At 41.0% G+C, this 57,671-nt stretch carries 61 protein-coding genes and 3 other annotated features (2 of these 64 running past the window's edge); of the genes, 23 read left to right on the top strand and 38 right to left on the bottom strand.

Features of this window, described 5'->3' with window-relative positions; translation table 11 throughout:
• Window positions 1-425: the 5' portion of a hypothetical protein gene (locus GHD25_RS01565; protein ID WP_164214581.1), read on the bottom strand. Its footprint begins 691 nt before the window's first position; only the first 425 of its 1,116 coding nucleotides appear in the window; it begins with the start codon at window positions 423-425; its stop codon lies off the left edge, out of view.
• 31 nt (window positions 426-456) lie between these two features.
• Window positions 457-1,629: a hypothetical protein gene (locus tag GHD25_RS01560; protein WP_164214580.1), complete on the bottom strand. Its 1,173-nt coding sequence runs from the start codon at window positions 1,627-1,629 to the stop codon at window positions 457-459.
• A gap of 220 nt (window positions 1,630-1,849) precedes the next feature.
• Between GHD25_RS01560 and trhO the strand changes: the two genes are divergently transcribed.
• Together trhO and GHD25_RS01550 are read left to right on the top strand one after the other, a co-directional pair.
• Complete coding sequence (gene trhO / locus GHD25_RS01555) at window positions 1,850-2,821, top strand: oxygen-dependent tRNA uridine(34) hydroxylase TrhO (RefSeq protein WP_164214579.1); 972 nt, start codon at window positions 1,850-1,852, stop codon at window positions 2,819-2,821.
• 184 nt (window positions 2,822-3,005) lie between these two features.
• The gene (locus GHD25_RS01550) at window positions 3,006-3,482 is read left to right on the top strand and encodes a glutathione peroxidase (RefSeq protein ID WP_164214578.1); all 477 of its coding nucleotides are present in this window, start codon (window positions 3,006-3,008) and stop codon (window positions 3,480-3,482) included.
• Between the two features lie 47 nt (window positions 3,483-3,529).
• Here GHD25_RS01550 and proS read toward each other — a convergent pair whose 3' ends face one another.
• From proS to GHD25_RS01520, 6 genes are all read right to left on the bottom strand, one after another.
• Window positions 3,530-4,969, bottom strand: coding sequence for a proline--tRNA ligase (proS, locus tag GHD25_RS01545; protein ID WP_164214577.1), 1,440 nt, complete (start codon window positions 4,967-4,969; stop codon window positions 3,530-3,532).
• A gap of 105 nt (window positions 4,970-5,074) precedes the next feature.
• Window positions 5,075-5,305, bottom strand: a binding site (T-box leader).
• Window positions 5,306-5,365: 60 nt separating this feature from the next.
• Window positions 5,366-5,917: a cysteine hydrolase family protein gene (locus GHD25_RS01540; protein ID WP_164214576.1), complete on the bottom strand. Its 552-nt coding sequence runs from the start codon at window positions 5,915-5,917 to the stop codon at window positions 5,366-5,368.
• Window positions 5,918-5,949: 32 nt separating this feature from the next.
• A complete protein-coding gene (locus tag GHD25_RS01535) occupies window positions 5,950-6,225 on the bottom strand; it encodes a hypothetical protein (protein WP_164214575.1) in 276 nt (91 codons plus the stop codon).
• 80 nt (window positions 6,226-6,305) lie between these two features.
• Entirely contained in the window at window positions 6,306-7,136 is an 831-nt protein-coding gene (gene thiD, locus GHD25_RS01530) for a bifunctional hydroxymethylpyrimidine kinase/phosphomethylpyrimidine kinase (protein ID WP_164214574.1), read from the bottom strand.
• Between the two features lie 26 nt (window positions 7,137-7,162).
• On the bottom strand, window positions 7,163-7,648 hold the full coding sequence (locus GHD25_RS01525; RefSeq protein WP_164214573.1) for a DUF456 domain-containing protein: 486 nt from the start codon (window positions 7,646-7,648) through the stop codon (window positions 7,163-7,165).
• A 15-nt stretch (window positions 7,649-7,663) separates the two neighbouring features.
• The gene (locus tag GHD25_RS01520; protein WP_164214572.1) at window positions 7,664-8,281 is read right to left on the bottom strand and encodes a glycerol-3-phosphate acyltransferase; all 618 of its coding nucleotides are present in this window, start codon (window positions 8,279-8,281) and stop codon (window positions 7,664-7,666) included.
• Window positions 8,282-8,484: 203 nt separating this feature from the next.
• Between GHD25_RS01520 and GHD25_RS01515 the strand changes: the two genes are divergently transcribed.
• Window positions 8,485-9,045 carry a M15 family metallopeptidase gene (locus GHD25_RS01515; protein WP_164214571.1) on the top strand — a complete coding sequence of 187 codons (561 nt, stop codon included), beginning with the start codon at window positions 8,485-8,487 and terminating at the stop codon, window positions 9,043-9,045.
• A gap of 411 nt (window positions 9,046-9,456) precedes the next feature.
• On the top strand, window positions 9,457-10,662 hold the full coding sequence (locus GHD25_RS01510) for an alanyl-tRNA editing protein (RefSeq protein ID WP_164214570.1): 1,206 nt from the start codon (window positions 9,457-9,459) through the stop codon (window positions 10,660-10,662).
• 51 nt (window positions 10,663-10,713) lie between these two features.
• Here the strand turns inward: GHD25_RS01510 and ytzI are convergent, their stop codons facing one another.
• Together ytzI and GHD25_RS01500 are read right to left on the bottom strand one after the other, a co-directional pair.
• Entirely contained in the window at window positions 10,714-10,881 is a 168-nt protein-coding gene (gene ytzI, locus GHD25_RS01505) for a YtzI protein (RefSeq protein WP_164214569.1), read from the bottom strand.
• Between the two features lie 20 nt (window positions 10,882-10,901).
• A complete protein-coding gene (locus GHD25_RS01500) occupies window positions 10,902-11,816 on the bottom strand; it encodes a ketopantoate reductase family protein (protein WP_164214568.1) in 915 nt (304 codons plus the stop codon).
• A 467-nt stretch (window positions 11,817-12,283) separates the two neighbouring features.
• On the opposite strand from GHD25_RS01500, the gene ehuB reads away from it, so the two are divergent.
• From ehuB to ehuA, 4 genes are all read left to right on the top strand, one after another.
• On the top strand, window positions 12,284-13,189 hold the full coding sequence (ehuB, locus tag GHD25_RS01495; protein ID WP_164214567.1) for an ectoine/hydroxyectoine ABC transporter substrate-binding protein EhuB: 906 nt from the start codon (window positions 12,284-12,286) through the stop codon (window positions 13,187-13,189).
• A gap of 243 nt (window positions 13,190-13,432) precedes the next feature.
• Window positions 13,433-14,059, top strand: coding sequence for an amino acid ABC transporter permease (locus GHD25_RS01490; RefSeq protein ID WP_164214660.1), 627 nt, complete (start codon window positions 13,433-13,435; stop codon window positions 14,057-14,059).
• Window positions 14,059-14,769, top strand: a complete 711-nt coding sequence (gene ehuD / locus GHD25_RS01485) for an ectoine/hydroxyectoine ABC transporter permease subunit EhuD (protein ID WP_164214566.1) — start codon at window positions 14,059-14,061, stop codon at window positions 14,767-14,769. The genes GHD25_RS01490 and ehuD overlap by 1 nt, the downstream gene beginning before the upstream one ends.
• The gene (gene ehuA, locus GHD25_RS01480; RefSeq protein ID WP_164214565.1) at window positions 14,770-15,540 is read left to right on the top strand and encodes an ectoine/hydroxyectoine ABC transporter ATP-binding protein EhuA; all 771 of its coding nucleotides are present in this window, start codon (window positions 14,770-14,772) and stop codon (window positions 15,538-15,540) included.
• A 58-nt stretch (window positions 15,541-15,598) separates the two neighbouring features.
• Here the strand turns inward: ehuA and murB are convergent, their stop codons facing one another.
• The 3 genes from murB to GHD25_RS01465 form a co-directional block, all read right to left on the bottom strand.
• The gene (gene murB, locus GHD25_RS01475) at window positions 15,599-16,528 is read right to left on the bottom strand and encodes a UDP-N-acetylmuramate dehydrogenase (RefSeq protein WP_205601309.1); all 930 of its coding nucleotides are present in this window, start codon (window positions 16,526-16,528) and stop codon (window positions 15,599-15,601) included.
• Window positions 16,529-16,779: 251 nt separating this feature from the next.
• On the bottom strand, window positions 16,780-17,586 hold the full coding sequence (locus GHD25_RS01470) for an alpha/beta fold hydrolase (RefSeq protein WP_240452171.1): 807 nt from the start codon (window positions 17,584-17,586) through the stop codon (window positions 16,780-16,782).
• A 352-nt stretch (window positions 17,587-17,938) separates the two neighbouring features.
• On the bottom strand, window positions 17,939-18,736 hold the full coding sequence (locus GHD25_RS01465; RefSeq protein ID WP_164214563.1) for a histidinol-phosphatase HisJ family protein: 798 nt from the start codon (window positions 18,734-18,736) through the stop codon (window positions 17,939-17,941).
• 114 nt (window positions 18,737-18,850) lie between these two features.
• Here GHD25_RS01465 and hisZ point away from each other — a divergent pair, with 114 nt between their 5' ends.
• From hisZ to hisC, 9 genes are read left to right on the top strand one after another with little or no spacing between them, the layout of a single operon-like run.
• Window positions 18,851-20,095, top strand: a complete 1,245-nt coding sequence (hisZ, locus tag GHD25_RS01460; protein ID WP_164214562.1) for an ATP phosphoribosyltransferase regulatory subunit — start codon at window positions 18,851-18,853, stop codon at window positions 20,093-20,095.
• Entirely contained in the window at window positions 20,096-20,722 is a 627-nt protein-coding gene (gene hisG / locus GHD25_RS01455; RefSeq protein ID WP_164214561.1) for an ATP phosphoribosyltransferase, read from the top strand.
• A gap of 6 nt (window positions 20,723-20,728) precedes the next feature.
• Window positions 20,729-22,006, top strand: a complete 1,278-nt coding sequence (gene hisD, locus GHD25_RS01450) for a histidinol dehydrogenase (protein WP_164214560.1) — start codon at window positions 20,729-20,731, stop codon at window positions 22,004-22,006.
• Entirely contained in the window at window positions 21,999-22,583 is a 585-nt protein-coding gene (gene hisB, locus GHD25_RS01445) for an imidazoleglycerol-phosphate dehydratase HisB (protein ID WP_164214559.1), read from the top strand. Before hisD ends, hisB begins: the two co-directional genes overlap by 8 nt.
• Window positions 22,584-22,628: 45 nt before the next feature.
• Entirely contained in the window at window positions 22,629-23,234 is a 606-nt protein-coding gene (gene hisH, locus GHD25_RS01440) for an imidazole glycerol phosphate synthase subunit HisH (protein ID WP_164214558.1), read from the top strand.
• Window positions 23,231-23,953 carry a 1-(5-phosphoribosyl)-5-[(5-phosphoribosylamino)methylideneamino]imidazole-4-carboxamide isomerase gene (gene hisA / locus GHD25_RS01435; RefSeq protein ID WP_164214557.1) on the top strand — a complete coding sequence of 241 codons (723 nt, stop codon included), beginning with the start codon at window positions 23,231-23,233 and terminating at the stop codon, window positions 23,951-23,953. The genes hisH and hisA overlap by 4 nt, the downstream gene beginning before the upstream one ends.
• Complete coding sequence (gene hisF, locus GHD25_RS01430) at window positions 23,943-24,707, top strand: imidazole glycerol phosphate synthase subunit HisF (RefSeq protein WP_164214658.1); 765 nt, start codon at window positions 23,943-23,945, stop codon at window positions 24,705-24,707. The genes hisA and hisF overlap by 11 nt, the downstream gene beginning before the upstream one ends.
• Window positions 24,707-25,342 (top strand): bifunctional phosphoribosyl-AMP cyclohydrolase/phosphoribosyl-ATP diphosphatase HisIE, encoded by a 636-nt coding sequence (gene hisIE, locus GHD25_RS01425; RefSeq protein WP_164214556.1) that lies wholly within the window; start codon window positions 24,707-24,709, stop codon window positions 25,340-25,342. Before hisF ends, hisIE begins: the two co-directional genes overlap by 1 nt.
• On the top strand, window positions 25,335-26,405 hold the full coding sequence (gene hisC, locus GHD25_RS01420; protein ID WP_164214555.1) for a histidinol-phosphate transaminase: 1,071 nt from the start codon (window positions 25,335-25,337) through the stop codon (window positions 26,403-26,405). The genes hisIE and hisC overlap by 8 nt, the downstream gene beginning before the upstream one ends.
• A 568-nt stretch (window positions 26,406-26,973) precedes the next feature.
• Here the strand turns inward: hisC and GHD25_RS01415 are convergent.
• The 10 genes from GHD25_RS01415 to GHD25_RS01370 form a co-directional block, all read right to left on the bottom strand.
• The gene (locus GHD25_RS01415; protein WP_164214554.1) at window positions 26,974-27,663 is read right to left on the bottom strand and encodes a SurA N-terminal domain-containing protein; all 690 of its coding nucleotides are present in this window, start codon (window positions 27,661-27,663) and stop codon (window positions 26,974-26,976) included.
• Between the two features lie 244 nt (window positions 27,664-27,907).
• The gene (locus GHD25_RS01410; protein ID WP_164214553.1) at window positions 27,908-28,942 is read right to left on the bottom strand and encodes a siderophore ABC transporter substrate-binding protein; all 1,035 of its coding nucleotides are present in this window, start codon (window positions 28,940-28,942) and stop codon (window positions 27,908-27,910) included.
• A gap of 338 nt (window positions 28,943-29,280) precedes the next feature.
• Window positions 29,281-30,057 (bottom strand): iron ABC transporter ATP-binding protein, encoded by a 777-nt coding sequence (locus GHD25_RS01405; protein ID WP_164214552.1) that lies wholly within the window; start codon window positions 30,055-30,057, stop codon window positions 29,281-29,283.
• The gene (locus GHD25_RS01400; RefSeq protein WP_164214551.1) at window positions 30,057-31,010 is read right to left on the bottom strand and encodes an iron chelate uptake ABC transporter family permease subunit; all 954 of its coding nucleotides are present in this window, start codon (window positions 31,008-31,010) and stop codon (window positions 30,057-30,059) included. Before GHD25_RS01400 ends, GHD25_RS01405 begins: the two co-directional genes overlap by 1 nt.
• A complete protein-coding gene (locus GHD25_RS01395) occupies window positions 31,000-31,953 on the bottom strand; it encodes an ABC transporter permease (RefSeq protein ID WP_164214550.1) in 954 nt (317 codons plus the stop codon). The genes GHD25_RS01400 and GHD25_RS01395 overlap by 11 nt, the downstream gene beginning before the upstream one ends.
• Window positions 31,954-32,572: 619 nt before the next feature.
• The gene (locus GHD25_RS01390; protein ID WP_164214549.1) at window positions 32,573-33,289 is read right to left on the bottom strand and encodes a DsbA family oxidoreductase; all 717 of its coding nucleotides are present in this window, start codon (window positions 33,287-33,289) and stop codon (window positions 32,573-32,575) included.
• A gap of 89 nt (window positions 33,290-33,378) precedes the next feature.
• Window positions 33,379-34,236, bottom strand: coding sequence for an MBL fold metallo-hydrolase (locus GHD25_RS01385; RefSeq protein WP_164214548.1), 858 nt, complete (start codon window positions 34,234-34,236; stop codon window positions 33,379-33,381).
• A gap of 88 nt (window positions 34,237-34,324) precedes the next feature.
• The gene (locus GHD25_RS01380; protein WP_164214547.1) at window positions 34,325-34,768 is read right to left on the bottom strand and encodes a DUF2188 domain-containing protein; all 444 of its coding nucleotides are present in this window, start codon (window positions 34,766-34,768) and stop codon (window positions 34,325-34,327) included.
• Between the two features lie 67 nt (window positions 34,769-34,835).
• Complete coding sequence (gene fni / locus GHD25_RS01375; RefSeq protein WP_164214546.1) at window positions 34,836-35,891, bottom strand: type 2 isopentenyl-diphosphate Delta-isomerase; 1,056 nt, start codon at window positions 35,889-35,891, stop codon at window positions 34,836-34,838.
• Window positions 35,892-35,903: 12 nt separating this feature from the next.
• Entirely contained in the window at window positions 35,904-36,839 is a 936-nt protein-coding gene (locus GHD25_RS01370) for a DMT family transporter (RefSeq protein WP_164214545.1), read from the bottom strand.
• 183 nt (window positions 36,840-37,022) lie between these two features.
• On the opposite strand from GHD25_RS01370, the gene GHD25_RS01365 reads away from it, so the two are divergent.
• Together GHD25_RS01365 and GHD25_RS01360 are read left to right on the top strand one after the other, a co-directional pair.
• Entirely contained in the window at window positions 37,023-37,562 is a 540-nt protein-coding gene (locus tag GHD25_RS01365; RefSeq protein WP_164214544.1) for an HD domain-containing protein, read from the top strand.
• Between the two features lie 290 nt (window positions 37,563-37,852).
• Entirely contained in the window at window positions 37,853-39,613 is a 1,761-nt protein-coding gene (locus tag GHD25_RS01360; RefSeq protein WP_240452170.1) for a methyl-accepting chemotaxis protein, read from the top strand.
• 72 nt (window positions 39,614-39,685) lie between these two features.
• Here the strand turns inward: GHD25_RS01360 and GHD25_RS01355 are convergent, their stop codons facing one another.
• The 5 genes from GHD25_RS01355 to GHD25_RS01335 form a co-directional block, all read right to left on the bottom strand.
• Entirely contained in the window at window positions 39,686-40,024 is a 339-nt protein-coding gene (locus tag GHD25_RS01355; RefSeq protein ID WP_164214543.1) for a DnaJ family domain-containing protein, read from the bottom strand.
• Window positions 40,025-40,218: 194 nt separating this feature from the next.
• Window positions 40,219-40,755, bottom strand: a complete 537-nt coding sequence (locus GHD25_RS01350; RefSeq protein WP_164214542.1) for a DUF3267 domain-containing protein — start codon at window positions 40,753-40,755, stop codon at window positions 40,219-40,221.
• A gap of 590 nt (window positions 40,756-41,345) precedes the next feature.
• Window positions 41,346-41,906 (bottom strand): DNA-3-methyladenine glycosylase I, encoded by a 561-nt coding sequence (locus tag GHD25_RS01345; RefSeq protein WP_164214541.1) that lies wholly within the window; start codon window positions 41,904-41,906, stop codon window positions 41,346-41,348.
• 1 nt (window position 41,907) lies between these two features.
• Window positions 41,908-42,750: a sulfurtransferase gene (locus tag GHD25_RS01340; RefSeq protein WP_164214540.1), complete on the bottom strand. Its 843-nt coding sequence runs from the start codon at window positions 42,748-42,750 to the stop codon at window positions 41,908-41,910.
• A 1-nt stretch (window position 42,751) separates the two neighbouring features.
• Entirely contained in the window at window positions 42,752-43,252 is a 501-nt protein-coding gene (locus GHD25_RS01335; RefSeq protein ID WP_164214539.1) for a GNAT family N-acetyltransferase, read from the bottom strand.
• Window positions 43,253-43,334: 82 nt separating this feature from the next.
• On the opposite strand from GHD25_RS01335, the gene pepT reads away from it, so the two are divergent.
• Window positions 43,335-44,567, top strand: coding sequence for a peptidase T (gene pepT / locus GHD25_RS01330; RefSeq protein ID WP_164214538.1), 1,233 nt, complete (start codon window positions 43,335-43,337; stop codon window positions 44,565-44,567).
• Between the two features lie 203 nt (window positions 44,568-44,770).
• Window positions 44,771-45,835 (top strand): D-alanyl-D-alanine carboxypeptidase family protein, encoded by a 1,065-nt coding sequence (locus tag GHD25_RS01325; protein ID WP_164214537.1) that lies wholly within the window; start codon window positions 44,771-44,773, stop codon window positions 45,833-45,835.
• A 154-nt stretch (window positions 45,836-45,989) separates the two neighbouring features.
• Here GHD25_RS01325 and GHD25_RS01320 read toward each other — a convergent pair whose 3' ends face one another.
• From GHD25_RS01320 to GHD25_RS01310, 3 genes are all read right to left on the bottom strand, one after another.
• Window positions 45,990-47,579: an esterase/lipase family protein gene (locus tag GHD25_RS01320; RefSeq protein WP_164214536.1), complete on the bottom strand. Its 1,590-nt coding sequence runs from the start codon at window positions 47,577-47,579 to the stop codon at window positions 45,990-45,992.
• Between the two features lie 218 nt (window positions 47,580-47,797).
• The gene (locus GHD25_RS01315; protein WP_164214535.1) at window positions 47,798-48,250 is read right to left on the bottom strand and encodes a DUF2269 domain-containing protein; all 453 of its coding nucleotides are present in this window, start codon (window positions 48,248-48,250) and stop codon (window positions 47,798-47,800) included.
• Window positions 48,251-48,506: 256 nt separating this feature from the next.
• Window positions 48,507-49,544, bottom strand: coding sequence for a PTS transporter subunit IIC (locus GHD25_RS01310; RefSeq protein WP_164214534.1), 1,038 nt, complete (start codon window positions 49,542-49,544; stop codon window positions 48,507-48,509).
• A gap of 261 nt (window positions 49,545-49,805) precedes the next feature.
• Here GHD25_RS01310 and GHD25_RS01305 point away from each other — a divergent pair, with 261 nt between their 5' ends.
• Window positions 49,806-50,366, top strand: coding sequence for a nitroreductase family protein (locus GHD25_RS01305; protein ID WP_164214533.1), 561 nt, complete (start codon window positions 49,806-49,808; stop codon window positions 50,364-50,366).
• A gap of 77 nt (window positions 50,367-50,443) precedes the next feature.
• On the opposite strand, the gene GHD25_RS01300 is transcribed toward GHD25_RS01305, so the two are convergent.
• The 7 genes from GHD25_RS01300 to GHD25_RS01275 all read right to left on the bottom strand — a co-directional run bounded on the left by GHD25_RS01300 (window position 50,444) and on the right by GHD25_RS01275 (window position 55,906).
• Complete coding sequence (locus GHD25_RS01300; RefSeq protein ID WP_164214532.1) at window positions 50,444-50,707, bottom strand: alpha/beta fold hydrolase; 264 nt, start codon at window positions 50,705-50,707, stop codon at window positions 50,444-50,446.
• Window positions 50,708-51,119: 412 nt separating this feature from the next.
• Window positions 51,120-51,542: an MFS transporter gene (locus GHD25_RS01295; protein ID WP_164214531.1), complete on the bottom strand. Its 423-nt coding sequence runs from the start codon at window positions 51,540-51,542 to the stop codon at window positions 51,120-51,122.
• Between the two features lie 18 nt (window positions 51,543-51,560).
• Window positions 51,561-52,349 carry an MFS transporter gene (locus tag GHD25_RS01290; RefSeq protein ID WP_164214530.1) on the bottom strand — a complete coding sequence of 263 codons (789 nt, stop codon included), beginning with the start codon at window positions 52,347-52,349 and terminating at the stop codon, window positions 51,561-51,563.
• On the bottom strand, window positions 52,350-52,478 hold the full coding sequence (locus tag GHD25_RS20110; protein WP_276207780.1) for a hypothetical protein: 129 nt from the start codon (window positions 52,476-52,478) through the stop codon (window positions 52,350-52,352).
• 270 nt (window positions 52,479-52,748) lie between these two features.
• Complete coding sequence (locus tag GHD25_RS01285) at window positions 52,749-53,783, bottom strand: ArsR/SmtB family transcription factor (RefSeq protein WP_164214529.1); 1,035 nt, start codon at window positions 53,781-53,783, stop codon at window positions 52,749-52,751.
• A 255-nt stretch (window positions 53,784-54,038) separates the two neighbouring features.
• Window positions 54,039-55,133, bottom strand: a complete 1,095-nt coding sequence (gene ddlA / locus GHD25_RS01280; RefSeq protein ID WP_164214528.1) for a D-alanine--D-alanine ligase — start codon at window positions 55,131-55,133, stop codon at window positions 54,039-54,041.
• Window positions 55,134-55,348: 215 nt separating this feature from the next.
• Window positions 55,349-55,906, bottom strand: coding sequence for a CDP-alcohol phosphatidyltransferase family protein (locus GHD25_RS01275; protein ID WP_164214527.1), 558 nt, complete (start codon window positions 55,904-55,906; stop codon window positions 55,349-55,351).
• Between the two features lie 332 nt (window positions 55,907-56,238).
• Window positions 56,239-56,484: a binding site (T-box leader), on the top strand.
• A gap of 41 nt (window positions 56,485-56,525) precedes the next feature.
• Window positions 56,526-56,845, top strand: a binding site (T-box leader).
• A gap of 88 nt (window positions 56,846-56,933) precedes the next feature.
• Here GHD25_RS01275 and trpE point away from each other — a divergent pair.
• Window positions 56,934-57,671: the 5' portion of an anthranilate synthase component I gene (trpE, locus tag GHD25_RS01270; protein WP_164214526.1), read on the top strand. Its footprint extends 672 nt past the window's final position; the window shows 738 of its 1,410 coding nt (coding positions 1-738); it begins with the start codon at window positions 56,934-56,936; its stop codon lies beyond the right edge, outside the window.

Raw genomic sequence — 57,671 nt, 5'->3', positions numbered from 1 at the left:
GCTATTTCTTCCCTATTTTTATCTTCGGAATGATATACCAGCTCCTTTAGAATATGGACAATGGCTTTCATTACAGCAGACTTCAATTTTATCCAGCCAAATGCAGGAATGGAAATGGAGGCAATATTATTTTGGAAGTGTTGATCGGCAGCCACTGTATACTTTCCGTAAAAAATCGGCAGGTCTGTTAAGGATATAGCGTAATCCCAGTTATTTTTCTTTTTTATTTTTAATGTTTCATCAAATATTTCATTTGCGCCTTCTGCTGCACCTGTAAGTGGGTCCTCCACCATTTCTACTTCCCAGGAAGCACTCCTGTCTATTTTCTGCTCAAAAACCTGCGGCAGTTTATCGATAAATTTTTTTACCATTTCCGTTGGCAGTTCCGGTGCAGTAATAAGACCGATGTAATTGTGTTTCTCCATCTCCGCTGCCTCCCCTCAAAATACTAGTGAGTCAGGAGCTTTCTGCCTTCTGGTCTTTTCCTTCCTCTTCTTCTTTTTCAATTTCGTAATAGCGCTGTTTTTGCCTGTAGGAGTAGGTGATGTCCCGAATCTTTCCTTCATCTTCAATACCTGTCCCAATCGCCCCGGCAAGCGTTCCCAGTGAAGTAATGAGCCAGACAAGGGCAAAATAGTATTCAGGTGTCGGCTCCTCGTCCAAGCCGGTCCATGCTTCAAAGAGGGATGGGGGGACAAAGACAGCAATTGCTGCAAGAAATATAATAAACAGCATAATATAATTGCTGATGATGATCACACCCAATGTAGTAAAAGTTGTCCAATTGTATAGATCACGCCACCGTTTCTTCCCCTTTTCGGTTGGTTTTTCCCATAACTCATGGGAAAAAATCACCCATATAACGGTCCCCAATATCGCCAAAATCATAACAGCAATAAACCTTCCGGGACTATAGGCAATACTCAGCTGCCACGGGGTCGGGAAAATGGAAATATAAGTCCCGGTTGCAAAGGAAAGGGTAATCAGTTTATTAAATGAAAACAATGCCGTCCATGGACGGTTTGCAAAAGTCATTCCCGCCAAAACACGCATCCGCCCGATTATACGGGATTTAATCATATAACGGACGTCTACCTGCTCATTATCCGCCACTTCCACTCTTTCCGTTAATGACAGGGATAAGGTCTTTGGTTTAGGAAACTTTTTGTTTTTATATTCCTTTAAAAAAGGTTTCATGTGAACAACATCGGTCGTAAAGGGATCCTTTGGAGAATACCGATAATATAGTTCACCCATTAATTGAATAAATGCTTTTTTTATCCTGCTGCGCATAGGCATAAAACCAAATACAGGAATGGAAATTTGGGCTACACTATTTTCAATGCTGGCATCTGCAACGACCAGGTGTTTTCCGGAATACAAAGGAAGGTCTGTTAAGCAAATGGCATAATTCCAGCCATATTCTTTTTTTATGTTTACTACTTTATCGAGAATTTCGTTTGTATTTTCTGCAACTCCTATTAACGGGTCTATCAAGGATTCAACCTTCCATTCCACCCGATCATCAATAGTATATGAAAGGAGATCAGCTACTTCATTTTTAAGATCTTCTGCAATATTAGCCGGTAAATTTGGTGCGGCAATAATGCCTAATGGTACAGTTTCCACAGTCACTCCCTCCAGTACAAACCCAATCAAAAAATATTTATTACACCCCAACTATTCCCCATCTGCCGAATTAAAAACGAACTCCATCCATCTCCAATGAATTTTCACCTTTTGATATTCATGTTAAAAATTGTTATAATACCCTTTGTGCAAGATGATAATTGAATATCACACCACACATTATGTATCTTGCAAATACAAAATGACAGGTGGCAGAAATATGGAAAGCAATAAAAATTATCGGGTTTTATTGTATTATAACTATGTGCAAATTGAGGACCCTGAAGGCTATGCAGCAGCGCATTTGACTTTCTGCAGGGAGTTGGGCCTTAAAGGGAGAATACTTGTTGCACAGGAAGGAATCAATGGCACGGTTTCCGGTACGGTGGAACAAACCGATGCGTATATGGAAGCTATGCATAACGATCCCCGCTTTAAGGACATGGTCTTCAAAATTGATGAACATGACGGACATGCATTCAAAAAAATGCATGTAAGACCACGTGAAGAGCTCGTTACTTTAAGACTTAAAGAGGACATCAACCCTTTGGAAACAACGGGAAATTATTTATCGCCAAAAGAATTTTATGAAGCAATGCAGGAAGAAGATACGGTCGTCATCGACGCACGGAATGATTATGAATATGATCTGGGCCACTTCCGCGGTGCAGTCCGTCCTGAAATTGAAACCTTCCGTGAACTTCCCGACTGGATCCGGGAAAATAAGGATCAATTTGAAGGCAAAAAGATATTAACCTATTGTACCGGCGGAATCCGCTGCGAAAAGTTTTCCGGCTGGATGCTGGAGGAAGGTTTCGAAGATGTTTCCCAGCTTCACGGCGGAATTGTAAGCTACGGAAAAGATCCTGAAGTACAGGGTGAATTATGGGATGGCAGATGTTACGTGTTTGATGAACGTATTTCCGTTCCGATTAATCAAAAAGAGCATGTCATTGTCGGCACAGATTATTTTGATGGTAAGCCATGTGAACGATATGTCAATTGCGCGAACCCGGAATGCAACAAACAAATTTTGTGCTCGGAAGAAAACGAGCATAAATATATGCGCGGCTGTACACATGAATGCCGTGTAAGCCCGAGAAATATGTATGTAAAAGAACATAATTTGTCCCAGGAAGAAATTAATCGCCGTCTTGAGCTGCTTGGAGAAAGCTACCAAAAAGAGGCGTGAATATATTTTGTATTATTGGAAGACGGCCTGTGTAATGGCCGTCTTTTTTTTTGCAAATTTAATCAATTTGTCATTAACCATGTAACAGCTTGGTCATAAGATCCGCACCAATAAAACACTAAAATCTGTATCTTTTGACATTTTGCTGAAATTATTGCTACGCTTTATCAAAGGAGGAATTTACATGAGTGTTCACCAATTTTCTGCCAAAACCCAAAAAGGTGGGGAAAAACCACTTAGTGACTATAAAGACAATGTGCTTCTTATTGTAAATACAGCGAGTGAGTGTGGGTTCACCCCGCAATTTGAAGGTCTTCAAAAACTGTATGAAAAATACGGCTCTAAAGGTTTTGAAGTACTCGGATTTCCGTGTAATCAATTTGGCAATCAGGACCCCGGCACCGATGACGAAATAACCCACTTTTGTCAAATCAACTATGGCGTAACCTTTCCCATATTCAGTAAAATAGATGTCAAAGGGGATAATGCCCATCCTTTGTTTGCATATCTGACTGATGAAGCAGGCGGCATGCTGAACAAGCAAATAAAGTGGAATTTTACCAAATTTCTTATTGACAGGAATGGAGAAGTAATAAAACGTTATGCACCGCAGACCAAACCGGAAAACATAGGAGCAGATATTGAAAAGGCTTTGGCTTAGGCTAACAAGAAAACGAGCACCTTTAAGCGCTCGTTTTCTTGTTTAACCTAATAGGCCTTTGCCCAATAGACCAGTTCTTTTGCTTCTTTTCCGCAGCATACACATGTATCGGATATCTTTTCCTGCTCAAATGGAATACAGCGGGAAGTAGCTGTCGTTTCCTCTTTAATTTTTTCTTCACATTCTTCTCTGCCGCACCACATGGCTTTAATAAATCCGGTATTTTCCTCCAGCGTTTTCTTGAACTCATCCATATTAGCTGCCACACTCGTTTTTTCTTCCAAGTGTGATTTTGCTTTATTAAACAGATTTTGCTGCACTTCTTCCAATAATGCTGGCAGTCTTTCTTCCACACCATTCAGTGCGACAAATTCTTTTTCGCCTGTATCCCTGCGTACAAGTACGACTTGGTCTTTTTCAATATCTTTTGGTCCTAGTTCTATGCGAACAGGAATTCCTTTAATCTCCGTTTCATTAAATTTCCATCCGGGTGTTTTGTCGCTGGGATCAATATCCACACGAACAATGTTTTTCAGCCGATCACGAAGTTCATATGCTTTATCCAGCACACCCTCTTTATGCTGTGCTATCGGTACAATCTTCGCTTGAGTTGGTGCAATATTCGGCGGGATAACAAGACCGCGGTTATCTCCATGGACCATGATTAGTGCACCCATAATTCGAGTGGACAGACCCCATGATGTCTGATGCACATACTGGCTTTTTCCTTCCTTATCCAAATACGTAATATCAAAAGCTTCTGCAAAACCTGAACCAAAATGATGAGACGTACCGGACTGCAATGCCCGTCCATCATGCATTAACGCTTCAATGGTCAATGTATAGTTGGCTCCTGCAAACTTTTCACTCTCGGTTTTACGCCCCTGAACCACAGGGATAGCCAAGTAGCTCTCCACCAAATCAGCATAAATGCCCAGCATACGCTCCGTTTCTTCTGCTGCATCCTCCGAGGTAGCATGAGCCGTATGACCTTCCTGCCAATGAAATTCAGAAGTCCTGAGGAAAGGTCTCGTCGTTTTCTCCCAGCGCACTACATTTCCCCATTGGTTATACAGTTTTGGCAAGTCCCGGTAAGAATGAATATTTTTGGAATAATATTCACAGAACAATACCTCGGACGTTGGCCGGACAGCGATTCTTTCGGCAAGCTCTTCATCACCGCCGTGGGTTACCCAGGCAACTTCAGGGGCGAATCCCTCCACATGGTCCTTCTCTTTTTGAAGCAGACTTTCCGGTATGAACAATGGAAAAGACACGTTGGAATGTCCGGTTTCTTTAAATTTTTTATCAAGTTCATCTTTAATATTTTCCCAAATGGCATAGCCGTACGGCTTGATGATCATCGTTCCGCGGACTTGTCCATATTCCACCAGTTCTGCCTGCTTTACGACGTCTGTATACCACTGGGCGAAATCCTCCTCCATCGCTGTTATTTTTTCCACAAAGTCTTTATTCTTTTTACCCAATTCCATACACCTCTTTAATTTATTTTGGTACTCCAATTCAAAGGATTAAAAATCAACATTTTTTAATAAAAAAGTTATTTTAAAATAACAAAAAACCTCCATCCGAAAAGGGACCGAGGTTATGGTGGTACCACCCTTGTTTGCATTGACACCAGGTCATTTGCACACTTTGCTTGATAACGGTTATGAACCGCGCCCATTTTAGGAGCACATTCCCATGCCCGATCAATGGCGAACTCAGAAGGCAGGTTCCAATTGATTTCTTCAGGAATTTCCAGCACCATTCCCTCTCTGTGAAAGAAAACCAATTATACTAATCCTCTTCAACGTTTCCTGTATTTATTGTTAATATATCTTTATAATAGCGTAAAGTCAAGATTTAGTGAAAATGGACATTCAAACTACTTTACCGCCCAATGTGTCAACGAAATGGCCGAGCGCCCAGTCATGACCTTTCTGGTTAAAGCTTGCCACAGCATCCTTGTGCACCACAATGTTAAATCCTTTGTTATATGCATCCACCGCTGTATGCAGCACACAAATATCCGTACACACACCGATAATGTGGACTTCGTCGATGCCCCGTTCCCTCAGCTTCAATTCCAGGTCCGTCCCTGCAAAGGCACTGTACCGGGTTTTATCAAAATAATAAACATGATCCTTATCCTTATTTTCCTCAAAAAGAGCTTCAAGTTTGCCGTATAAATCTCTGCCTTTTGTACCGACAATATTATGCGGAGGAAACAATTCAGACTCCGGATGGAGAGCATCACCCTCTTCATGTGCATCGATCGCGAACACTACATAATCTCCTGCATCAATAAATTCCTTTGTTAATGATACGACCCTGTCTTCAATTGCCCGCCCTGGAACGCCGCATGTCAGCTTTCCGTCCTCGGCGACAAAATCAACTGTATAATCCACATTAAGCAAAGCCCGCTTTCCCATTCCCTATCCACTTCCTTCTTATATTCAGCTTTTTAATCCTTCCGTTTTTCCGCCAATGGATCAAAACCATCACCGGCCATTTTAAAGGAATCTTTTCCTTCATTTAACTCAGTCAGGAAGACATCCCAGTTTGCCGCATTTACTGCAATTAAAAACAAACGATCCAGCACGTCCAGATCCCCAATGCCCATCACTTTTTGTCTTACATCTTCCGGCACCTTGCCAAAGCGCATTTGAATCAGTCCGAGCAAGTCTTCTTTTTCCGCCTGGTTAATTGTTTCATGTCTGTGATCATGTTCATGATCCATTTTTAGCCTCCTAGTGGTTTGAAACTGTTTTCATGTTTCCACCATCTTAACACAGCGTGAGGAACCGGCAAAATAAGGCACTATCCCCGGGTGATTTTGATTTCATGTGCCTCTCCATGTTTTCTTGCAGCAGCATGGTAGGTTGGTCCAACCATTTCCGTATAGGAAAAACCATGTTCAATGGCGGTTGTTACAAAACTCTTTGACAATCCTACTGCTTCAGCAACAGACTTTCCTTTGGCAAGATATGCAGCAATTGCAGCCGAATACGTACAACCCGCACCACTTGTATTTACGGTATCAATTCGCGGTGCTTCAAACAAGGTGGCAGTTTCCCCATCATACAATACATCAACCGCCGGCCCCTTTAGTCTGCCGCCTTTAACAAGGACAAATTTTGCACCCAGGGAATAAAGGTCAACAGCAGCCTGTTTTAAGTCACTGACATCTTGAATCGGTCTGTCATCCAATAAAAAGGAGGCTTCCGGGATGTTTGGTGTAATAATGGTTGCTAAAGGGATAAGCTTTTTCTTTAATGCTTCAATTGCATCTTCCGCTAAAAGCTTGGAATCCAGCTTCCCGACCATAACCGGGTCAACTACTACAGCGTTAATATTGGATCCCCGGATTAAATTGGCAATTGTCGAGATGACTTCTTTTGAAAATAGCATCCCTGTTTTCAATCCATCTGTTCCTACCTGTTTCATTGCTGTATCAAACTGCGCTTCAATCGCCTCTATCGTCTGCGGATGCACATTTTTATCTGTTTCCGGATGTCTTCCGACGATGGCAGTTACGACACTCATTCCATATACGTCCAATTCCTGGAATGTTTTTAAATCCGCCTGTATGCCCGCACTGCCTCCTGCTGCTGAACCTGCTATTGTGATAACTCTAGATGGATATTTCATTTTTGCAAAACTCCTTCACCGTGTTTCTACAGCCATATTACAATAAAAAACCAGACAATCATAACAAATTGCAGCACTACTTTCGCAAAAGTGCCGCTCAAAAAACCGATTAGCGAGCCAAATGAAGCCCGCAATGCTTCTGTTGTTGTCCTCCGCTGCATCATTTCAATCAGGAAAACAACCGCGAAGGGCACAATCAAAATTCCAAACGGGGGCATAATAAAAGAGCCGACAATTACAGCCACAGCTGCTCCTCTTTCCCCCCACTTGCTGCCGCCGTATTTTTTTACAAAATAACTGTTTGCGATCACATCAGCCAAAATAAGAATAATGGTAAAAACAATCATGGCAATCCAGAAAAATAAATCCAGTTCATTCGGATTCAACACAAAATGATAAAGCAAAAAACCCACCCAAATGACAAGTACAGATGGGATGATTGGAAAAATGACACCAGCAAAACTCAGGATAAATAAAATAATGATGATAATCCAAATTAGTATATCCAGCATGATTTCCTCCCTTGCCTATGTTTTACGAAACATGCTCGAGAGCTTCGTTTCCTCTTGATTTAAAATTCGTTTATAGTTTTCCATATGTTTAATCACGCTTAACACAGATAATAACATAACAATAAATGCAGGTTCTATTCCAAAAAACATATACGTCGTAGTCAGGAAAGAAAGATACATGAATAAAACACCGACTACGAGATAATCCGTAGCAAATGTAAACAAAAGTAAAATAGCTATTCCAATTAAAGCGATTCTCCAGTCAATGGCGAGCAATATTCCAACAAGGGATGCGGTCCCTTTTCCACCGCTGAACTTCATTGTAATAGGATAGTTATGTCCCAAAATAACGAAGAGTGCTGTAACATATATAAGCAGGATCTGCACTTCCCCGGTAATTCCATATTCATGTAAAATAAATAAAACAAGCAATATCGCTAAAGTCCCTTTAAAAATATCGATCAGTGCAACGAATATTCCGTATTTCCAGCCAAGCAATATGGTTGTATTGGATGCACCGGCGTTTTTCACCCCGGTATTTTTAATATCCACTTTTTTGTATTTTCCAACCAGCTGGGAGCCGTGCAGGCATCCAAATGCATACCCAATGATAGCTGCTATAATGAAAATCAATGGACATTCACCTCCCTTTTTGATAATTATAACGTATAACAAGCTGTTTGGGGACACGGGGACAGGTTTACTGTCCCAATAATTTTTTCTTGAATTTTAAACAGAAGCCTTGAACTGCTAAATTCCCGTCTCGGCTTAAAAATCTGCCCCTCTGCCTATGGGTAGAATAAGTAAAAAAAGAAATATTACAGGAGTCACTCAACATGAGGATTTTACGAAGATTGGTTGTACTTTCATTCATTATTTTGATTTTCTTTGCCATTAGGTATGTTATATACGATGAAATCGGTAAACGGTATGTATATTTGGGTAGAGATGCTCCCCTTCCGGAAGAACTGCACCCAAAAGTTGAAGAAAGTAAAAATGCGTTATTAAAGCGGGCAAAAGAGGCTGGTATCCATGTTGTCATAACCGCCACGGTCCGGTCGATGGATGAACAGGATGCACTCTATGCTCAAGGCAGAACAGAGGATGGAAACATTGTAACCTATGCTGAGGCAGGAGAATCTTATCATAATTATGGACTCGCCATTGATTACGCCCTTGAGGATATGGAAGGCGACATTATATGGGATATTGAATATGATGGAAACGATAACGGTGAGTCTGACTGGTTTGAAGTAGCTGAAATTGCCAAAGAATTGGGTTTTGAATGGGGCGGTGACTGGGAGAGTTTTCAGGACTACCCCCATCTGCAAATGACCTTTGGACTAAGTGTAAACCAATTGCAGCGGGGATGGCGGCCGAGAGGAACAGTGGACTGATGTTGATCTATGCTTCCCGGGGGCAGGAGCACCTCTTTCCTGAATAACTTCGATCAACTGTCCTCCCCGCCTCCAATCTTTTGATCACAGAGTGTGTTTTAGCGCGTTTACTTATATTCCGTTTTTTTCCCCATGGCTCCTCATCAGGAACACCCTTCTCATCACTAATTTTCCGGAATTTTACTTCATTATCCATAAATTGAACTTTCAGTTGCAGCCTTCTAATTATTCTATTCAGGAAGCAGACTATAAAGAATGCTGAATGGAACATTTACCGAACTTTCCCTATTTCAACATGACTTTTAACTTTCTCAAAGTGAAGGTATTTGTCTATGCCCGTACATATAGTCAGTGTTTTTCAAAAGGAATTTATGATATGATCATTGCAAACTGTAACAAGGAAGTGTTTATGTGGACACGGAAAAATTATATTATCAGGATCCATACATACAATCTTTTTCCGCTGAAATACTCCAAAGCAAAAAGGATGATAAAGGACGTTTTTACGCTGTTTTAAATAAAACTGCATTTTATCCGGCAGGCGGCGGTCAGCCGCATGATACAGGCACAATTAATGATGTGCATGTGTATGATGTCAAAGAAGAAAAAGGAGAAATACGTCATTATACAGAAACTCCTGTACAAGAACGCAAGGTTAATGGAGTAATAAATTGGGTTCGGCGTTTCGGCCATATGCAGCAGCATGCAGGACAACATCTTCTGTCAGCCGCATTTGAAGATATGTACGGATACAGAACAACAAGTTTTCATTTAGGATCGGAGACCTGCACGATTGATCTTGACACACCTGAACTTAGCGAAAAGGAAGCCAACCAAGTAGAAGAAAATGTAAATTCAGTTATTCTAAACAACCTTCCCATTCAAACACGCTGGGTAAAAGCAAATGAACTTAGCCATTTCCCGCTAAGAAAGGCTGTATCCAAAGAAAATAACATCCGGCTTGTCATTATCCCCGACATTGATTATAACGGCTGCGGCGGCACCCATCCTCATCAAACAGGGGAAGTAGGATCCGTCAAAATTCTTCATTGGGAAAAGCAAAAGAAGCAGATTCGCGTTCACTTTGTGTGCGGGAATAGAGTGCTAAAACAGCTTGAAACAAAACACCGTGTAATTCGACATTTAACTTCAATGCTAAGCGCTCCCCAGGAAGATTTGGAGAATGCTCTGGCCCGAATGCTGAATCAGCAGAGGAGCCTTGAAAAATCAAATGGAACATTAAAACTGGAACTTCTGAGCCACGAAACAGACAAGCTGATCCAGCAGGCAAAACAAAAAGACGATTATAAGCTGGTAAGTAAAATTTACGTAAACAGACCTGTGAAACTACTTCAACAGATGGCAAAAAACATTACACAAACCAGCGGAAATATGCTGGTGCTGTTTGTAAACGAAACCGATGCCAAGTTACAAATCGTAGGTGCCAGAAGTAAAGATATGGATATGCGCATGAAAGAATTTCTTTCCCGTATCTTACCCGGGATCAATGGAAAAGGCGGAGGAAGCGAAACAATGGTACAAGGTGCGGGGGACAGGACGATTTCTTCGGATAAACTGATGGAAAAAATGACCAGTATAATAGAAGAAATAAAATAAATAAGATCTGCCACCGCAATAGTATATTTAAGTTTGCGGGAGCAGACCTCTTCATTTCATATTTTCTTTTCTGTCTTCCTTCTCTTTTTCTTCTTCCTCCGGCAGAGGATCTATCTCGTGTTTATAGCCATATCCTTTTGAAATAACGTATAGTGACCCAATAAGTACCATGACCACTACAACAGCGGATACAACAGTTACCGCAATGATTGCTGACATAGTAATCCCGTTTCCTTTCTCTACCCTCTCGCAAATGGCTTAATTATCCCGTATATCGCCCGGGTATATGGCATTGTCAAACCAGTATCTGCAGCTAACCTGACTGCACCTCCATGAATATGATCCAGTTCCAGCTTATTGCCTTTTCTCCGGTCCTGATGCATGGAAGATGTAGCATCATCCTTTAAAGCTAGTATTTTTCCCCTTACTTCCTCATAATCTTCCTCGGTAACGGAAACATGATGCGCATTGGCCAATCGCTTTATTTCCTGCAAAAGAAATTCCAGCAGATTAAAAGTTTCCTGCTGTGCCTTAATCGGGCCAATCGGCAGATTTACCGCTGCAGTTACACCTGAAAAGGCATGAATAAACATGTATTTCTTCCACATCTCCCGTAATATATGTTCTTTGAAACTGCTATTGATATTTGCATCTTTCAGGAATTTCTCCAGCTGCAGACAAATTGCTTTTTGCCCCTGTTCCATTGGGCCAAAGAAAAGGTCGTGGAAAGGGCTGGAATGAACCACATTCCCATGTTCATCCAATGTGGCCATTATAGAAGCAAGACCGCCAAGCACACGGGACTTGCCGACAAAATCCTGTAAAACGCGAATATGTTCGATCCCGTTCAGTACAGGCAGCACATAAGCTCCCTTATTCACTAATGCTTTCACGTGGTCCAATGTTCCCGATAAGTGATATCCTTTTACACTGAGAAAAACGAAATCACAAGTTTCTATTTCATCAGTATTTAAAATTAACCTTGGTTCCTGCAGCTTGTAATCACCCTGAGTACTTGAAATATGGATGCCATTCTTCCTAATCTGGGAAAACCTTTTTTCCCTTACTAAAAAAGAGACATTTGCACCCGCCTGCTGAAATCGCGCACCAAAATAGCCCCCTAATGCACCTGCACCAATGACCACAATATCCATTCCAAACCTCCTAGGCAATATTGTTATTTTCATGGTACTTTCTTTTTAATTATTTGTCTATCGTTTTTCGGGGCGGGAGGGCCCATTTTTATTGTTCTTTTTTATCAAATGTTGGGGATATGGAAGATAAATGGAATATACATGAGCATGTCTTTATATAATTAATTCTCATTACATTCATTGCAAAATATAAAGGTTAATTTCTAATTATCTAAAAATACAAGGTTTGAATAGCTTGAAATATCCCTGTAACATTTTAATATAACTGTTTTTATCCGCATCCGGAAATCTATGAATCTAATTTAATGAGGTGATCAATGCCTAGGAAAAAATGCCTGTGGATACCGGCTAAAAATGAAAAAGGTAAGAACGAAGCATCTTTAAGAGCTAATGTTTCGTTGTTCACATCACCTTATGGCAACACAACATTATCGTTTTAAATATGACAGGGAGGTAATTAGTTAAAGATGAAGAAAATACTATTAATGGCAATACTTATTTTAACAGTTGGTGTAATCGCTGCTTGTGGCGGGGATGATGAAGGAAACGGCGGCGACGGTGAAAACAGCGGCGGTTCAGAAGGAGAAGGCAAACTGGCGGAACTCCAGGAAGAAGGTGTAGTGACAATTGGCTTTGCAAATGAAGAGCCTTATGCTTATGAAGGCGAAGATGGAGAACTAAAAGGTGCGGCTGTTGACATTGCAGCAGCGGTATTTGCAGAGCTTGGGATTGAAGAAATGGATTCCCAATTGGCCGATTTTGGTTCCCTTATTCCGGGACTGCAAGCCAATCAGTTTGACGTAGTAACTGCTGGTATGGCAATTACTCCGGATCGTTGCGAAAATGCCCTATTTGCAGAACCTGAGATGGTTTATGGAGAAGGACTTGTAGTGCAAGCTGGCAATCCGCTTGATATTCACAGTTATGATGACATTGCAGCTAATCCTGACATACGGGTATCCGTGATGGCCGGCGCAACAGAGATTGGTTTCCTGGAAGCGCATGATGTAAGTGACGACCAAATCACGACAGCTTCAGATATCCCTTCTACTTTCTCGGCTGTAGAATCTGACAGAGCTGATGTTACAACAGCAACAGAAATGACGCTGCGCATGGCGATGGAAACAGCCGGGGATTCACTAGAGTTCGTAGACGATTTTGAACAGCCGGATGTTGAAGGTGTTCCAAGCTACGGGGCAGCAGCGTTCAGTTTGGAAAATGAAGAGCTTCGGGATGCGTATAATGAAAAATTGAATGAGTTAAAAGAAGATGGAACTGTCCAGGAGCTATTGGAAGCAAACGGATTTGTAGATAACATGGTAGAAGTAGGCGAAGTTACTGCAGAGTCCGTATGCAGCGGAGAGAACTATTAATTCCAAAGTGAATCAGTAATATAAATCTATACACACTCCATAGGGTCTTGCTCCCCGCCTAAGGGAGTTTGACCCTATTTATATGAAATGAAAAAGTTTATGTTATAACAGCTGCACCACGCAGTTGACTTGAGACAAACCATGTTTTTACAGTCCCTCCGGAAACCTGACTGGGTCAGCTTTCCATCAAAGTATAAAGGAGTGATCAAGATTAATGTTATCGCAGAAGTTTTTCCGGATTTAATGCGCGGATTGGGTGTTACCGTAAGCGTACTTATCGCATCTGCTTTTTTTGGGTATTTGATGGCATTTATTGCAGGGCTGTGCAGGTTATCAAATAATATTGTACTGAGAAAATTCACAGGATTCTATATTGAAGTCTTTCGCGGTACTTCATTAATTGTTCAGCTGTTCTGGCTCTATTATGCCGTACCAATGCTGTTCGGGATTGAGCTTGGAAGCAACTGGTGGATTGGGGTTATCGCCATTGCTTTAAACTATGGGGCATACATGTCTGAAATTGTGCGCGGCTCTATTCTGGCAGTGGCAAAGGGACAGACAGAAGCTGCTACAGCGCTGAACATGTCCAGTTTTCAGCGAATGAGACTCATCATACTTCCGCAGGCAGTCCGTATGATGCTGCCCGAATTCGGAAACTACCTTATTCAAATGCTTAAAGCGACTTCATTAGTATATTTAATTGGCTTGAACGATATTTTCTATTACGGAAATATACTGAGGAGCAATGACTTATCCATGGCGCCAACCGTGTATTTATTAGTACTTCTATTCTACTTTATTCTTGCATTGCCGTTAATTTTCTTAGTGCGCAAAGCGGAGAGCATTTCCAAGAAAGGGGTGGCTAGCTAATGAATTGGAGCTGGGAAACCTTTTTTGATGCGCTCCCTCTCGTTGCATCAGGATTAGGTATTACAATCGGACTTACGATCGCAAGCTATTTATTTGCACTTATTTTTGGTTTTGTATGGGTCTTTTTAAGAAGAATTCCATTCAAACCAATCAGCTGGACGGTTACATGGATTATGGAATTTATCCGTTCGACACCACCGCTCGTTCAGTTATTTTTCATTTATTTTGCCTGGCCGGTAGTTCCTTATGTAGGAATGACACTGGACCCATTTACAAGTGCGGTGCTAGGACTCGGCCTGCATTTCAGCACGTATATCGGAGAAGTATACCGCTCAGGAATCGAAGGCGTGGATAAAGGACAATGGGAAGCTTCTACTGCTTTAAATTATTCTCTTTATGATAAATGGACGAAGATTATATTACCGCAAGCAGTGCCGCCAACTATTCCGATGCTTGGCAACTACTTAATCATCCTGTTTAAGGAAGTACCGCTGGCATCAACGATCGGTGTTGTAGGTATCCTGCATATGGCTCAAAGCTATGGTTCGCAATACTGGGCTTATTTGGAGCCATTAACCATTGTAGGTATCCTTTTCCTAATCTTAAGCTATCCTTCTGCTATTTTAATCAGTAAACTGGAAAAGAGAATGAATCGTCGATTTGATAAAAAAGCAGCGTTATCCAGTACGCAAAAAGGGACGGTGGTATAAATGACAGAACCTATTGTTGAGTTTAAAGATATACACAAATCTTTTGGGGATGTAAAAGTTTTAAAAGGCATTGATCTTAATATCAAGCCGGCGGAAAAAATTGCAGTTATCGGGCCGAGCGGTTCCGGGAAAACAACCATTATCCGCATGCTGATGACACTGGAAGTTCCTACTTCCGGAGATATTATTGTGGACGGTGTTAATCTTTGGAAAATGGAAAAGAACGGAAAAATGGTCAAGGCAAACGAAAAGCATCTTCGGGAAGTCCGCGGGGATATTGGTATGGTATTTCAGCACTTTAATTTATTCCCGCATATGACTATTTTGGAAAATTGCATGACTGCACCAATTCATGTTAAAAAAGAAGATAAAGAAGAAGCACGCGAGCGTTCTATTCAAATGCTGGAAAAAGTGGGACTGGGAGACAAGCTGGATAACTACCCAAACCAGTTATCAGGCGGTCAGAAGCAGCGTGTTGCGATGGCCAGAGCGCTGGTAATGCGGCCGAAAATCATGTTATTTGATGAGGTAACCTCTGCCCTGGATCCCGAGCTTGTCGGTGAGGTGCTGGAGGTAATTCGTGACATCGCAAAAGAGGGTGAGATGGCCATGGTGCTTGTGACCCACGAGATGGACTTCGCACTCGACGTAGCTGATAAAGTGCTGTTTCTTGATGAAGGCGTCATAGCCGAAGAAGGAACTGCAAGCGAAGTCATCGAACACTCCAAAAACGAACGGCTGCAAAGTTTCCTGCACCGTTTCCGCAGCTGAAACAAAGGGACGGTTCTCCTGTTGCAGAAGTCTGCGACAGGAGAACCGTCCCGCTGTTTTATTTTGGATCTTCACCGATAATTTTAACTTCCCTTTCCAATTTCACTCCAAACTTTTCTTCCACGGTTGCCTGTATATGATGGATTAAAGCAATATATTCTGTAGCTGTTGCTCCGTCCTTATTTACGATAAATCCGGCATGTTTTTTAGATACCTCGGCACCGCCGATTTGACTGCCCTGAAGCTTGCTGTCCTGAATCAGCTTTCCGGCAAAATAACCCGGGGGACGTTTGAATACGCTGCCGCAGGACGGATATTCCAGCGGCTGCTTAGACTCTCTTTTATATGTCAGATCATCCATTACTGCCTTTATATCCCCGTAATTCCCCGGCTTCAGTTCAAAGGTGGCTTCAAGCACAATGTATCCTTTATCAGGTATATTACTTGTACGGTAATCAAGGTCCAGTTCATCTGCTGTCAGTGTAAGCAGGTCTCCCTCTCTGTCAACGACTGTCGTGCTCGTTAATACATCTTTTATTTCACCGCCATAAGCCCCGGCATTCATAAACAAAGCGCCGCCGACAGAGCCGGGAATACCGCAGGCAAACTCCAGACCTGTTAACTTTTCATTCAGGGCTTCTCTGGAAACATCAATAATCCTTGCGCCGCTTTGTGCAATGATAGTAGTGTTATCCACTTTTATATCTGTTAATTGCTGGAGGTTCATAACAATCCCGCGTATACCGCCATCCTTGACAATTAAATTTGATCCATTCCCCAGCAGGGTAAAGGCGACATTTTCTTTATTTGCCAGTTTAACAATTTCCTGTACTTGTTCATAGGTTTCAGGTCTTACTAAAAAGTCGGCTTTTCCGCCAAGATGCGTGTAGGTATGATTTTTTAACTGTTCATCCACCATCACATTTTTCTTTGCTGTAATATGAATTAATTTATCGTAAATATGATGACCATTTGACACCTGTATCATTCCTTTATAGAAAACTTGGCTTTCACTAAAGGGATTCTGAAAGTGTGTTTTTCCTTCCCAAAGCCCTTAAGCCGTGACGTGCAAGCCTCAGCACTACTTGGAGAGTCCTATTTCGGACCATGCGCTATACAATTGAATAAAATTATTCTTTCCTGACAACAAAAAATATATATTTTTCCCGTGTGCCAAATCAAGTATTTTTCGCTTGAATCTTTTTAACGCACACATAACATCATCTGTTATATTGTAAGTCATTCTGCATCATCTTGCCACAGAAAAGAAGAAATAATTTTATCAACTTGTCCGCTATGATGCAGGTGGCTATGACCCATGTCGTTATCCTTAATTATTATTTCCTCCATTTGCTCTTCCGGTACGTAATTTTCCAATGCTTGAACACTATCTGTATCTGCTACTGTGTCCCCTGTGCTGCCAATATTCAACACTTGGGTTTTTTTCGGAAATGTTCCTGCTTCCAATAATTGAAACCCGGCTGAATCGGGTTTTAAATCCTCTGCTGCAGGGTCATGGTGAATCTGAAAATATTCCTGGCTTAGAATACCGGCAAACGGGGCTCCCAATGCAATGAATTTTTTTACCTCCGGATAATCTTCACTCTGGTACTGCATGATATATTTCAAGGAAACAATCCCGCCCATCGAGTGACCCACCAAGTTTACGCTTTCTGTTCCATAGTTATTTTTCAATGAATGAAGCACGTCGGCAAGCCAGCCTGCGGTATCTTCAAAATCTGCCCGGTTGTTTTCAAATACTACCTGCACAAATTGTGGACCGCTGCTGTTGTTATTCAAATAATACTCCTGTATTTCCCCATTTTCGCCGACATAAAAGACAAGCACTTTATTTCCGATCTCGTATATATTTTCAAATCGGTACAGCATAAATCCAAAGGAGAAGAAAGTACCTTTGTATCCGTGGACAAATACGGCAGGTTCTGTGATATTCTCTTCAGCTTTGTAAGGCGCTCCAAGCAAAAAGAGCGATCCAAAAATAATGAAACTGACCAATGTTAGCTTCTTGATGTTTAATTGTCTCACATCCAGCCCCTCACTCGGGATGCGGGGGTATATTCTTACGATGGGACGAGCTTACAAACATAGTCCCGCTCCCCTTGACCCGTTTATTCTAATAACTTAAATCAGGCCCCAGGCAACAGCAAAATGCGAGTTTACCGGATGGTTATCGCGCCTACGGCAATATTTCAGTTGTCACTCCGATATATCAGATTTAGGAGAAATGGAGCAGCGCTCATGAAAATATATCAGCATCCCGGTACTCGTCAGTTGCCCCGGATGAAGCACCTGATCCTTGTCCCGTTTATTTTACCACAGATAAACAGTTTAAAACTTTTATGCGGAAACTATTTCCCTTTGTCAGAGATTAGTATGCTTACAGCAACGTTTTTATCCGGTGAAAGACAGGTCTTTTATTTTCAAAAGTGGAAACATATTCATATCCAAGGGACTGAAGCAGTTCCAGAGCTTCCTTAAAACCATAGGCAAGGGTTGTTTCCACATGGGAATCAGAACCAAGGGTAATAATTTCTCCGCCAAGTGCTTTGTAGAGTTTTAAAATGTCTGTACTTGGCATCCCGCTGTCCATTCCGTATCTTTTCCCCGAAGTATTTAATTCAATCCCTTTACCGGCCGGGATGATTTCTTTAAAGATTTCCCCAATGATATCATGGAATTCCTTTTTGCTCTCCTGCCTTTTATACCGTTTAACCAAATCCAGATGGCCCAGCACCTGGAAATTTTTAAAATGCTTTACACAGTACAGCAGCTCTTCATAATACTTCTGGTAGGCTGCTTCCTGTGTTTTCCCTTCAAAAAATGCGCCTGAATGAAGATCTTTCTTGTCAGATGTATGCATAGAGCAGATGATGAACTCAAAATGCTCCTTTTCGATTAAATCATTGTATCTTTCTAGCTGGTGAGGCTGAATCCCGATTTCAACTCCCTTTCTAATCGTTAATTGCTCTCCGTATTGATACTGCATTTCCGCAATTTTCCTATCATAGTCTTCCAGATCCAATTCAAATACGATCGATGTATCGGGATAATCATAGTCAATGTGCTCTGTAAAGCATATTTCATCCAGCCCAAGCCGAATGGCTTCCCTGATCGTTTCTTCCATCGGTGTTTCGCAATCAGCGGAAAAATCACTGTGCGTATGATAATCAAACATAAAAAATCCCCCTGTTATCCTTGACTTTTATATACATCCTTATTAAAATACTACTATAAAACTTTATCTAGATAAAGCGATAAAGTGATAAAGTTACGGGAAAGGGGTCATTTCGTGCAACCCTATGTATATGATAAAGAAAATAGCAGCAAAATAGAAGACTTTCAGATTCGGGAAGTCCTCATATCCAAACTGAGAAAGCGGTTTGAAACTTATGGCTATAAGCAAATTCAAACCTCTGTCTTTGAAGCTTATGATGTTTACGCCAATCTGTCCGGAACTGTAAATAAGGACGACATGATTAAGGTGATTGATTCCTCAGGGAAAGTGCTGGTGTTAAGGCCTGATGTTACCATTCCAATTACCAGAATGGAAGCTTTGAATAAACAGCCATTACAGGAGGAAAAACGCTATTTTTATATATTGGATGTATTCCGGCAGCTGTCAGCACAGAATGGGCAAAAGGAACACACGCAAGCAGGCATAGAATATCTTGGAAAAAGCACACCGGAAGTGGATGCAGAAGTAATTATGCTGGCCGTTCACCTGCTGAAGGATTTGAACTTTGCCAACTTCAAAATCGAAATAGGCCATGCCGGTTTTACTAAAGAACTAATCTCGAACCTTTCTTTATCCAACGGACAGCAGGAACAGCTGGAATCTTATATTCAATCAAAAAATCTGGCAGAATTAGAGGCTTTTCTTGCGGATTTGCCTATAAAAACAGAGTGGAAACAGGCAATAAAACAAATTCCGATGATGTACGGCAGACCGGATGAAGTTATAAAGCAAGTGAAAGCCATTCCCATACCCGGTCCGCTTGAGCAGGAGCTGGAGAATTTAATTAAACTATGGAAAGTACTGGAAGCCTATGAAATTAGTGATAATGTCGTTTTGAACCTTGGCCTCATCAATAATATGGATTACTACACGGGAATCATTTTTCAGGGGTATGTAGAAAATACAGGCAGACCCGTTTTGATGGGCGGACGATATGATCAATTAGGAGTCCAATACGATAAGCATATCCCGGCAATTGGGTTTGCCGCGGAAGTAGATGTACTATTGCAGGCAGTAATCCAGCAGGGGTTAATTACAAAAAAGAGAGAGATTCGCGACTTTATTATCTTTTATGACAAAAATAAGCAGAAAGAAGCATTAACCACTGCTTTTGAACTGCGCACCAAAGACTATCGCGTATTAACCTTTTCAGCAGATGAAGAGATTGATTTAGACGGAAGATATGAATTATTTTTTACCAGTACAGGAAATGAATTGCGAAGCGGCAGGCAGGTAAGGCCATTTTCTAATACAGCTGACCTCGTCAGGATACTGGAAGAAATGAAGGAGGGCAGCTAGGTGGAAACAATAACATTAGCCATGGCAAAAGGAAGGACAGCACAGAGCACTATTGAACTGCTTAAAACCGTCAACATCCAATTTCAGGATTTTCATGAAAAATCCAGAAAACTGATCTTTTACAATGAGGACCACACGATTAAATTACTGTTTGTCAAAGCAGTGGATGTACCGACATATGTGGAAAAAGGAGCGGCAGATATTGGGATTGCCGGAAAAGACAATATACTTGAGTCCAAAGCAGATGTTTATGAAATGCTCGATTTACAGATTGGAAAATGCCAGTTTTCAATTGCAGGCAAAAACAGCGAGCAATTTGGGCAGCAGCAGAATATAGTCGTTGCTTCCAAATATCCCAATCTGACGGAAAGGCATTTTGCCAAAAAAGGACAGACTGTAGACATAGTTAAATTAAATGGTTCCGTGGAACTGGCACCGCTGATCGGCCTCGCCGATTATATTGCCGATATCGTGGAAACAGGAACGACATTAAGAGAAAATGGACTTTCTGTTATTGAGAAAGTAGAAGATATTAGTACGAGACTTATAGTAAATAAAGCAAGCTTTGCAACAAAGTCGGCTGAAATTCAAGACTTTATTAAAAAAATAGATAGGGCAATGAGGTGACAGAGAATGGAAATGCTGACCGCGAAACATTTCAAACAAAGAACCGCCGAAAGGGAAACAGGAACAAAAGCGGTGGATGATCAAGTGATGGAAATTATCGCCCGGGTAAGGAAGTATGGAGATCAGGCCATTTATTCTTATACAGAAAAATTTGACAGTGTTAAACTTACCAGTCTTACCGTTACGGAACAAGAATTTGATGATGCCGGGAAAATGGCTGATCCCGCTGTCATCCAGGCTCTGCATCAGGCAAAAGCAAATATTGAAAGATTCCACCGGCAGCAGGTGGAAAAATCCTGGTTTCATGAAAAAGAACAAGGGGTGACCCTTGGACAAAAAATAACACCCATGGAAAAAGCGGGCATCTACATTCCGGGCGGAAAAGCAGCCTATCCATCAACAGTTTTAATGAACGTCATCCCTGCAAAAGTAGCGGGTGTAGAAAAAATTGCCATAACCACCCCGCCACAGCCGGATGGCACAGTAAACCCATATGTATTGATTGCGGCCAGGATTGCCGGCGCAGACGCAGTGTATAAAATTGGCGGAGCACAGGCCATTGCCGCTTTGGCATACGGCACGGAAACAGTGGAAAAGGTCTCAAAAATTACTGGTCCCGGAAATGTATATGTTGCCCGTGCAAAAAAATGGGTATTTGGTGAAGTGGATATCGATATGATTGCCGGACCGAGCGAAATTTGCATCCTGGCAGATGAAACTACCAACGCCAAGTATGCTGCAGCCGACCTGCTGTCACAGGCTGAACATGATGAGTCTGCCAGCAGCATTTGTGTAACGGCAAGCCGGACAGTGGCAGAGAATATTTTAACCGAGATCAAAAAACAATCTGCAGTATTGGATAGAAGAGAAATCATTGAAAAGTCACTGTCACAGAATGGTAAATTAATTATTGTGGAAAATCTGCAGGAAGCCTATGACGTTATCAATGAGCTTGCACCGGAACATTTGCAGTTAATGACAGACCATCCTGCTGACGATCTCTCTTTTATAAAAAATGCCGGCGCCATCTTTCTTGGTGAGTATTCACCCGAGGTGCTCGGCGATTATTATGCCGGGCCTAATCATACTTTGCCGACAAGCGGAACAGCTAAATTCTCCTCCCCGCTCGGCGTGTATGATTTTGTAAAAAAATCAAGTATCATTCATTATTCCCGGCATGCATTAACTACAGCAGCGGAGAATATTGTCCTGCTTGCCGAGACGGAAGGCTTAACAGCACATGCAAATGCCCTAAAGGTTAGAAAGGATGACAGTTATGCGTAACGCATCGGTTAAAAGAGAAACTGCAGAAACAAAAATTGATTTACGTCTGAATATCGATGGGGATGGTGATTCAAACATAAATACGGGAATTGGTTTTTTTGATCATATGCTCACACTAATGACAAAGCATGGGCTGCTCAATTTGGATGTGAACTGTGATGGAGATTTGGAAGTGGATCAGCATCATTCCGTGGAAGATGTTGGAATTGCATTTGGGCAGGCATTCAACAAAGCACTTGGCAATAAGGCTGGAATTACCCGGTATGCAACGATCACCACACCGATGGATGAAGCCTTATCCACGACTTCCCTGGATATAAGCGGCCGTTCATTTCTCATCTTTCATGTGGAGGGGCTTAAGGATAAAGCCGGCAGCTTTGATACGGAATTGGTCGAGGAATTCTTTTTGGCCTTTACCAGACATGCCCGTGTGACGCTTCATATTAATTTACAGTACGGAACAAACACGCATCATATAATTGAATCGATTTTTAAAGGATTTGGAAGAGCACTTGATTTTGCGAGCCAAAAAAATGACCGGGTCAAGGGAATACCATCCACGAAAGGCACGTTATAGCATACAAGCAGGCAATGCCCTATTTCCCTGAAAGGAAGCATGTACATGATCGCAATAATAGATTACGGTGCAGGCAATATGAAAAGCCTGCAATTTGCATTAAATAGATTACATCTCGACTCCCGCCTTACTGTCGATGAAAAAACGATTAAAGAGAGTGAAGCCATCATTCTTCCAGGTGTCGGAGCGTTCCATGATGCCATGCAGTCGCTGCGTCTGGCCGGTTTACCCGAGATACTGCAGTCTGAGGTTAAAAGAGGAAAACCGATTCTCGGTATATGCCTCGGAATGCAGCTATTTTATGAAACAAGCTATGAGGATGGCAATTGGGAAGGGCTTCAATTTTTAGAAGGAGAGGTTAAGAGGATCAGCGATTCCGTAAAGGTTCCCCATATGGGCTGGAATACACTGACAAAGCACCAGGATGCTCCCCTCCTGAACCAAGTTGATGAGACCGACTATGTATACTTTGTCCATTCCTATAAAGTCGTTAACCATGATAAAAAAACGCTTCTGGCAAGCACGAGTTACGGCGGGGAAATCCCGGCCATTGTGCAGCACAATAATTTAATCGGCATGCAATTTCATCCGGAAAAAAGCGGGGCAGCCGGTTTGCAGCTCTTAAAAACATTTGGGGAGATGATCTCATGATTCTTTTTCCGGCTATCGATATAAAAAATGGAAAATGCGTACGGCTTACCCAGGGGGATTATAATCAGGAAACAATCTATAGCTCATCCCCTGCCGATATGGCTGCAAAGTGGGAGAAAAAAGGCGCAGAATATCTTCACGTCGTCGATCTTGACGGTGCAAAAACTGGTACTGCTGCAAATCAGGACATCATCAGCCGGATTACCGGTGACGTTTCAATTCCGGTACAAATCGGGGGAGGAATCCGGTCCATGGAAACGGTGGAAAAGTATATTGAAGCAGGTGTCTCCCGTGTCATTATTGGTACAGCAGCAATTAATGACAGAGACTTTTTAATGAAAGCCGTAAGCACCTGCGACGACAAAATTGCCGTATCCATTGATGCGCGCAATGGCTATGTGGCCACCAACGGATGGACGGAAACAAGCAGAGTAAATGCAGCTGATTTGGTGAAAGAGCTGGAAGCCCTTGGGGTAAATACGGTGATTTATACCGACATTTTAAAGGATGGAATGCTGAAAGGTCCTAATTTTGGGGAGCTGCAGACCATCAATAATGCCACATCAATCAATGTCATCGCATCAGGCGGCGTGACCACAAAAGAGGATATATGTAAATTAAAAAATCAAAACCTGTACGGTGCCATTATCGGAAAAGCATTATATGACGGCACATTATCATTTGAAGAAGCATTGGAGGGTGAAGCAAATGCTGGCTAAACGCATTATTCCTTGTCTGGACGTGGACAAAGGCAGGGTCGTGAAAGGGAAGAAATTTAAGGACATCCAGGATGTAGATGATCCTGTTGCACTGGGAAAAAGATATAACCGGGATGGTGCGGACGAACTCGTATTTTACGATATAACGGCATCTAATGAAGAGCGGAAAATTTTTCTGGATGTGGTAGAAAAGGTGGCAGCAGAAAATGCCATACCATTTACTGTCGGCGGGGGTATCCGTACATTGGAAGACATTCACAGCACGCTTCATGCCGGAGCGGATAAAGTATCAATCAATAGTGCCGCCGTGAATAATCCCGAGCTTATTAAAGAAGCAGCCTTGAAATTTGGCACGCAATGTATTGTCCTATCCATTGATGCCAAGAAAACCGGGGCAAACAAATGGGAAGTATTTATTAATGGCGGGCGGACAAATACAGTAAAGGATGTACTGGAGTGGGCAAAACAGGGAGAAATGCTCGGCGCCGGTGAAATTGTTCTGAATGCCATAGAAACAGACGGGGAAAAAAGCGGATATGACATGAAGTTAATGCAAGCTGTTGCCTCAGCTGTAAACATACCAATCGTGGCAAGCGGCGGAGCTGGAAAACCTGAACATTTCTCAAGTGTTTTAAGAAAAGGCTATGCAGATGCCGCTTTAGCAGCTTCTGTATTTCATTATAATGAAATTCCCATCCCTGAATTAAAAAAATTTCTGGATAAAGAGGGAATTCCAGTCAGGAGGAGTATGTAATGGATGTTGCAGCACTTAAATTTGATGAAAATGGATTAATTCCCGCTATTATTCAAGATGCACAGACAAAAGAAGTGTTGACATTGGCATATATGAATGAAGCCTCCCTAAAAAAAACAATGGAAACAAAGGAAACATGGTTTTTCAGCAGAAAGCGCCAGGAACTTTGGAATAAAGGAGAAACCTCGGGGAATAAACAGATTGTGAAACATATCAGCTTTGATTGTGACAGTGATGCGCTCCTAGTGCAGGTGGAGCCTCTGGGGCCTGCATGCCACACGGGAGAGGATACATGCTTCCACAACATTCTTTACCAGGATGGAGAAATGGAATCCGATGTCATTCCCATGCTGACAAATAAAATAAAAGATCGTAGAAATAATCCGGAAGAAGGATCCTATACAACCTACCTATTTAACAAAGGGTTGGATAAGATTCTGAAAAAGGTCGGCGAAGAAACAAGCGAGGTCATTATTGGAGCAAAAAATAACGATAAACAGGAACTCATCTGGGAAATCGCTGATTTAACTTACCATACACTTGTACTCATGGAGCTGTTGGATGTTTCCGTCTCCGATATAAAAAGCGAGCTGCACAAAAGACATATCCAAAAAGAAGGAAATCAGGATGAGTAAATTCTGGAGTGAGACTATAAGGCGTTCGGAGCCCTATATCCCTGGTGAGCAATTAAATGATCCGGATATTATCAAACTGAATACGAACGAAAACCCCTATCCCCCATCTCCAAAAGTTAGAGAAGCGATAAATTTGGAGATGAATAGGCTGCATCTTTATCCCGATCCAACTGCTGTTTCCCTGAGACAATTAGTTGCGGATTATTACGGATTAGATAAGGATTGGGTCTTTGCCGGGAACGGATCAGATGAAATACTCGCCTTTTCTTTTATGGCTTTTTTTGAAAAAGGGAAAAAAATACGCTATCCTGCTGTCACGTACAGTTTTTATCCCGTATATGCCAATATTTTTCATGTGCCGGCAGAGGAAATCTCTTTAAACAGAGATTTCACCCTCCCTGTGGAAGCCTTTTTCCAATCGGAAGGCGGTGTAATTTTCCCAAATCCAAACGCGCCTACAAGTATTTACTTACAACTGGATTCCATCAGGGAGATTGCGGAAAATAACCCGGATAACGTGGTCATTGTCGATGAAGCCTATGTTGATTTTGCAGAAAAATCCGCTGTCGAACTGACGGCTCAATTTGAAAATGTTCTGGTGATCCAGACGCTATCCAAATCCCGTTCCCTTGCAGGGCTGCGGGTTGGCTTTGCAATCGGCCATCCACATTTAATAGAAGGACTCAACCGGGCAAAAGACTCGTTCAACTCCTACACCATTGACAGATTGGCTATGGAAGGTGCAAAGGCTGCCATCCAGGACAGGACATATTTTAAAGAAACGACTGCAAAAATTATTCATACAAGAGGGTGGGTCAGCAGTGAAATGAAAAAAAGAGGTTTTCATGTGCTCCCTTCTCAAACTAACTTTATTTTTGCCTGCCATTACCAGAAGAAAGCTCTTCAATTATACGAAGACCTGAAAGAACAAGGCGTATTGATCCGCTATTTTAATAAACCCGGGATAGATAACTATATTCGGGTTACGATTGGAACAGATGAGCAAATGGAGATATTTTTAAGAAAATTGGATCTGGTTATGCAGGGTGATACCTTAATATAGTTATGGAAGAATGAATCTGTTCACACTCCCCATCATGGTGAGGTTGAGTACTTCCCATTTGAAATACACGAACAGGGGCTGGGAAAAAGTATTTTTATCAAGGTAAAATCCAAACAATAATAATTAGCGCCTATTAACCGCTGCGGAAATCTACTTCGCTTTCACCCCTGGAACAAGTGCGACATCCGATCAAACTCCCTTTGGCCGTTTTCCCGGTGTCTGCTTTGCCGCGGGGGAGTGGTGTGCCTCCTCGGGCTGACGCCCTGTGGTGTCTCACCGATCTCCTGCTTCCCGCAACTCTTTACGGTGGGGCGAGCATTTAGCGCAGTCCCGGGAGTCTGCGTATATTTCCTCCGCTAGATTAGTTCATTGTTCGTATTTAGAATAAATTACTTTAGATATGTCCCACCCTCGTTAATTTTCCTGGGAGTTGTAAAATGGTGTTTTCTCCATTCGGTCACTTATTGATCAATGTCATTACCTGTAAATATTATTATAAAAGCGAAAAATAAAAAATAGCATACCGGCTCACTATTAGCAGTGATCGGTACGCTATTTCACTTGTTGTTTATATCATATGCTCGATTTCAGCATTTTCTCTCAGTTCTTCTACTTTTTCCGGCAGCTGTTCCTGGGTTTTCTGATTTTCCAGCTGGGCACGGATTAACTCTTCCATTTCATCCAGCCCTTCAATTTCTTCATTTTCTTCCCTAAGCTGCTCATAAAACTCCTCTACTTCCTCATCTGTCACTTCAATATCAAGCTCGGATTCAATATACTCTGCTGTAATTAGGTCATCTCTTAATTGGATTTTAAATTCCTCTTCAGTCAGGCCGAACTCCTCAAGCACAATGTTAAGCTGTTCTTCATTTTGTTCCTTTAGCTCATCAAATTCGTTCTGTACTTCGCCTTCTGTAATATCAATACCAATTGTTTCAGCATCCTGCCTGATTAATTGCTGTTCCACCAAAACATCCAATGTTTGCTCTTTAAGTAAATCCAGGTCACTGACATCCTGTCCAAATTGAGCCATTTGCATTTTTACCTGTGTATAGATAGGGTTATATCGGTCACCTTTTATTTCATACCCATTCACTGTAGCAACCAGTGTTTCGGGATCTACTCTTTCTTCGTCGGAAAACTCCACCTGTTCCTCTACCGGTGCTTCCGGATTTTCAGCTTCATCCCCATCATCACCGCAGGCAGCCAAAACAACCAGTAAAGTAAGCATAATGCTTATCATGAATCGTTTTATCATCTGATTTACCTCATTTCCTTATCATGTCTTTTTATCTAAACATATTTATTCTCCCCATTGCAAGTCCCGGGAGCACGTCGAAAAACCTTTATAGTGAGGGGCACCTCTTTACGGCGGGGCGAGAATACAGTGCAGGACCCAGGAGACTACGTATCCCAATCGGATAAATTACTAAACAGGGCTGTCCGGCAGCCAGAACTTACTGACTTATCGGACAGCCCTTTCACCCATTTATATCATGGATTTACTTTAAATTATCTAAAACATTTTCAATTTTTAATAGTTCAGATTGCAAACCACCGCCGCTTAAGTACCAGAGCGGTCCATCTAAATATACGATGTGATCATTTTGATAAGCCGTTGTTTTATTAATAATATCATTTTCTAAATCTTCATGGATATTGGAGTTCTCGCCTATGGAAGCCGTACGGTCAATAACAAATAATACTTCCGGGTCGAAATCCAAAATTGCTTCGTAACCGAAGTTAGAACCATGAGAAGAAGATTCAATGTCTTCTGTTACCGGATTAAAACCATATACATCATAAATGTAACCAAAACGGGAGTTTGTTGCGTATCCGGATAAATTCCCTTCGTTGTATAAAGTAGCCAGACTGGTTTCAAAATCTCCGGCTAAAGTATTCACTTCTTCCAAAGCAGAATCAATTTCAGCCAAATGTTCTTCAGCCTCTGCTTCTTTATCAAACATTTGAGCGGCAATTTCTACAGAAGATTCAAATGAGTTCCAATAGTCATCTTGCTGTGTGCCAACGAATAAGACATTTGGAGTAATTTCTTTTAATTGATCCAAGAATGCAGATTGGCGGCCGGAGATAAAAATGGCATCAGGCTCTAAAGCAGCAATATCTTCAAGCAGCGGCTCTTTTAAAGAGCCAACATTTGTATACGCATCAGAAGCGTACTCTTCTTCAAGATACGTTGGCAAGGAACCTTTCGGAACACCAACAATTCCCTCCACACCAAGTGCATCAAGTGTATCCAGAAAACCATAATCAAATACAACAATATTTTCAGGCATAGATTCAAAAGTTACATCTTCAAAAGTATGTGATTCACCATCTCTGCTTTCCGTAGAAGATGTAGTAGGTGAAACTGTCATTGGATAAGCAGCATTTTCCCCTTCGGCAGCGTTATCTGAAGCCTGCTCCTCACCAGCATTGCTTTCACCTGAATTTTCTGTTTCAGGCTCTTCTTCAACACCACATCCAGCAAGAAATAAAATCAATGCTAACACAGAAATAGTTAACCATTTTTTCATTTGTACTCTTCTCCCATCTATGTATGTATTTTAATAATCATACCTTAATTAATAATGATAATCATTATCAATTACTGCTAAGTATATAGCTTTAATTTCTTACTGTCAATATTTATTTGAAAGTAATTTAGGTTTTTATTCGGCAAAGGCTTACAAATTTTTTTGGTAAACGTTATTAAAGGTTTATTAAAATAAAATGCCGATCTGATGTTTTTCCAATTTCTCATACATTAAAAGTGTTCATGTATGCTTGATGCTTATCAATAAAAATCCCTCCTACAAAGTAAGAGGGAATGGAAAAAACCAAAACTGGATCCTTTTCTAACGAATCTATAGAGTCAATTCGCCACCGTATGCGAATTGAAATATACGCAAATACGACAGCCATTTTGTTCTTGAATCGGGATATCCAGGTCGTAAATTTCACGCAGTGCTGCTGAATTAATAATTTCACTCGTCGGTCCATTTTTTACGAGTTTGCCATCCTTCAATGCAACAATACGATCCGAATAAACAGACGCGAAGTTAATATCGTGTAATACAATGACTACTGTCTTGCCCAAGTCATCTACAAGTTTACGCAAAAATTTCATGATTTGAACAGAATGTTTCATATCCAGGTTATTCAAAGGCTCGTCAAGTAATATATATTCTGTATCTTGTGCAATAACCATCGCTATAAATGCACGTTGTTTCTGTCCGCCGGATAATTCATCTATAAACTGATCCTGCATGTCTGTTAAGTCCATATATTTTAGTGCCTTATCAACATATTCCTCGTCTTCTGCTGTAAGGCGCCCCTTCGAATAGGGGTAACGGCCAAAAGCTACAAGCTCACGTATGGTTAAACGGACATTGAGAAAGTTTGATTGCTTCAAAATGGAAACACGCTTGGCAAACTCATTGGACTTCCATTTTTTAACGTCCGTTTGATCAAGCAATACGTTTCCGGTATCCGATTCCAATAACCGGCTCACCATAGAAAGAAGTGTAGATTTACCGGCACCATTTGGCCCGATAAATGATGTGATAGTCCCTGGAACGATCTCCACTGACACATCTTTTACAACTGGCTTTTTACCAAACCGCTTTGTTAATCCCTTGATTTCTATCATCACACAGACCTACTTTCCTTTAATAGTAAATAAATGAAGTAAATTCCGCCGACAAAATTAATCACAACGCTTATTGTGGTACGCAATTCCAGAACATGTTCAACCAGAAATTGACCGCCGACTAATGCAATAATACTAATTAAACTCGCACCTAAAATTAAAACAGAATGTTTATGCGAAACAAGAAATTGATAGGAAAGATTCGCAACAATCAGGCCAAGAAAAGTAATCGGACCAACCAGTGCTGTGGCTGTAGCTATTAAAATTGACGATAAAATTAAAATCCTCATTACCATCTTGTCATAATTTATACCGAGGTTAATCGCATTATCACGACCAAGTGACATAACATCCAGCTGACCCATAATCCTGTAACCGTAGATGAACGAAATAAATAAAATCAACATGGAAATATATAACAGATCACCATTTACATTTGTAAAACTTGCAAATAAAAGACTTTGCAAACTTAAGTATTCCACGGGATCAATAAGTACTTGCAAAAACGTTACAAAGCTGCCCAGAAGCGTACCTAAAATTATTCCGATTAAAAGAAGGAAAAATAATGGATACTTATCAGCCCGAAATAGGAATCGATATAAAAGAAGTGCAAATAGTACCATTGCAGCAATTGCTGCACCAAAGTTTAAATATTCATTTAAGACCCAGACTGACATAGAGCCCGCAAAAAAGAAAATTACTGTCTGCACTACCTCATACATAGAGTCAAGTCCCATAATAGAGGGAGTTAAAATGCGATTTTGGGTAATCGTATGAAACACAACAGTCGCATACGCAATCGCAATCCCTGTTACAACCATCGCTCCTACCCGGATCATACGTCTTGGAAATGCGTAATCAAATCCGCCTTTTATATCATAAAACCCGTAAAGCAATACACAAATAATGACCAATACCAGTAAAAAAATCAGCTTCGTCCTATTACTTCGCATATGCTCTCCCCCTAAATAACAAAATTAAGAAGATCGCACTGCCGATTACTGCTACAGTTATATTTACCGGTATCTCAAACGGTCGGATAATAATGCGACCAAAAATATCACAAACTAACAGGAACACAACTCCTATCACCAGCGTATGAGGGATTGTTTTACGTATATTATCTCCCATATAAAGAGATACGATATTAGGTACAATGAGACCCAGAAACGGTATAACCCCGACAGTCAATACGACTGAAGTAGAGATAATCGCAACCAGAATAAGTCCAATATTCAGCACGAATTTATAGCTTAATCCCAAGTTTTTTGCAAAATCCTCGCCCATACCGGCAACAGTAAACTTATTAGCATAAAAGTAAGCTAAAATAACAGCTGGAATACTTACATATAATAGTTCATATTGCCCCGCGATAATTAATGTGAAGCTGCCCATTAACCACGATGAAAGATTTTGAAGTATGTCTGCTTCATAACCAAAAAATACTGTGATCGATGATAAAATATTTCCAAACATGATTCCGATTAGCGGAACGAAAATAGCATCTTTAAATTTAATGCGATCCAATATTTGCATGAAAACCAGGGTACCAGCCAAAGCAAAAGCAAAACTGAAAAATACCTGCTGTGTGTATGTAGCATTGGTAAGGAAAATCATGGAGATCATGATCCCTAATCTTGCTGCATCCAATGTTCCCGCTGTTGTTGGGGAAACAAACTTATTCCGGCTTAAACTTTGCATAATTAAGCCGGCAATACTCATGCCTGCCCCTGCTAATATTATCGCTATTAAACGGGGAACCCGGCTGATCAAGAAAATTTGTGTTTCTTCAGACTGCCAATCCAGCAAGTCAATTGGCTTAATATCAATTGCACCGATAAACAGCGATATAAATGACAGAACGACACCTGCAATTATTAACATCCATAGTCTCATTTGTATTCCCCGTATTTAGTTTATTCTAGTAAGATAAAAAATAAAGATAATCCTTCTTCATTAGTAAAAGAATCTATCATACTTATACCTTCAATAATCATCTTTATATTATTAATAATGATTATTATCTTTTAGCCAATCTAAATAAGAATGATATTCATTATCAATTAGACTCTTAGTTATCAGTATATCAGAATTAATGGGGACGTCAATATAAATCAGCCCATAAATTAAATTTCTACGTGATATATAACCCTGATTTCAAGGGGTTCGCATAGCGCTGGTTTTCTTTAAAACATTGGTATGTACGAGGTGCTCCACATTCACAGTGAGGGGACAATGCTTCTCCGGTTCCATTTTCATTCAGCCAGGTACCAAAAAGATGCTCGGAAACATCATTTTACTGATGTCTCTTCATAAGGGGTTTGAGAACCATTCCCGGGGACATTATTTTGCTTATTTCTTTCATTTAAGTATCTGAAAACGCTCGTTTATCTTGAATACCGGTCTCTAACAATTACAGCAGCCATGCACACATATAAATCACAGGCAGCTCCTATTTCAAACCATCACAAAACAACCTATGGATACCAATTCCATAGGTTGCATTAAATGGTATTTATTCAACTTCACAGCCTTCATCTGTGCAATAAGTAGTTTTCGATTTTTTTGGATTTAATGACTGGAGGACAGGCTGTTCATTTTCTTCCTCCCACACTTTTGTCAGTACTTCTGTAAAAACTTCCTCCGGCTGTGCACCAGAAACAGCATATTTTTCATTAAAAACAAAGAACGGAACTCCCTGAACGCCGATTTTCCGTGCGTTTTCTTCATCAGCCCGCACATGAATGGCATAATCATCAAGTTTAAGCAGATTTGTTACTGATTCTTCATCGAGTCCGACTTCTTTGGCAAGCTGGATTAATGTTGTATGATCACTGATCAGTTTTGATTCTGTGAAATAGGCATGAAGCAGGCGCTCTGTCATTTCCTTTCCCTTGCCCTGTTCGTCCGCATATTTTGCCACACGATGCGCATCAAATGTATTCGTATGCTGCATCGTATCGAAGTTATACACAAGGCCTACCTGTTTTGCTTGTTCTCCAACGGATTCGTTCATGCTTTTTGCCTGTTCTACCGTCATCCCTTTTTTACTTGCAAGATATTCATGCATATTTTGTCCGGGATTTACTTCCGCATTTGGATCAAGTTCATAGCTCTTATATTCTACATTTACATCTTCATTATGCTCGAATTTTTCCAGTGCATGCTCCAATCTGCGTTTCCCAATATAGCAGAAGGGGCATACAAAATCTGACCATACTTCAATTTTCATTAAAACACCTCATTTCTAAGCTAATTGTAGCACAGCAAGCTATTTTCCATAAACTATTGTGCTTATGAAATAAAGGTGTATTATTTCAATTATTGCAGGTTTCCGTCATCGACAAAACGGCCGTGGTCAGGAACTGCCAAGGCTTGAAAGTTATCGGCAAGCCTTCTTAGTCCTTCCGTTAAATCTTCCCCCTGCATCGCTTCTCCATGTCCCGGTACAACAATTTGCGGATGAAGTCCTTCCAGCGTTTTTACCGAATCATAAGCACGTTTCCAATCCGTCGTTAAATATCTTGGCGGACCATTTACCTCCTCTTCCTGAGTCAGTACATTGTAAAAGGAATCCTGTCTGACGGTGACAAAAGCATCTCCTGAAATAAGCAGGGAGTCACTCTTCCGGTAAAAGGAAACATGCCCAGGGGTGTGCCCGGGTGTATGAATCCATTCCCAATCATCCAATCCGGGGACGGAATGATCATCAGGCAGCGCTTTAACCTGATTCCCCAAATTAATCGCTTCATTTGGATAAAGACCGGATATTTTTGCCAGCATACCGCCTTCCACCGACATATCCGGTTCGGGGTAGTCCCGCTCCCCCTGTAAATAAGGAAGCTCCAATTCATGGGCATATACGGTCACATTCCAATCATCAACCAAATCTGCCAAACCGCCAACATGGTCGAAATGTCCGTGGGTAAGAAGAATGGCTTCCGGTCTGCTCCCCTCTCCGAAACGGCCCTCCACAAAACTTTTAATATCTTCTGCGGCATTTGGCATTCCGGCATCTACCAGCACCCATTTTCCGTTCGGATCACCAATGCATATAATGTTTGCTATCTGATCAGTATAATAAAATACATCCGGTTTCACTTCCCTTCCCATCCCGCTATTTACGGAAGTCATGGGAATAAACGTGTCGTGTTCCCTTTGTTGTCTTTCCTGATCCATATTATTTTACACTCCTTCCAGTTCTGATTTATTTTAAAAAAATAACCACTCCTTATTCTTTAGGATAGTGGTTATTTTTATGCACTGCTTATGCTTCTTTTTGCAGGCTTCCATCTTTCTTAAATACTTTTAAAGAGGTGCCTTTATTATCAGCTATCTCTTTTGCACGATTGATGGCATCCTGTTTTTTATCGTACACCTTACTTGCCTTCTTTGCATTACTTGATTTTACAGCCCAGCCCTTTTCATGCGCTACAACATGCTGTGCTTCTTCCAGTCTTTCCGGGTTATTTTCGTACTTTTTCCCTTCTTCCGATCGTTCTGTCGGTTTTCCGCTCTTTTCATATTCCTCTACTTCACTTTTTGAGGCATTTTCTCTCCATTCTTTTGCCTGCTCTATGGCAATGGGGATAGCACGGCCTTCGTCATAGCCTTCATCAGTCATCGAGTTCGCAATATCTATCGCTTTCTTTTTTGTTGCCTTATTTAAATTTTTCATCGAGGAAGGGTAGTCATTCAATGTCCAAGGCATGGGGATTCCTCCTTAACCATTTTATTATCAAATACCCTTCCTGTAAGAAGTAAAACATAGGGAAGTCCTAGTTGTTTTCCTCCAGCAACGACCTGCCCATAATGCTTACGCGTCTCGTACTTTTCAGTTCATCCAGTGTTTTTACACCAATGCCGAACATCGTCATTTTTAATTCCAGTTCAATCTGATCCATTGTAGCGGCCACAGCTTCCGGAGATTCTGTAGCAGCCTGCAGCAATTGCCGGGCAAATCCGATGATGTCCGCACCAATAGTAATGGCTTTTGCTGCATCCACCCCTGTTTTCATTCCGCCGCTGGCCACTAATGGAATATCAGGCAGTTTGTTTCTGACTGAATTAATGCAGTCTTTTGTCGGCAGCCCCCAATTATTAAAAGCCTCAGCCGCATTTTTTTTCAGTGGATCCCTGGAACGGAGCTTTTCGACCTGGCTCCAGGATGTTCCCCCTGCGCCGGCTACATCAATGTAGGAGACACCCGCATCGTACAATTTTTCCGCTGCGAAGCCATCAATGCCAAAGCCAACTTCCTTAGCTCCCACAGGCACATTCACTTTTTTGCAAACTTCTTCTATTTTAGGCAGCAGATTTTCAAAGTTTAAATCTCCGCCATCCTGGACCGCTTCCTGCAGACTGTTAAAATGAAGGACAAGTGAATCTGCTTCCGTTAAATCCACGATTCGCTGTGCTTCCGATGCACCATAGCCATAATTTAATTGGACTGCGCCCAGGTTGGCAATGAGCGGTGCTGTCGGTGCACTTTCACGAATCAAAAAAGACTTCTTATGCGCTTCACTCTCGAGCAAAGCCCTTGTAGAACCCAGTGCAATCGCCCATCCCTTTTCCTCTGCAGCTTTTGCCAGATTGTGATTAATTTCCGATGCCAGCTCTGAACCGCCGGTCATAGAGCTGACAAGAAAAGGCGCCTGTAATTCTTTCTCCAGAAAGGAGCTGTTCAGCTTGATATCATCAAAATTAATTTCCGGCAATGCATTATGTATGAAGGAGATTCCTTCCAGACCTGTCGATTTATTAACACCCTCCACATTCTCCGTTAAGCATAGGCGAATATGTTCTGTTTTTCTTCTGTTAATATCTGTTTCCATCGTTAGTACCCCCTAACTTAGTTTTGCTATCTTTCGTTTTAGCCGTTTATCTTTAAAGTATGGATGGAGCGTTACGAGATATACACCCAATAACACCATAACCATTCCGCTCAGCTGAATGTATGTAAAAGTGGACCCATAAAGAAAAACAGCAATAAGCGCTGTACAGATCGGGACAAGATTCATATATATACTCGCCTTGCTTGCGCCAATCTGTTTGATTCCGTAATTCCATAAAAGAAAGCCAATAACTGATGAACAAACAATCATAAACAGCATTTCCATCCATGCCTGGCTTGACATTGCCGGCAGCTGATTCCAGCCGCTTTCAAATAAGGAACCAAGCCCGAGAAAGAAACCGCCCAGCATGGTAGTTAAAGCAGTAGTCACAATCGGGGAAACATCCCGCATGGCCACTTTCCCCAATAATCCATGGGCAACCCAGCATACCAGAGCACACAAAAATAAAATATCCCCGGTATTAAACTGCAGCTGCAATAGAGTTTGTATGGATCCTTTGGAAATAACTACAATTACTCCCAATAAGGATAATGCAAGTCCCAATCCCAATCGTTTATTACCTTTTTCACCAAGGAACATGACAGCGCCAAGTGTAATCAGTACCGGTGTTGTTGCTACAATTAAGGATCCATTTATCGATGATGTAATATCCAGCCCGATAAAAAAGAATAAATTGTAACCGAAAATACCGGTCAGTGCCATAAGCAGAATGGGAAGCCACTGTTTCCTGATTGCTTTCATATCAATTCTCTTCTGCCATAGGACAATTAGAAGTAAAATAATTCCTGCCGTTCCAAACCGAAATGCAGCAGCTGTAATGGGAGGGATTTCTGTAATAACATGCTCAGCAGCTACAAATGCCCCGCCCCAAAATAATGGAACCAGCAGCAGCAAAAAATATATCGCTATCGATGAATCACTTTTCATTTCTACCCTTCTCTCCGGCAAGTCCCGACCGACTTGCTCCCCTCCACTTAATTCTACTTGTTTTAAAATCGAAAAGAAAGGAAAAGGAGCTTACAAATCACACTTTTATGCTATAATAAGCACACCATTTTATGGCAGTGAAAACCGCTATATCTAAAGAGCTTTAAAACGGAGGATATACTAATGGAACAACAAGCAAAAGATTTTGCAGAAAAGGCACATGATGGGCAATATCGGAAAACATCCCGCATGCCATATATTACACATCCCATCCGGGTAGCAGAACGTCTGGAGAAAGCCGGGTGCGCCAGAGAAGTTGTAAGTGCCGGATATTTACACGATGTTGTAGAGGATACACAATACGAAATAGAAGATATACACCGATTATTCGGTTCCCAAGTTGCCGAATTGGTTGCTGCCCATACAGAAGATAAATCAAAGTCCTGGCAGGAAAGGAAACAGCATACCATTGATACAGTTAAACATGCCGAAAAAGAAGTAAAATACCTTATCATTGCAGATAAACTCGATAATCTGCTCAGCCTCGAAAAAGAAATTAAAATACAAGGTGAAGATGTATGGAATCACTTTAATGCAGGCTTTGAAAAACAAAAATGGTTTCACCAGGCCATTGCGGAAAATATGTATGCAGGGTTAGCGCAGAAAGACATCCCTTTGTATTTCCCGGAATTTCAAGAAGTGGTTAAAAGGGTTTTTAAATGACTCATCCCCCTTTTCTGCTGCCTTCCATTTCAATTGATTTAGAGATGCCGTTAAAGTCTTATATTGGTGATTGACAAATAGGAACAAATGTTCTATAATGACAATATAGTTGGTTTTGATAAATATGTTTTTTTCAAAATAAACCGAGCAAAAATTATGTCATATGGAAAAATGGCTAATAGATTTTTTTACGGTATTAACCTTAAAATAATTCCCGGTGATTAGTGCTTTAGTCTTACTAAAAGCTGCCGATATAGACAATAACGGCTATAACTAATTGGGGGATACATATGGGAAAGAATAAAACAAGAAAAATAAAAGATTCAAAGCCAAAAAAGCAGCATGGAAACCGCTTTAACTGGAAAAATGTAAAATTAGGAAAAAAGTATGTTTCAGTTTATCTTCTTACTGCCATTTTATTTATTGCGGCAACAGTGGTCGTCTATTTTCAGTTGAATGGGGTACAACAGGATATAGCAGCAATTGAAGAGCAGAGCCAAAGGGTAAATGATATGGCGGAAATGGCGGAAATCATGCAGGCAAAAGATGTGCAGACAGCTGATTTCCTGCTTACGGAAAACCCTGCCTTCATTGATGCCTTTCATGAGTATCGGGAGGAGTTTAACACACTTGCAGAAAAACTTGCACCTATGATGGATACAGAAAGAGAAAGAGCTATTTTTGAAGAAATTACATCCAATAATGAAATTATTGATAATACTTTTACCGACCGGCTGATCCCAAACGTGGAGGACGGAGATGCTGCACTGGCTGTTTCACTGCGGGATTACTCTTCCAGGCTGCGGACACAAACGATTGAAGAAATAAATAAGCTGATGGATATTGTTTCTGCCCGGCAGGCTGATTCTGTCGGGGATGCCGGGCACAGCATGAACGCAAGCATGATTGTTTTAACTGCGGCAAACGCACTGTCAGTCATTATCGGGATTGCCTTGCTCATATGGATCAGCAGACGAATTTCGGCAAATCTGCGAAATGTGGTCCGAATGACACGGGAAATTGCTGATGGAAATTTAAAAACAGCTTCCATGGATTATAACGGAAAAGACGAAATTGGCCAATTATCCGCTGCTGTTAATCAAATGAAAGAGAATATCCATCATATTCTCATAAAAGTGACGGATGCTTCTGATTCGGTTAATCAAAGAAGCGAGGAACTCACACAGGCAGCGAATGAAGTAAAGGAAGGCAACATACAAATCGCAACAACAATGGAAGAATTATCATCCGGCGCAGAAACACAGGCCAACAGTGCTTCGGATTTATCGGAAAACATGAGCAGGTTTGTAGAAAATGTACGGTTCTCGGAAAAGAGCGGACAGGAAGTTTCGGCAAAATCGGACGAGGTGCTAAAACTAACACAGGAAGGGACAACATTGATGAATAAATCCGTAGATCAAATGAAAAAAATTGATACGATTGTAGCCGAGTCCGTAGATAAAGTACAGGGACTTGACCATCAGTCAGATGAAATATCCAAGCTTGTCAAGGTGATTAAGGATATCGCTGATCAAACAAATCTGTTATCATTAAATGCTGCGATTGAGGCTGCCAGAGCCGGCGAGCATGGACGGGGGTTTGCCGTCGTTGCCGACGAGGTTCGGAAGCTTTCGGAACAGGTAGCAGCTTCCGTCGGGGAAATTACGCAAATCGTAAATAACATTCAGTCTGAAACAGAAGAAGTAGTTAACGCCTTAAGTGATGGTTACCTGGAAGTACAGGAAGGGACCAGCCAAATCAAAACAACAGGAAATAGTTTTGAAACAATATATACTGCCATTACTGATATGGTGGATAAAGTCTCTCATATCTCCGGCAGCCTGAAGGAAATCGCAGACAACAGTGCCGGCATGAATAATCTGATTGAAGAAGTAGCCTCTGTATCGGAAGAATCTGCTGCAGGAGTCCAGGAAGCAGCAGCATCTGCCGAACAAACCTCCAGTTCCATGGAGGAAGTATCCTACAGTGCAGATGAATTGGCAAAGCTGGCTGAGCAGCTGGATGGAGAAGTGAAAGTGTTTAAACTTTAAAATCAGCCGCAGATTAAACTATATGAAAGATTGCAAAAACGCCCAGCATGGGCGTTTTTTACTTCTTCACGCTTACCAAATCTCTTTAGCCGCTTCTAATTCACTTAGGAGAATTGGCAGCTTTTGCATGGAAGGAGGACACATGGTATTATATTTCCTGATCTTTTTATTTATTATTTTAATATCCTTTTCATTTTTTGCTGCATGAACCAATAAGGAAATTTCCTTTTGTAAATCTAACCAAGGCGGTAAATAACCGGCTTCTTTGGCTTTCTCCTGGAAATTCTGAAGTATATCTTTTTTCATATAGGTTTTGGGGAGCGGTTTACCTTTGCCGGCGTTATAAAATTTGTCCTTCTCACCTGATGCTTCCAAAATATCACCTATTAAATCATTATGTTTCCTGTCCATCCACTCTCTCCCTTGATCAAAAGTTTATTCCCTGCATCAATCTGTTTTCTTTGATCCCCATCTCCGCTTTGCACTACCAGAATCTTTTATCCGGCTATCACCTGTCAGAGAAGCATATAGCTCCGGCATACAATTGCCGGGACGATAATTAACAGCTGCATTGAAGCTTTTATACGTTTGGTTTGAGCACAAATTCATTCACTGACAGTAAATTGGGGTTTTGAAGGGTGATCCAGAACCAGTGCATGCTCGGGGAATTTTACCAGTTTTCGATATAAGATAAAGTCACCGATACAGCCTGCCGTCAAAATAACACCCAGAATGGACAGGGGCAAATTATTGATAGCTATTCCAATCATCAGCGGCAAAAGTCCGGTTGGAACGAATGGAAGCAGGAGTACCTTTTTCATTTGCTTTACCGTTATTGGTTTTTTTGCGTGGGCGTAGGCAACCATCATTTTCCAATTAAAACCCCAATTCAGCTCCTGCTTCGGCACTCCGCCAATATATCGAAAACCAATCAAGTGTATCGCCTCGTGTAAAACAACAAAAATAATCATCGCAGCGACAAACAGCGAAAATCCGGAAAGGGTTACAGTTAACGATGCATCTCCATATAAAAGAACATGTAAAAAAGGCACAACGGCCAGCATTCCGATAGATGTAATTAAAACCAAAATATTTACTTTGTTCATTGAAATGGCCACAACTGTCTTACGTTTATCCTGCATTTTTTCACCCCTGTTAACCGTTGACTATTTGCTAGTGCATCGTATAATTCTATGAATCCGTTAAGAGAATCTCCGGTTATTTTAAATCTTCTTTCAGTTTATAATTAATGGCAATCACTGTAAATAGAATGATGGAAACGACCGCCACACCCCCCCAACATGCATCAAGTCATTTATACTCTCAAAATCCTTTATTTGTGTAATGGTGTTGACTAACAGATAATCAGAAACAAACGTATTATCAAAAAGCATTATTTCAATACCTCTTACCATCATTCCAAATACATTCATAACCAATACAATCCCTATCGATATACTGATCAGCATGTTTTTTGTTATAAGGCAACTAAATTTGAAAGAATAATGTTTTTGTATAAAAGCCAGCTGATTTCCAATCTCTTTGATCTGACTTTTGTAATATAGGAAGTACACTGTTTGAATGATCAGCAAAAAAAACAAAAGGGTGCATAGAACAACCATACCTTTACAACCTCTCTTACTACCGGGTTTAATATAGGTTTACCGGGGTTTTAAATGAAAGCTGCCGGAAGAACTTTACGTCGTAATCACCCTTCCGTACGCAGTCTTATTTATTCCTCATATAAAAAACAATTCCGTGTATGATCATTCACCATTCCTGCTGCCTGCATGAATGCATAGCAAATGGTCGGGCCAACGAATGAAAAGCCAAGCTTCTTTAAATCCTTGCTCATCTGCTCCGATTCCTTCGTAAATGCAGGTATGTCTGCCTGTGTCTGACGATGCATCTTCTTCGGCCTTCCATCCATATATGACCATATAAACGTTTGAAAGCTGCCATGCTTTTCCTGAATACGCCGGACAGCCTGCGCATTTTTTACTATCGCATTCACCTTTAATTTGTTCCGAATAATTCCTTTATTTTGCAGGAGTTCTTGTATTTTTTTCTCATTGTACCGGCTTACTTTTTCTATATTAAAGCCGTCAAATGCCTGACGGTAATTCTCTCTTCGTTTTAAAATGGTGAGCCAGCTCAAACCGGCCTGGGCCCCTTCCAGACAAAGCATTTCAAATAGTTCACGATCATTATAGGTTGGTCTCCCCCATTCATGATCATGATAATCAATATAAATCTGCTCCTCTGTAACCCAGGCACATCGCATTTTTTCCATGCTACTCTTCCTTTGTTTCAACTTCATTTTCTTCATAAGAAATCCAGTCACTAAAGCTTCCTGGGTAAAGTTTTACATTTTCATAACCTGCCAGTTTCAGTGCAAGTACGTTCGGACAAGCTGATATACCGGAACCGCAGGAAACAATAATTTCCTCATCTTTATCGAAAGCTTCAAAATGACTTTTAAGCTCATCCGCTTTCTTCCACTTTCCTTTATCGTTAAATATATCCTTCCAGAAGAAGTGTTTCGCTCCGGGAATATGACCAGCTTTTCCATAAAGCGGTTCTGTCTTTCCTAAATAACGTTCTTTGGAGCGTGAATCTATTAAACTTGCGGATTGATTTTCCAGTTTTTCCTTCACTTCTTCTATGTCTGCTTTTGCGTCCACCCGAATAGCAGGCTTATACACTTTTGCTTCCAGTTGGGGAATTTCATCCGTAACCTTATTTCCATCCATGACCCACTGTTCATAACCGCCGTCAAGAACGTAAACCTTTTCATGGCCAAGATAATACATAAGCCACCACATCCGGGCTGCAAACATATCATTTGATTGGTCATATATGATTACCGCAGTATCATTATCTATACCGATATTTCCAAGTTTTGACGTAAACATCTTCATATCAGGCAACGGGTGGCTTCCGCCATGTTTTTCCACTTTCCCTGACAGATCCTTATCCAGGTCCATGTAAACTGCTCCGGGTAAATGGTCTTTTAAGTATAATTTCCTTCCTGCATCCGGATCATCCAGCTGAAATCTGACATCAACAATGACTGTATTATTCCCCGGGTTTTCCAAACGGTTCTTTAGACGGTTGACATTAATCAAAAAAGACATACTATCCCTCCAGAATTTTGCTCATATAATACTCATTCACATACTTATCATTCATGTATAGCGAATCCCTTTTTATCCCTTCTTTTTGAAATCCTGCTTTTTCATATAATGCTATCGCTGCTGAATTGTCTGTAATTACTGTCAATTCTAACCGATGCAGCCCATTTTGCATAGCCCATTCTTCAAGTTCATAAAATAACAATGTACCAATTCCTTTTCCCTGATAAGCTTTTAAGATACCTGTCACAATATACGCGCTATGTTTATTTTTCCTGGCCGCACCCCCAATGGCAATAAGATAACCGGCAAGTATATTATCTTCTTCCGCTGCAAAAATGGCAGCGTTTTGCTCCCCTGACAATTTCCGAATCAGGTTTTGAAGTGTTTCTTCTGTTAACTCCCTTTCTCCGGCTTCATATAACATAAATGGACTTTCACTATCCACCTGCCGGATCAATGCTGCCAGATCCTTTGCATCCTCCATGAGCACCTGTCTGATCATTTTCTGAACGCCCCCATATGCGAAATCACACCTGTTAGGATATAATTATATCAGACACAATTTGTTTTAGGAGCTGAAATAAATGCAGAAAGAAATCATGGAACGTTTCACCACTTATGTAAAAATAGACACCCAGTCCAATGAAGAAAACGATTCTACTCCATCCACACAAGGGCAGCTGGAACTGGCAAATGTTTTGGTCAATGAATTAAAGGAAATTGGCATGGAAGAAGTGAGTATAGATGAACATGGCTATGTCATGGCGACCCTTCCGGCAAATTCGGAAAAAGACATCCCGGTAATTGGATTTCTCGCTCACATGGATACAGCAACTGATTTCACCGGAAAAAATGTCAACCCGCAAATCGTGGAAAATTATGACGGCAAAGATATTACGCTTAACGAAAAATTGAATGTTATTTTATCTCCAGAAGCATTTCCTGAGCTGCCCGATTATAAAGGACATACATTGATAACAACTGATGGAACAACCCTGCTCGGGGCGGACAACAAAGCAGGTATAGCAGAAATCATGACGGCCATGGATTATCTGTTAAAACATCCCGAAATGAAACACGGAAAAATCCGGGTTGCTTTTACGCCGGATGAGGAAATTGGCCGCGGACCGCATAAATTTGACGTGGAGAAATTTGCAGCCGACTATGCCTATACCGTGGACGGCGGACCGCTTGGGGAGCTTCAATATGAAAGCTTTAATGCAGCGGCAGCCCGTATTACTTTTAAAGGAAATAATGTCCACCCCGGAACAGCAAAGGATAAAATGATAAACAGCGGAAAAATGGCAGCTGAATTCATTCGGAAATTCCCGGAAAAAGAAGCACCGGAATTTACGGAAGGCTATGAAGGCTTCTACCACCTTATTTCCGTGCAAGGGGATGTAGAACGTACAGAAGCAACCTACATTATCCGTGATTTTGATAAAAACGGGTTTAAGCATAGAAAAGAAACGGTAAAAAGATATGTGGATGAGATGAAAAGTAAATTTGGAGAAGATAGCATAGAACTGGAAATGAAGGATCAATATTACAATATGCGGGAGAAAATAGAGCCTGTGAAGGAAATAGTGGATATTGCCTATGAAGCTATGGAAAATAAAAATATTACGCCGGTTGTAAAGCCGGTACGCGGTGGTACGGATGGTTCCCAGCTATCCTACATGGGGCTTCCTTCACCAAATATTTTTACCGGAGGAGAAAACTTCCATGGTAAATTTGAGTACATTTCATTAGATAACATGGAGAAAGCTGTAAATGTTATTATGGAGATATGCAGATTATTTGAAGAAAAGAACTGAAGCTGTTTCACTGATAATTTATAAGCAATGCTAAAAGGAATGGGCGAATCATGCCTGTTCCTTTATTAAACTTCAGACAGGCGAACCTACAGTTAACAGTGATCTAACATCAGAAATTTTGCTCCAAGCAACTATTCCTTTCTTTCCGGTAATATGATATATTAACAGCTGGATTTTCAAAAATCGATCAGGAGAGAATTTTGATGAACATACAAATACAAAAATCAGTCATCCTTGGTATACTTTTTTCCCTTTTATTTGTTCTGGCTGCATGTAATACAGAACCTGCTGAAGTTAAAAAGGAACTTTCCGGAAACAATGGGAGTGATTCCACAGGGAACGAAGATAGAAGCATGACAAATGGTTCTGAAAAGGAAGATGACTTGCCGGCGGAAGTTCCAAAAGTACACTTGCAAAAACTCGATGAAAATGATGATGTAAAAGCATTGCAGCAGGTGCTGAATGAAATAGGCTATAAACTGAAAGAAAACGGCATATTTGATGACCCCACAGCCCGGGCGATTACAGACTTACAATTGCAATTTGAGGCGTTAATGGTTACCGGAATTTATGAGGAAAATACAAGCCGTATGTTGGATGAGCTGATTCAGGATAATGATCATGAATTCGAACCGGGGAAAGGATTGCCTCGTCAGGCTGAAGAAGTAACCACTTCGAACGGCTCTATTATTTTAGCAAATCCGTACGATCAGCTGGCACTAGTCAATAAGGAATTTGCCCTCCCCGAGGATTACAGCCCGGAGGACTTGGTTATCCCCGATATTCCCTTTCCATTTGAAGAAGATCTGCCAAAAAAACAGATGCGTGAAATTGCGGCAAAACCCCTGGAGGAAATGTTTCAGGCAGCTGAGGAAGCCGGCCTGCAATTATATGCCCAGTCCGGATACCGCTCCTACGAACGCCAGGACGCCATTTTTGCTTCTAATGCAAATCAGCATGGAGAAGAAGAAGCAAATACATTCAGTGCCAGACCGGGTGAAAGTGAGCATCAAACTGGCCTTACCATGGATGTGACCAGTCCGGATGCAGATTTTGGCTTAACGGTAGCGTTTGCTGAAACCGCTGAAGGTAAATGGGTGAAAGAGCATGCAGCAGATTTTGGCTTTATTATCCGCTATCCGGAAGGTAAGGAAGATATTACAGAATATCAGTATGAGCCTTGGCATTTGAGGTATGTCGGGGAAAAAGCTGCAAAGGAAATAATGGAACAGGAGATCACCCTTGAAGAATACCTGGGTCAATCCTGATTTTCCTAAATTTGGAACAAAAGAAAATGCATAAAACATCATTTTTAAACGGAGTATCCGGCAGGAAGCCCTTGCCGGACACTTACTTTTACTACATATTTGAAAAACCATATACTGTGCTGCCAATACAAAAGATGCGTCTGGAGACCATTGTTTAATCTATATATACCGAGTCAATAATCGTACGGTTAAAAAACTCTCCTGTTTCTGTCAATCCTTCCACATCAATTGTGATATTAAACACTTCATCACTTTCTTCAAATATGATAGTTTCATCTAAGTTTAAATTTAAGCCCTTTGCCGAATAGATCTCACTATTTTCCCGGTTGCCGGATTGCGTAATATGGTACGTTGCTTTCAGCGTGTCCTGCTGTACCTGTGTGCGATCCACCTCTACATGGTAGTTCTTCTTTGAAGCAGATATGTCATTTCGCTCAATTATCGGGGCAGCAGTGTAATCCGCTATAAGCAGGTAGGCATCATCCCGAGTAGCATCCATGGCTACAGACCATTCCCCGGCCATTGGTTCCTCAAGCGTGATGTAATGGCTTACTGCCCCTGCAAAAACGCCTTCTTTATTTATATTTGTTTGTACTTTCGGTATAACTTCCTTCCCGTCCGGATCTGTTAATCTAACATCCGCTAAACGCTGGGAGGTAAATACATGCAACGATACTTTTTTAACCCCTTCCTCGATAGCAACGGAAAGTTCATTTCCCTCCCTTTTCTCCAATGCACCGCCATGAACCCATTGATTGGCTGCCTGCGTATTTTTATCTGCAAAATCGTCTGAAAATGATGATGTATTAATAAGCTGCCCTGTCATTAAATAATCCTCAAATACCGGAAACATTTCCCCTGTTCTGATTGAAGTATGGTTCCAATCGCCAATGGCAATTTCCTGTCCATTCGGCAGCTTGCTGCTTGCTGTTGTTACAACGCCGTCATTGGATCCGAATTGAGACAAGTATGTGCCGCCAAACCAATTCGAAGAAAATAACGCTCCCCAGTCAGTTCCGCCCAGTGTGAAATAGTCATTATAATAAGCCAATGGTTCCCGGTCAATTTGCGACCTGAAATTTTCCATGTTTGCTATTTGCAGGGCATAAGTGCCGTCTCCTTGAGCACCGATTAAATCTGCCAGCCAGCCTGCCCAGGAGCTATATGCTAAATCAGCAAGCTGGGATCCATGGTGCGGGCTTGATAGCGTAATAACATTGTCCACATATCTCCATGCACCATAATAGGTCAATGCGGTTTGTGTATCCACTCCACCCTTGCTGTAGGCAATAACAGTGATGGGAGAACCATTAAAATGAGCACAAATCTCTTCTATTTTTTCAGCAAGCAATTCCCCGTTATCCCACATATCCGCGGAAGCCCCGCCTGCATCATGCATCTGGACAAATGCCGTCTGATAGCCTGCATTTAAAGCTGTTTCATACATATCATTGTCCTCCCAAAAAACCTGTGCCACATTATTTAACCCAGGCACAAAGAGAAGAACCGGCGCATTGGGAACCGGTTGGGAAGGAACATCTCCTGCATACCATTCTCCCGGCGTTTCCTCATTGCCATTATCCACTTTGCCGGATATGGAGATAGGGTCTGGTTCACCGACCTGGACAGGCATCAGCGGATCTGCTGTATTGTCTGCAGCTGCATGAACCGGAAAAATCATCCCCAATGCGAACATTGCCAAAAACCCGAAAACCACCTTGGAACACTTCAAACTTTCAATCATTCTCATTCTCCTTTATATATTTTTTTCATTGCACACAACGGCTTTTTAACTGCTGAAGTTTCTTAAAACGGGCATTTCATCCTATGTAAATTTTCCTATTAATTTAATTATTCTGTTTTTAATGTGTATTCCACGTTTCTTAATTTTTAAACTTAATATGTAAAAAAATCCAGTGCATGCTTATCATTCAAGCAAACACTGGATTATTCCGCCGGACTTTAAAATGGTTTTAAAATCATTAAAGCAATCACTACAAGAAAAATACCATTTTCAATCCTTTCAAAGAAAAATAGTCTCCTCGATAAGGTGTAATATTCATCCGGAATCTCATCCCCTTCATGTTCCTTCAGCAACTGCTTCACAGGCTTTGAACGCGAAGACAGAACGGTCGGGCCAAATGCCAAAGCTATTAAAAACAGTATCAAACTGACAATATACCAGCCTTGGGTAAACAGATGCGTATTAAGCGAGCCCATCCATAACCCTGTAATAAGCAGCAGCGTACCGCCAACCATCGTAAAGATATGGAGCCTGTTTCGTATAAAATAGGCATGTCTCAGTTCAGTCATTGTATCGGCCTTTTTCACAACAAAAGTCATAACAAATCCGGGCCCCATTCCCAAAATAGCTGAAAAAATATGAATAAATACAAGTAATTCATAAAATGTCATGTATGGTTCCTCCAACTGGAATACTTACTCTTGAACTTAGTATATATGAATCTTTTATAGAAGCCGTGATAATTCTCACATATAAAAATATAATTATAACAAAAAATCAACAATTCTTTTCCTTTACATACCCGCCTTCCATTGCATGCAGCAAGACCTTCCCTTTCTTGTTGCATTTGCAGTGACCAGCACAACTTGTCACAAATCATATGACAGAACACACTTTCAGCCTTGGACCCTTATATTATCTTCTTGTTTATTCATATGCAATCTTCATATCCCCCTGCTTAATCCATCCCTTTTTCCGGAAAAACTCCGAAACAACCAGACTGATTGCTGCAGGCAAAATGAAATGCAATAAAAGTACGCTCCATAACAACCCCCATGAAAACCCCATGGATTCAAATGTCATAATCTGACCAACAAACCCGCTTGTACCCATTCCCGCACCCGCAGCATTATTGGTCATTCCCAGCCAAACAGTTGCAATTGGGGCAAGCATAATTCCTGCAATCGTCGGCGGTATAATAATCAGCGGTTTTTTAATGATGTTGGCAACCTGCAGCATGGATGTTCCGAGTCCAAGTGCCATCAATCCCCCAATCCCATTATCACGATAGCCGGAAGCAGCAAACCCTATCATTTGTGCAGCACAGCCGATCGTCGCCGCTCCCGCTGCCAGTCCATCCATGGACAACATAATCGCAATAGCAGCTGAAGATATTGGTGCAGTTAATGCCCAGCCCATAAGTATTGCCACAAGAATCCCCATGATAAAAGGCTGCTGCTCTGTTGACCAGTTAATAAGTTCACCAAACCCTGTCATAAAGTTTTGAATTGGAGGGCCAATAAAGCTTCCCGTAATAAAGGCGGCTATAATCGTTGTAAGCGGAGTAAGGATAATATCTATACGGGTTTCCTTATAAACAATTTTTCCAGTCTCCGTCGCCAGGAGTGCGGTGACATAGCTTCCCGCGGGCCCTCCCAGCTCCGCACCAAAAGCACCTGCAAATAAAGCAGAAAACAATACCATAGGCGGGGCTTTTAACCCGTAAGCTACCGCAACCCCGATTGCACCACCCATAATTTTGTTTTCCATGGCAAAACCGCCCATTTCCATGAGCGCATTTGCCAGCCCCGGGGCAAAATGAATAAAAATTTGTTCCCCGGCCGTTTGAATAATCAACCCGATGATTAATGAAGAAAATAAACCTAACGCCATAAAACTAAGTGCCGTAATCACATATTCCCTAATGGACAGGGAAACCCCTTTTCTTTTCAAAAATGAAATCATGTCTTTTCTCCTCTCCTTCATGTGAAGTTATTCACATGAACTGAACGCTTTTTTGTTAAAGTGATTTTCTCCCCCCTATTATTACGTTAAACTCTTCACATATCAAGGTTTTTTTATGATTTTTTGCAGTAATATTTATGCTTACTTAGCGGATTGGAAAACTGTCGAAATTCGCATTAATTTGCTTTTAGTGATGATATCCCTTACAATTCAATTGAAAACGATTATCAATTAATTCATCTGTCTCAGGAGGAGAATTTCATGATAGAACTCAAAAAACAAACAGAATTGGCCAAATTGATCCGTGAGCGGCGGGCGGTTAAAAAGGGGTATAATAATAAAAAAGTAACGGAAGAAACCGTGCTGCAATTACTGAATGATGCTGTTTGGGCACCTACCCACGGATTAAGGCAGCCCTGGCGTTTTGTATTTATCGATTCCGAGCAAAAACCGGATTTTGCCAAAAAAGTGGCCGCCACCTATCCGGAGTATAAACAGAAAAATCGGGAGGACTATCTTAACGAGCCAAATGCCATACTTGTTGTCATTATGGAAGAACCGGAAATTCAAAAGGCTTGGGAGGAAAACTACGGAGCGACTGCTTCCATGATCCAGAATTTATGGCTGCTTGCCTGGGAACAGCAATTAGGCATGGTATGGAAGACAAATACGCATATTTATGATCCGAAAGTAAAAGAGATACTAGGTGTACTGGATAATGAAAAAATTGTCGGTTTTATTCATATGGGCTATTTTGATGAAGTCCCGGCTAAAAAAGAACGGATTCAGGTGAATGAAAAATTCTCCACGTATCATGCATAGTGAAACACCCTGCTCAAGGGACATGCCAATAAGCTGTAATAACCAGTCTTATGAGAAGCAGTTCCTTCAGGAGGGCATTACTCTCCGGCTGATTTCAGCAAAATTTCTTTTATATATTTTTCAACAGTACTGCGCCATTCATATGGTGCTTCCAAATGAACATCGTGGCCGGCTCGGGATATACATGCATACTTCCCATCGGGAATCACTTTTGCCATCTTTTTTAAAAGTTCCTGGGAAATGAAGCTTTTTTCCCCGCCGACAATTAAAGTCGGACAAGTAATTTTTCTCCAGTCATTCCAATAGTTTTGGGAAACGACATCATCCATGGAACGGATCATGTCCTTATTATTAAACGCCGGCCAGTATCCCTCTTCCAGTTTTTCTAGAGACGCTGCAAACGTGCGTGCATATAAGGTGTCTCCGCCAAGCCCAAATGATTTTGCTTAACACTGTTTCGGGCACCGGCAGAAAAGGAAAAATATGTGTTATTATTCCCCTCATAAATCTTCCTCTTGTTTCTGGAGGAAGATTTATAGTTTCAAAACTGAATATTATGGTTTAGCCCATATCAAATATAAGTATCCAGTGAAGTGCCTTGATCGCTTTTTCGCCGATATAGCTGCTCACTGAAGTACACTGGATAAATCTTTTAATTATCTCCCCCCTTCACTTTTAATCATTTTGCAATTCTTTCCTATCATATGCTGTATCGTCAGCAGTAACTTTTCTTTTCATCTGTCAGTATCCTGCTTAGCCTGGTACAATTTCTTTCCCGATGGATGTATTATCCCGTCTCGCAATGATAATAATAGACAATCCGGATAATGTTACAATCACCCCAAATATTAGCAGGATTGCAAACATTGGAATATAGCCGATGATCATCGATCCAAACAAAGTGCCCAATGGAACGGAAACAGTCAGAAGTACAGTGACCAGACCCATAACTCTGCCCATTTTCTGCTTGGGGATGATTGTCTGATACAGCGTAGTCAGCCCGACACTTGCAAAGCAAATGCCCATTCCAATTATAAATACTGCTGCTATTGTTACATAGTAATTCATGAAGGACCCAATTAAAACCAGTCCGGCCCCTTCCATGACCAGCCCTGCAATGGCGGTTTTATATCTATCCTTAAAAATATTGAACATAATTGTTAATGAACCAACCAAGGCGCCAATTGCAAGCGATTAATTCAACATTCCGAGTCCGCCCGAACCGACATTAAAAATACTGTCACTCATGATTGTAAAGTAAACGGATAGAGGCGCCAGGAAGAAGTTAATGATCATTCCTCCGGTAATAATAAGCATGAGCAGCCTTTTGTCCTCCAAAATGAATTGCAAACCCTCTTTTAATTCCTGTATAAATTTAACTTCAACTTGTTCCCTGTCACTTACAGGAGGCACCTTTAACCATATTTCCATTATTGCCGAAATTATAAAAGCAGTTCCGCCGACTATCAATAACATCCCATATTCGTTATTGAAGACCGCCAATAAAACGCCGGCAGCAGCCGGTCCGGTAATATTGCTTCCTTGTTGACTGAATTGATTTAACGAGTTCGCCCGAGTCAGATCTTTTTCTTCAATAAGAAGCGGTACACTGGCACTTGCTGCAGGGTTGAAAAATGCCGATACAGTGGACATGGAAATGACCAGGATATACAGCAGCAGCATGGACAGGTTTCCGGTGAACATTAATGCTGCAAGAGTTAGTATGAGGGCTCCATTGCAAAAGTCCATAATTACGATGATTTTCTTCTTGTCATATCGATCAGCCAGCACACCAGCGATGGGACCGAATAAGAGTGTCGGCAACGTGATGCAAACAACAGTCGCTCCAAGCGCCAGAGCTGACCCAGTTTCCTGAATCACAAACCACATGATTACCAAGTCTATAAAGCGGACGCCAAACCTTGAGACAGTTAACCCCGCCCACAACAGCATAAAGTCTTTGTTCGTAAAAATTGCTTTCATTTAAATTACCTCCTGGTATTTTAAATTTCCTTTTTCTTTCTTTTTTTTTAGGAGTTTCCCGGGCACCCTTCTGCTGACTGCACTTTTCCTTACCTGTTCCTTCCGGCCTTCTGCAATACTTTTAAACATTTCAGTATGATATTTAAACAAAAATTTCACCCTCTCTCTTCCTTCTGCTTTTTTGAATATAAAGCTTGAAAAGTCTTCGCCGTCCCGGATGATGCCAACGTCATGAATTATGAAATTAGTTGAACTTCATGTTAGATGTTTATCGAATATCGAAGTATAAGCCGAGGTGTTTTTGATGAAGTTAAATATGAAATAAGTCCAACCACTCGTTAAATAACCATCTAATGTAATGTCGGACCTGATTAATACGATCTTCCCCCTAATTTTGAATCAGGTGAGAAGATCAGTCATTTCTGCAAGTGCTTGTTTTAATTTATCCTTGTTCACTTCATAATAGATTTTGTTTTCATATTTTGATGTAGTTACAAGCCCAAGCCTAAACAAAATACTCATGTGATGCGAAATGGTCGGACTGGATAAATTAAGTCGCTGTGCCAGCTCATATCCATAATTTGGCGCCTTGTTAAGCTCACGAATAATATTAATCCGCTTGCTGTCCGACAGGGCACGGGCAAGTTCAATAACTTTTTCTTCCATATTTGCCCCATCCATTAAATCCTCTATTAATTGCATTCCGGCAATGGAAATAGCAATGTCTGTTTTGACATCATATGAAAAAATCGAGTGATTCCGGTGGTAATAAGACGGAAAAATGATAACAGTTTCAGGGAATTTCTCAGGTGAATCAGAGTCAAAACTGATAATTTCGCTTAACTGGTGAACAGACAACTTTTTGATTGTTTGAACACCCTTCATGTGCATATTTTCCAGCTCGGTTGCGTTTGGCTTATACAATTTTTCATAACAATACTGAATTAGATTTATAAATCGCTCCATCGTATCTTCCGGATCAAAGTAAAGAAAGAATAACTTGGATTTTTCATTCAGGGGCAATGTGCTGTCTTTTACATGATCATGCACTTTAGAAGGATCATCAATAATAGATTCATCGTCCAGCGTGTTTTGGCCAGTGTTAAAGAAGAGAGAAATCATTTTTTTGGCATCCAGTGATTTTAGTAATTCCAGGCTCTCTTCAATGTTGTCATATTTATCCATCTGATAGAACACCTGCGTCATCGCCAACCCAAAAAAGCTGTCCGGATGAAAAAAAACGTTTAATTTATCGACAATATGTTCCGGAAGCGCTTTTTGCTTTTCTGCAATCCACTCATTGATTTTTTCGTTTTCCTGCGTTTGGTACGTATCTTTTTCCTTATCCTTATAGTTTGCCAGACGAAGCATAAGAATGAACAATTCGTAAACAGGTGAACGATCAACATAAAAGTTTTTATGCAGTTTTTCCATTTGTTTTACCACATCCTAACTAATCATTTAATATTCATCTAATAGCAGTGCAAATATATTTATTAACAATAATCTAACATGAGGTTTGATGGATGTCAAACATAAATTTGATCAGTTTTTTCACGTATAAATAAGATTTATTAAATTTTGTTTGGCAGCCGTCGGCCAAAGTGTGTAAGCCTTCCAGAAATCAAAAAGCTGTTAAACCCCATTGATTATCTCAAGGTTTAACAGCAATATCTTTATATTTTTCTTTCACACACTGCTCTTTAAATCGTTATCATCCTGATGACGCTGAATAGCCAATTCAATGAGTTCATTAATCAAATCGGGATAGCTGATTCCGCTGATTTCCCAAAGTTTTGGGTACATGCTGATTTTCGTAAATCCCGGAAGTGTATTTACTTCATTTACGTAAATCTCCCCGCCCTTTGTCAGGAAAAAATCGACGCGTGCCAGCCCGCCGCACTCCAGCGTCTCGAAGGCCTTGACAGCAACTTCCTGCATCCGCTTCGTTTCTTCTTCCGTAAGATCAGCCGGAATCGCCAGTTCGGCACCTGTTTCATCAATATATTTTGATTCATAGGAATAAAACTCTGTTTTCGGCAGAATTTCACCCAGCAGGGAGGCTTTCGGATCGTCATTGCCAAGTACAGAGCATTCAATTTCACGGCCATCAATGCTTTCTTCAATAATTATTTTATGATCATACTCAAAGGCTGATTCAATGCCCTGCTTAAATTCACCTTCTGTATACACCTTGCTTACGCCTACGGATGAACCCTGATTTGCAGGTTTAATGAACAAGGGTGTACCCAAAAATTCCACTGCTTTTTCGTAATTAATCTCATTTTTTCTGTTTCTTTTAAAGACCAAACCTTTGGCAACGTTAATTCCGGCTGCACCTAGCAGCCTTTTTGCTATATCTTTGTCCATGCACACGGAAGAGCCAAGCACATTGGAACCTACATAAGGCAGATTCGCTGCCCTGAACATTCCCTGCAGACTCCCATCTTCACCCAGTGTCCCGTGAACTATCGGAAAAATAACATCCAGCTGCTCCAGGGGCACGGATTTGGACGCATGAATCAATTGATTGTTTTCATCCCCCGGAACGATGGCAACATGCTCATTTGATTTATTTAATTGAATCAGCTTTGGATTTTCAGCGTTTAATAAATAAGAGGATTGATCATTCAAATGCCATTTGCCTTCTTTGTCAATGCCAATTAACATGACTTCGTATTTATCTTTGTCTATGGCATCCACGATATTCTTGGCAGATTGAAGGGAAACCTCGTGTTCAGCAGACTTTCCGCCGAATACAACCCCGACCTTCTTCTTTGTCATTATGTCTCATCCTTTCAGAAAAAGCCTATATAATAAAAATAGCATAAAAAAGCTTGTTTGAAACAGAAATTTTTTTAGTACCCGGGGCTAAATATTTTTCCCGGCGAAATGATCCGGGAGTGCACTGGATGCTCGTCCCGCCGTAATGAGTTGGAACGCCTCGAAACTATATTTACTGTTGAATTTCCTGCTGGATGATTAAACACCTGCCTTAATCAGGCATTCCGATGCATTCTCCAAAACACGGGGATATATAATACGAAGGATAATGCAAGAAAGGCTCCAGTCACTGTCATTAATACAGCTGCTGTACTGCTGTTCATTTCGGGAAAAGCGATTAACAGGAAAGTAGCAACATAAAAAACTGCAGTGGAGACCTTTCCAAACCACATGGAACCATCAAGCCTTTTTCCTCTTCTTAATAGAACAAGCCCATTGATTCCCATAAATAGTTCTTTTACTACAAATAATACGATAAGAATCCAAACGTATTCATATTGAAAAAGAAGACAGACGATAATGGCCATTTGTGTCAGTTTATCTGCAATGGGATCGATAATTTTGCCGAGTTCTGTAATTTGATTGAATTTCCTTGCGATAAAACCATCAAGCAAGTCTGTTAACCCGGAAAATAAAATAATAAGTGCAGCAATGTAATAATCTCTTGGCTCAACAGCAGTTATGTAGAAATAAGCAAAAAGCGGGATTAATACAATCCTTATATACGATAAAATATTTGGGATAGTAAATATATCCTTTACTGCTACTCTCACAACAAATTCCTCCTGTCTAAAAGGCAAAATCTCTTTGTTACCATGCTCAGCTTACAAGAGCATGTTTTAGTGCAATTTGTTAATAAGGAGAGGTAATACGATGCCGGACAGCAAAAACATCAATTCTTTCATTTCGTCAATCAAATCAGTACGCCAAGTTTCAGATAGGTATATTGTAACCTTTTTGCATTCATTTACAAACTCATACGGTAAATCCGACAAATGACATATCTTTATGGCAGTGAGCGCAGTCCGGCCACCAGATATAAATTTTTTTATAAGAAAGGGGTTGACTTCTTTGAAAATTTCCTTTATTATAATCTCCAATACGAATAAAAGCGATGAAGAAGAGGAGTAATCTACCTGAACACTCCAAGAGAGCTGATGGCTGGTGAAAATCAGTGTGGGACAGTAGATGAATGGACTTCCGAGCTTCCAAACCGAACTTATAGAACAGTAGGCTTTGGCGATCAGGTCTCATCGTTATACGAGACGAATATTAAGCATTCCTGCTTGATATTGCTAAAGTGAGCTGTATTCAGCTAATAAAGGTGGCACCACGGTCCCTCGTCCTTTTTTAAGGCGGGGGCCTTTTTGTTTTACGGAAAAACTTAAATACTATAAATCGTTAAGTAAGAGAAGTAGGTTTATAACGTGCGTTTTAGAGAGCCGGTGGCGGTGGGATTCCGGTACGTAACCGTAAACTGAATGGACTTACAAGAGGTTTCCGGAAATCATAGTATGGAAACACGGAGCTCCGCCGTTATACGGATAGGATATCGAGCAAACGTAAGCATCCAGCCGGTTTGGTGACGGCAATATTTATGTCACAGGCAAGGAAGCTGCACAATAAACAGCTCCGTATCCGAATAGAGATGAAAAGAAAAAAACTTTTTTCTTTTCAAATGAGGTGGCAACGCGGTCAGGATCGTCCTCTATAAACACAATTATCAGGTGTTTATAGAGGACTTTTTTTTCCCCTTCTTTTTCAGGGGAAGACAAATATATTTTAAAAGGAGATGAACATATGCCGGTTTCAGGCAGAACGAGCACCCCATACAAAATTGAAAAGCAAAATGCCGACACGTTAACCCCGATTATTATTTTCAACCGGTTGACCGGAAAAAAAAGATTCCTGCTTGAAAGTACCGTCCATCACGATAAAAAAGGAAAATATTCTTTTATCGGCGCGGATCCTTACCAGGAAATAATGGGGAGCGGACAAAATACTGCTGCCATTCATCATGAAAAACAAACGAGAATAACCGTTAAACAGCACCCGCTCACCTATTTGGAAAAACAGCTGCCAAAAATCAACCTTGATCTTCCCCTCCCTTTTTATGGCGGGGCCATCGGTTACTTTGGCTATGACACGATCAGGAGCTATGAGGACATTGGCATAGACTTGCCGGATGACATAAACATGCCTGACATTCATTTTATGCTTTTTAAAAACATTGTCGTATTCGACCATAAAAAAGAAGAAATTTACCTGATAGCCGTAAACCCGGATGGTGAAGCAGATGATCTGCTGGAGAAACGTCTGGAACATTTAAACAGAAAGCTGAAAGAACCAAAAAGCGAACAGCCCATTAGGCAGGAAAAACTGCAATTTCAGCCAGAGGTTTCCAAAAGAAATTTTTTAAACAAAGTGCATCAGGCAAAAAAACATATTCAAAAGGGCGAGGTCCTGCAGGTTGTTTTATCACAACGCATGAAAGCGAATATGGATGGAGATCCTTTTTCATTTTATCGGATGCTCAGA

The sequence above is a fragment of the Virgibacillus aidingensis genome, from assembly GCF_010994035.1.
GTDB lineage: Bacteria > Bacillota > Bacilli > Bacillales > Amphibacillaceae > Virgibacillus_N.
The sequence above is the reverse complement of the archived record's forward strand: the minus strand, read 5'-3'. Positions and strand labels throughout refer to the sequence as shown.

What these genes read in the sequence shown, in the direction of transcription:
- trhO (WP_164214579.1), top strand. Translation starts at nt 1,850, where the DNA reads ATGGAAAGCAATAAAAATTATCGGGTTTTATTGTATTATAACTATGTG.
- GHD25_RS01550 (WP_164214578.1), top strand. Translation starts at nt 3,006, where the DNA reads ATGAGTGTTCACCAATTTTCTGCCAAAACCCAAAAAGGTGGGGAAAAA.
- GHD25_RS01540 (WP_164214576.1), bottom strand. Translation starts at nt 5,917, where the DNA reads ATGGGAAAGCGGGCTTTGCTTAATGTGGATTATACAGTTGATTTTGTC.
- GHD25_RS01535 (WP_164214575.1), bottom strand. Translation starts at nt 6,225, where the DNA reads ATGGATCATGAACATGATCACAGACATGAAACAATTAACCAGGCGGAA.
- thiD (WP_164214574.1), bottom strand. Translation starts at nt 7,136, where the DNA reads ATGAAATATCCATCTAGAGTTATCACAATAGCAGGTTCAGCAGCAGGA.
- GHD25_RS01525 (WP_164214573.1), bottom strand. Translation starts at nt 7,648, where the DNA reads ATGCTGGATATACTAATTTGGATTATCATCATTATTTTATTTATCCTG.
- GHD25_RS01515 (WP_164214571.1), top strand. Translation starts at nt 8,485, where the DNA reads ATGAGGATTTTACGAAGATTGGTTGTACTTTCATTCATTATTTTGATT.
- ytzI (WP_164214569.1), bottom strand. Translation starts at nt 10,881, where the DNA reads ATGTCAGCAATCATTGCGGTAACTGTTGTATCCGCTGTTGTAGTGGTC.
- GHD25_RS01500 (WP_164214568.1), bottom strand. Translation starts at nt 11,816, where the DNA reads ATGGATATTGTGGTCATTGGTGCAGGTGCATTAGGGGGCTATTTTGGT.
- ehuB (WP_164214567.1), top strand. Translation starts at nt 12,284, where the DNA reads ATGAAGAAAATACTATTAATGGCAATACTTATTTTAACAGTTGGTGTA.
- GHD25_RS01490 (WP_164214660.1), top strand. Translation starts at nt 13,433, where the DNA reads ATGCGCGGATTGGGTGTTACCGTAAGCGTACTTATCGCATCTGCTTTT.
- ehuD (WP_164214566.1), top strand. Translation starts at nt 14,059, where the DNA reads ATGAATTGGAGCTGGGAAACCTTTTTTGATGCGCTCCCTCTCGTTGCA.
- ehuA (WP_164214565.1), top strand. Translation starts at nt 14,770, where the DNA reads ATGACAGAACCTATTGTTGAGTTTAAAGATATACACAAATCTTTTGGG.
- murB (WP_205601309.1), bottom strand. Translation starts at nt 16,528, where the DNA reads ATGATACAGGTGTCAAATGGTCATCATATTTACGATAAATTAATTCAT.
- GHD25_RS01465 (WP_164214563.1), bottom strand. Translation starts at nt 18,736, where the DNA reads ATGTTTGATTATCATACGCACAGTGATTTTTCCGCTGATTGCGAAACA.
- hisD (WP_164214560.1), top strand. Translation starts at nt 20,729, where the DNA reads ATGGAAATGCTGACCGCGAAACATTTCAAACAAAGAACCGCCGAAAGG.
- hisB (WP_164214559.1), top strand. Translation starts at nt 21,999, where the DNA reads ATGCGTAACGCATCGGTTAAAAGAGAAACTGCAGAAACAAAAATTGAT.
- hisH (WP_164214558.1), top strand. Translation starts at nt 22,629, where the DNA reads ATGATCGCAATAATAGATTACGGTGCAGGCAATATGAAAAGCCTGCAA.
- hisA (WP_164214557.1), top strand. Translation starts at nt 23,231, where the DNA reads ATGATTCTTTTTCCGGCTATCGATATAAAAAATGGAAAATGCGTACGG.
- hisF (WP_164214658.1), top strand. Translation starts at nt 23,943, where the DNA reads ATGCTGGCTAAACGCATTATTCCTTGTCTGGACGTGGACAAAGGCAGG.
- hisIE (WP_164214556.1), top strand. Translation starts at nt 24,707, where the DNA reads ATGGATGTTGCAGCACTTAAATTTGATGAAAATGGATTAATTCCCGCT.
- hisC (WP_164214555.1), top strand. Translation starts at nt 25,335, where the DNA reads ATGAGTAAATTCTGGAGTGAGACTATAAGGCGTTCGGAGCCCTATATC.
- GHD25_RS01415 (WP_164214554.1), bottom strand. Translation starts at nt 27,663, where the DNA reads ATGATAAAACGATTCATGATAAGCATTATGCTTACTTTACTGGTTGTT.
- GHD25_RS01410 (WP_164214553.1), bottom strand. Translation starts at nt 28,942, where the DNA reads ATGAAAAAATGGTTAACTATTTCTGTGTTAGCATTGATTTTATTTCTT.
- GHD25_RS01405 (WP_164214552.1), bottom strand. Translation starts at nt 30,057, where the DNA reads ATGATAGAAATCAAGGGATTAACAAAGCGGTTTGGTAAAAAGCCAGTT.
- GHD25_RS01400 (WP_164214551.1), bottom strand. Translation starts at nt 31,010, where the DNA reads ATGCGAAGTAATAGGACGAAGCTGATTTTTTTACTGGTATTGGTCATT.
- GHD25_RS01395 (WP_164214550.1), bottom strand. Translation starts at nt 31,953, where the DNA reads ATGAGACTATGGATGTTAATAATTGCAGGTGTCGTTCTGTCATTTATA.
- GHD25_RS01390 (WP_164214549.1), bottom strand. Translation starts at nt 33,289, where the DNA reads ATGAAAATTGAAGTATGGTCAGATTTTGTATGCCCCTTCTGCTATATT.
- GHD25_RS01385 (WP_164214548.1), bottom strand. Translation starts at nt 34,236, where the DNA reads ATGGATCAGGAAAGACAACAAAGGGAACACGACACGTTTATTCCCATG.
- GHD25_RS01380 (WP_164214547.1), bottom strand. Translation starts at nt 34,768, where the DNA reads ATGCCTTGGACATTGAATGACTACCCTTCCTCGATGAAAAATTTAAAT.
- fni (WP_164214546.1), bottom strand. Translation starts at nt 35,891, where the DNA reads ATGGAAACAGATATTAACAGAAGAAAAACAGAACATATTCGCCTATGC.
- GHD25_RS01370 (WP_164214545.1), bottom strand. Translation starts at nt 36,839, where the DNA reads ATGAAAAGTGATTCATCGATAGCGATATATTTTTTGCTGCTGCTGGTT.
- GHD25_RS01365 (WP_164214544.1), top strand. Translation starts at nt 37,023, where the DNA reads ATGGAACAACAAGCAAAAGATTTTGCAGAAAAGGCACATGATGGGCAA.
- GHD25_RS01360 (WP_240452170.1), top strand. Translation starts at nt 37,853, where the DNA reads ATGGGAAAGAATAAAACAAGAAAAATAAAAGATTCAAAGCCAAAAAAG.
- GHD25_RS01355 (WP_164214543.1), bottom strand. Translation starts at nt 40,024, where the DNA reads ATGGACAGGAAACATAATGATTTAATAGGTGATATTTTGGAAGCATCA.
- GHD25_RS01350 (WP_164214542.1), bottom strand. Translation starts at nt 40,755, where the DNA reads ATGCAGGATAAACGTAAGACAGTTGTGGCCATTTCAATGAACAAAGTA.
- GHD25_RS01345 (WP_164214541.1), bottom strand. Translation starts at nt 41,906, where the DNA reads ATGGAAAAAATGCGATGTGCCTGGGTTACAGAGGAGCAGATTTATATT.
- GHD25_RS01340 (WP_164214540.1), bottom strand. Translation starts at nt 42,750, where the DNA reads ATGTCTTTTTTGATTAATGTCAACCGTCTAAAGAACCGTTTGGAAAAC.
- GHD25_RS01335 (WP_164214539.1), bottom strand. Translation starts at nt 43,252, where the DNA reads ATGATCAGACAGGTGCTCATGGAGGATGCAAAGGATCTGGCAGCATTG.
- pepT (WP_164214538.1), top strand. Translation starts at nt 43,335, where the DNA reads ATGCAGAAAGAAATCATGGAACGTTTCACCACTTATGTAAAAATAGAC.
- GHD25_RS01325 (WP_164214537.1), top strand. Translation starts at nt 44,771, where the DNA reads ATGAACATACAAATACAAAAATCAGTCATCCTTGGTATACTTTTTTCC.
- GHD25_RS01320 (WP_164214536.1), bottom strand. Translation starts at nt 47,579, where the DNA reads ATGATTGAAAGTTTGAAGTGTTCCAAGGTGGTTTTCGGGTTTTTGGCA.
- GHD25_RS01315 (WP_164214535.1), bottom strand. Translation starts at nt 48,250, where the DNA reads ATGACATTTTATGAATTACTTGTATTTATTCATATTTTTTCAGCTATT.
- GHD25_RS01310 (WP_164214534.1), bottom strand. Translation starts at nt 49,544, where the DNA reads ATGATTTCATTTTTGAAAAGAAAAGGGGTTTCCCTGTCCATTAGGGAA.
- GHD25_RS01305 (WP_164214533.1), top strand. Translation starts at nt 49,806, where the DNA reads ATGATAGAACTCAAAAAACAAACAGAATTGGCCAAATTGATCCGTGAG.
- GHD25_RS01300 (WP_164214532.1), bottom strand. Translation starts at nt 50,707, where the DNA reads ATGATCCGTTCCATGGATGATGTCGTTTCCCAAAACTATTGGAATGAC.
- GHD25_RS01290 (WP_164214530.1), bottom strand. Translation starts at nt 52,349, where the DNA reads ATGAAAGCAATTTTTACGAACAAAGACTTTATGCTGTTGTGGGCGGGG.
- GHD25_RS20110 (WP_276207780.1), bottom strand. Translation starts at nt 52,478, where the DNA reads ATGTTTAAAAGTATTGCAGAAGGCCGGAAGGAACAGGTAAGGAAAAGT.
- GHD25_RS01285 (WP_164214529.1), bottom strand. Translation starts at nt 53,783, where the DNA reads ATGGAAAAACTGCATAAAAACTTTTATGTTGATCGTTCACCTGTTTAC.
- ddlA (WP_164214528.1), bottom strand. Translation starts at nt 55,133, where the DNA reads ATGACAAAGAAGAAGGTCGGGGTTGTATTCGGCGGAAAGTCTGCTGAA.